46 protein-coding genes (2 of these 46 only partly in view) are annotated in these 57,671 nt (G+C 67.2%); 31 read left to right on the top strand and 15 right to left on the bottom strand.

Features of this window, described 5'->3' with window-relative positions; translation table 11 throughout:
* Nucleotides 1–2,332, top strand: the 3' portion of a protein-coding gene (locus tag ISP25_RS09690; RefSeq protein WP_404613494.1) for a M16 family metallopeptidase. 335 nt of this gene lie to the left of the window's left edge; 2,332 of the gene's 2,667 nt are visible here — the last part of the coding sequence; its start codon lies beyond the left edge, outside the window; it ends in the stop codon at nt 2,330–2,332.
* A gap of 93 nt (nt 2,333–2,425) precedes the next feature.
* Here ISP25_RS09690 and ISP25_RS09695 read toward each other — a convergent pair whose 3' ends face one another.
* Nucleotides 2,426–2,893, bottom strand: a complete 468-nt coding sequence (locus tag ISP25_RS09695; protein ID WP_404613496.1) for a Dps family protein — start codon at nt 2,891–2,893, stop codon at nt 2,426–2,428.
* 297 nt (nt 2,894–3,190) lie between these two features.
* Here ISP25_RS09695 and hrpA point away from each other — a divergent pair, with 297 nt between their 5' ends.
* The 4 genes from hrpA (at nt 3,191) to ISP25_RS09715 (ending at nt 12,020) form a co-directional block, all read left to right on the top strand.
* Complete coding sequence (gene hrpA / locus ISP25_RS09700) at nt 3,191–7,321, top strand: ATP-dependent RNA helicase HrpA (RefSeq protein ID WP_404613498.1); 4,131 nt, start codon at nt 3,191–3,193, stop codon at nt 7,319–7,321.
* A gap of 417 nt (nt 7,322–7,738) precedes the next feature.
* Nucleotides 7,739–8,536 carry a helix-turn-helix transcriptional regulator gene (locus ISP25_RS09705; protein WP_404613499.1) on the top strand — a complete coding sequence of 266 codons (798 nt, stop codon included), beginning with the start codon at nt 7,739–7,741 and terminating at the stop codon, nt 8,534–8,536.
* Between the two features lie 137 nt (nt 8,537–8,673).
* Nucleotides 8,674–10,080: an NAD-dependent succinate-semialdehyde dehydrogenase gene (locus ISP25_RS09710; protein ID WP_404613501.1), complete on the top strand. Its 1,407-nt coding sequence runs from the start codon at nt 8,674–8,676 to the stop codon at nt 10,078–10,080.
* 296 nt (nt 10,081–10,376) lie between these two features.
* Entirely contained in the window at nt 10,377–12,020 is a 1,644-nt protein-coding gene (locus ISP25_RS09715; RefSeq protein ID WP_404613503.1) for an acetolactate synthase large subunit, read from the top strand.
* A gap of 46 nt (nt 12,021–12,066) precedes the next feature.
* Here ISP25_RS09715 and ISP25_RS09720 read toward each other — a convergent pair whose 3' ends face one another.
* On the bottom strand, nt 12,067–12,282 hold the full coding sequence (locus ISP25_RS09720; RefSeq protein ID WP_404613505.1) for a hypothetical protein: 216 nt from the start codon (nt 12,280–12,282) through the stop codon (nt 12,067–12,069).
* 113 nt (nt 12,283–12,395) lie between these two features.
* Here ISP25_RS09720 and ISP25_RS09725 point away from each other — a divergent pair, with 113 nt between their 5' ends.
* From ISP25_RS09725 to ISP25_RS09755, 7 genes are all read left to right on the top strand, one after another.
* On the top strand, nt 12,396–14,537 hold the full coding sequence (locus ISP25_RS09725) for a RelA/SpoT family protein (RefSeq protein WP_404613507.1): 2,142 nt from the start codon (nt 12,396–12,398) through the stop codon (nt 14,535–14,537).
* Nucleotides 14,538–14,774: 237 nt separating this feature from the next.
* Nucleotides 14,775–16,493, top strand: a complete 1,719-nt coding sequence (locus ISP25_RS09730; RefSeq protein ID WP_404613509.1) for a hypothetical protein — start codon at nt 14,775–14,777, stop codon at nt 16,491–16,493.
* A gap of 304 nt (nt 16,494–16,797) precedes the next feature.
* The gene (locus ISP25_RS09735; protein WP_404613511.1) at nt 16,798–17,658 is read left to right on the top strand and encodes an SDR family oxidoreductase; all 861 of its coding nucleotides are present in this window, start codon (nt 16,798–16,800) and stop codon (nt 17,656–17,658) included.
* A gap of 125 nt (nt 17,659–17,783) precedes the next feature.
* Entirely contained in the window at nt 17,784–19,421 is a 1,638-nt protein-coding gene (locus ISP25_RS09740; protein WP_404613513.1) for an acyl-CoA dehydrogenase family protein, read from the top strand.
* A gap of 32 nt (nt 19,422–19,453) precedes the next feature.
* Nucleotides 19,454–20,005: a P-loop NTPase family protein gene (locus tag ISP25_RS09745; protein WP_404613514.1), complete on the top strand. Its 552-nt coding sequence runs from the start codon at nt 19,454–19,456 to the stop codon at nt 20,003–20,005.
* Between the two features lie 32 nt (nt 20,006–20,037).
* The gene (locus tag ISP25_RS09750) at nt 20,038–20,529 is read left to right on the top strand and encodes an asparaginase domain-containing protein (RefSeq protein ID WP_192153912.1); all 492 of its coding nucleotides are present in this window, start codon (nt 20,038–20,040) and stop codon (nt 20,527–20,529) included.
* An 84-nt stretch (nt 20,530–20,613) separates the two neighbouring features.
* A complete protein-coding gene (locus ISP25_RS09755) occupies nt 20,614–20,991 on the top strand; it encodes a hypothetical protein (protein ID WP_404613515.1) in 378 nt (125 codons plus the stop codon).
* A 109-nt stretch (nt 20,992–21,100) separates the two neighbouring features.
* Here ISP25_RS09755 and sufT read toward each other — a convergent pair whose 3' ends face one another.
* Nucleotides 21,101–21,658 (bottom strand): putative Fe-S cluster assembly protein SufT, encoded by a 558-nt coding sequence (gene sufT, locus ISP25_RS09760; protein ID WP_404613517.1) that lies wholly within the window; start codon nt 21,656–21,658, stop codon nt 21,101–21,103.
* 170 nt (nt 21,659–21,828) lie between these two features.
* Here sufT and ISP25_RS09765 point away from each other — a divergent pair, with 170 nt between their 5' ends.
* Entirely contained in the window at nt 21,829–22,251 is a 423-nt protein-coding gene (locus tag ISP25_RS09765; protein WP_404613519.1) for a hypothetical protein, read from the top strand.
* A 91-nt stretch (nt 22,252–22,342) separates the two neighbouring features.
* Here ISP25_RS09765 and ISP25_RS09770 read toward each other — a convergent pair whose 3' ends face one another.
* On the bottom strand, nt 22,343–23,812 hold the full coding sequence (locus ISP25_RS09770; RefSeq protein WP_404613521.1) for an NAD(P)(+) transhydrogenase (Re/Si-specific) subunit beta: 1,470 nt from the start codon (nt 23,810–23,812) through the stop codon (nt 22,343–22,345).
* Nucleotides 23,809–24,111 carry an NAD(P) transhydrogenase subunit alpha gene (locus tag ISP25_RS09775; protein WP_192153902.1) on the bottom strand — a complete coding sequence of 101 codons (303 nt, stop codon included), beginning with the start codon at nt 24,109–24,111 and terminating at the stop codon, nt 23,809–23,811. The genes ISP25_RS09770 and ISP25_RS09775 overlap by 4 nt, the downstream gene beginning before the upstream one ends.
* A 437-nt stretch (nt 24,112–24,548) precedes the next feature.
* On the opposite strand from ISP25_RS09775, the gene ISP25_RS09780 reads away from it, so the two are divergent.
* The 3 genes from ISP25_RS09780 to ISP25_RS09790 are packed head-to-tail and all read left to right on the top strand — an operon-like array spanning nt 24,549 to nt 26,014.
* Nucleotides 24,549–25,139 (top strand): RNA polymerase sigma factor, encoded by a 591-nt coding sequence (locus ISP25_RS09780; protein WP_404613523.1) that lies wholly within the window; start codon nt 24,549–24,551, stop codon nt 25,137–25,139.
* A complete protein-coding gene (locus ISP25_RS09785) occupies nt 25,136–25,534 on the top strand; it encodes a hypothetical protein (protein ID WP_192153899.1) in 399 nt (132 codons plus the stop codon). Before ISP25_RS09780 ends, ISP25_RS09785 begins: the two co-directional genes overlap by 4 nt.
* A gap of 3 nt (nt 25,535–25,537) precedes the next feature.
* Nucleotides 25,538–26,014, top strand: coding sequence for a DUF3106 domain-containing protein (locus tag ISP25_RS09790; protein WP_404613525.1), 477 nt, complete (start codon nt 25,538–25,540; stop codon nt 26,012–26,014).
* Between the two features lie 31 nt (nt 26,015–26,045).
* Here the strand turns inward: ISP25_RS09790 and ISP25_RS09795 are convergent, their stop codons facing one another.
* Entirely contained in the window at nt 26,046–27,146 is a 1,101-nt protein-coding gene (locus ISP25_RS09795) for an NAD(P) transhydrogenase subunit alpha (protein WP_404613527.1), read from the bottom strand.
* A gap of 110 nt (nt 27,147–27,256) precedes the next feature.
* Between ISP25_RS09795 and cdd the strand changes: the two genes are divergently transcribed.
* The gene (gene cdd / locus ISP25_RS09800) at nt 27,257–27,679 is read left to right on the top strand and encodes a cytidine deaminase (protein WP_450088475.1); all 423 of its coding nucleotides are present in this window, start codon (nt 27,257–27,259) and stop codon (nt 27,677–27,679) included.
* A gap of 49 nt (nt 27,680–27,728) precedes the next feature.
* Here cdd and ISP25_RS09805 read toward each other — a convergent pair whose 3' ends face one another.
* Nucleotides 27,729–28,205, bottom strand: coding sequence for a hypothetical protein (locus ISP25_RS09805; RefSeq protein WP_404613529.1), 477 nt, complete (start codon nt 28,203–28,205; stop codon nt 27,729–27,731).
* A gap of 218 nt (nt 28,206–28,423) precedes the next feature.
* On the opposite strand from ISP25_RS09805, the gene ISP25_RS09810 reads away from it, so the two are divergent.
* From ISP25_RS09810 to ISP25_RS09835, 6 genes are all read left to right on the top strand, one after another.
* On the top strand, nt 28,424–28,993 hold the full coding sequence (locus ISP25_RS09810; RefSeq protein ID WP_404613531.1) for a nitroreductase family protein: 570 nt from the start codon (nt 28,424–28,426) through the stop codon (nt 28,991–28,993).
* Nucleotides 28,981–29,889 carry a 5'-3' exonuclease gene (locus tag ISP25_RS09815; protein WP_404613533.1) on the top strand — a complete coding sequence of 303 codons (909 nt, stop codon included), beginning with the start codon at nt 28,981–28,983 and terminating at the stop codon, nt 29,887–29,889. Before ISP25_RS09810 ends, ISP25_RS09815 begins: the two co-directional genes overlap by 13 nt.
* Nucleotides 29,890–30,019: 130 nt before the next feature.
* Nucleotides 30,020–30,556, top strand: a complete 537-nt coding sequence (locus tag ISP25_RS09820) for a (2Fe-2S)-binding protein (RefSeq protein ID WP_404613535.1) — start codon at nt 30,020–30,022, stop codon at nt 30,554–30,556.
* Nucleotides 30,553–32,829 carry a xanthine dehydrogenase family protein molybdopterin-binding subunit gene (locus ISP25_RS09825; RefSeq protein ID WP_404613536.1) on the top strand — a complete coding sequence of 759 codons (2,277 nt, stop codon included), beginning with the start codon at nt 30,553–30,555 and terminating at the stop codon, nt 32,827–32,829. The genes ISP25_RS09820 and ISP25_RS09825 overlap by 4 nt, the downstream gene beginning before the upstream one ends.
* Before the next feature lie 436 nt (nt 32,830–33,265).
* Nucleotides 33,266–34,141 (top strand): substrate-binding periplasmic protein, encoded by an 876-nt coding sequence (locus tag ISP25_RS09830; protein WP_404613538.1) that lies wholly within the window; start codon nt 33,266–33,268, stop codon nt 34,139–34,141.
* A complete protein-coding gene (locus ISP25_RS09835) occupies nt 34,138–35,478 on the top strand; it encodes a sensor domain-containing diguanylate cyclase (RefSeq protein ID WP_404613539.1) in 1,341 nt (446 codons plus the stop codon). The genes ISP25_RS09830 and ISP25_RS09835 overlap by 4 nt, the downstream gene beginning before the upstream one ends.
* A gap of 136 nt (nt 35,479–35,614) precedes the next feature.
* Here the strand turns inward: ISP25_RS09835 and ISP25_RS09840 are convergent, their stop codons facing one another.
* Together ISP25_RS09840 and ISP25_RS09845 are read right to left on the bottom strand one after the other, a co-directional pair.
* Nucleotides 35,615–37,582 carry a hypothetical protein gene (locus ISP25_RS09840; RefSeq protein WP_404613541.1) on the bottom strand — a complete coding sequence of 656 codons (1,968 nt, stop codon included), beginning with the start codon at nt 37,580–37,582 and terminating at the stop codon, nt 35,615–35,617.
* Between the two features lie 30 nt (nt 37,583–37,612).
* Nucleotides 37,613–38,554 (bottom strand): hypothetical protein, encoded by a 942-nt coding sequence (locus ISP25_RS09845; protein ID WP_404613543.1) that lies wholly within the window; start codon nt 38,552–38,554, stop codon nt 37,613–37,615.
* Nucleotides 38,555–38,870: 316 nt separating this feature from the next.
* On the opposite strand from ISP25_RS09845, the gene fusA reads away from it, so the two are divergent.
* The gene (fusA, locus tag ISP25_RS09850; RefSeq protein ID WP_404613544.1) at nt 38,871–40,910 is read left to right on the top strand and encodes an elongation factor G; all 2,040 of its coding nucleotides are present in this window, start codon (nt 38,871–38,873) and stop codon (nt 40,908–40,910) included.
* 24 nt (nt 40,911–40,934) lie between these two features.
* On the opposite strand, the gene ISP25_RS09855 is transcribed toward fusA, so the two are convergent.
* Entirely contained in the window at nt 40,935–41,225 is a 291-nt protein-coding gene (locus ISP25_RS09855) for a type II toxin-antitoxin system RelE/ParE family toxin (RefSeq protein WP_404613546.1), read from the bottom strand.
* Between the two features lie 28 nt (nt 41,226–41,253).
* On the bottom strand, nt 41,254–41,721 hold the full coding sequence (locus ISP25_RS09860) for an SET domain-containing protein (protein ID WP_404613548.1): 468 nt from the start codon (nt 41,719–41,721) through the stop codon (nt 41,254–41,256).
* Between the two features lie 297 nt (nt 41,722–42,018).
* Here ISP25_RS09860 and ISP25_RS09865 point away from each other — a divergent pair, with 297 nt between their 5' ends.
* From ISP25_RS09865 to ISP25_RS09875, 3 genes are all read left to right on the top strand, one after another.
* Complete coding sequence (locus ISP25_RS09865) at nt 42,019–42,513, top strand: hypothetical protein (protein WP_404616295.1); 495 nt, start codon at nt 42,019–42,021, stop codon at nt 42,511–42,513.
* A gap of 24 nt (nt 42,514–42,537) precedes the next feature.
* The gene (locus tag ISP25_RS09870) at nt 42,538–44,313 is read left to right on the top strand and encodes an acyl-CoA dehydrogenase C-terminal domain-containing protein (RefSeq protein WP_404613550.1); all 1,776 of its coding nucleotides are present in this window, start codon (nt 42,538–42,540) and stop codon (nt 44,311–44,313) included.
* A 296-nt stretch (nt 44,314–44,609) separates the two neighbouring features.
* A complete protein-coding gene (locus tag ISP25_RS09875; RefSeq protein ID WP_404613552.1) occupies nt 44,610–45,185 on the top strand; it encodes an OmpA family protein in 576 nt (191 codons plus the stop codon).
* A gap of 127 nt (nt 45,186–45,312) precedes the next feature.
* Here the strand turns inward: ISP25_RS09875 and ISP25_RS09880 are convergent, their stop codons facing one another.
* Complete coding sequence (locus tag ISP25_RS09880; protein ID WP_404616296.1) at nt 45,313–47,217, bottom strand: esterase/lipase family protein; 1,905 nt, start codon at nt 47,215–47,217, stop codon at nt 45,313–45,315.
* A 116-nt stretch (nt 47,218–47,333) separates the two neighbouring features.
* Here ISP25_RS09880 and ISP25_RS09885 point away from each other — a divergent pair, with 116 nt between their 5' ends.
* Entirely contained in the window at nt 47,334–48,338 is a 1,005-nt protein-coding gene (locus ISP25_RS09885; RefSeq protein ID WP_404613553.1) for an Lnb N-terminal periplasmic domain-containing protein, read from the top strand.
* Here ISP25_RS09885 and ISP25_RS09890 read toward each other — a convergent pair.
* Entirely contained in the window at nt 48,330–51,563 is a 3,234-nt protein-coding gene (locus ISP25_RS09890) for an EAL domain-containing protein (RefSeq protein ID WP_404613555.1), read from the bottom strand. The genes ISP25_RS09885 and ISP25_RS09890 overlap by 9 nt on opposite strands.
* A 286-nt stretch (nt 51,564–51,849) precedes the next feature.
* On the bottom strand, nt 51,850–53,304 hold the full coding sequence (locus ISP25_RS09895) for an RNB domain-containing ribonuclease (RefSeq protein WP_404613556.1): 1,455 nt from the start codon (nt 53,302–53,304) through the stop codon (nt 51,850–51,852).
* 123 nt (nt 53,305–53,427) lie between these two features.
* Here ISP25_RS09895 and ISP25_RS09900 point away from each other — a divergent pair, with 123 nt between their 5' ends.
* Nucleotides 53,428–53,901: a GNAT family N-acetyltransferase gene (locus ISP25_RS09900; RefSeq protein ID WP_192153843.1), complete on the top strand. Its 474-nt coding sequence runs from the start codon at nt 53,428–53,430 to the stop codon at nt 53,899–53,901.
* A 48-nt stretch (nt 53,902–53,949) separates the two neighbouring features.
* Nucleotides 53,950–55,914, top strand: coding sequence for a CocE/NonD family hydrolase (locus tag ISP25_RS09905; RefSeq protein ID WP_404613558.1), 1,965 nt, complete (start codon nt 53,950–53,952; stop codon nt 55,912–55,914).
* Between the two features lie 167 nt (nt 55,915–56,081).
* Here the strand turns inward: ISP25_RS09905 and ISP25_RS09910 are convergent, their stop codons facing one another.
* Nucleotides 56,082–56,855: a SapC family protein gene (locus tag ISP25_RS09910; RefSeq protein WP_192153839.1), complete on the bottom strand. Its 774-nt coding sequence runs from the start codon at nt 56,853–56,855 to the stop codon at nt 56,082–56,084.
* Between the two features lie 251 nt (nt 56,856–57,106).
* Here ISP25_RS09910 and ISP25_RS09915 point away from each other — a divergent pair, with 251 nt between their 5' ends.
* A protein-coding gene (locus tag ISP25_RS09915) for an HNH endonuclease (protein WP_192153837.1) crosses the window boundary here: on the top strand, nt 57,107–57,671 show its 5' portion. It continues 35 nt past the right edge of the window; the window shows 565 of its 600 coding nt (coding positions 1–565); the start codon lies at nt 57,107–57,109; its stop codon lies beyond the right edge, outside the window.

The following is a 57,671-nucleotide window of genomic DNA, read 5'->3' on the forward strand; positions in this document are numbered from 1 at the left end:
GCAGTATTACTTCGTGGCGCCGTCGCAGGACCTCGACGTGGCGCTGCACGTGCAGAGCCTGCGCATGCGCGGCGTGGACATGGACGCGAAGGAGTGGGACAAGGAGCGCGGCGCGATCTCGCAGGAAGTCTCGCGCGACCTCTCCAGCCCCGACTTCAAGTTCTACACCCAGCTGCTGGGGCAGATGTTCTCCGGGACGCCCTACGCGCACACGCCGCTGGGCACGCGCGACTCGTTCGACAAGACCACGGCGGCGATGCTGAAGAACTTCCACGACACCTGGTACGCGCCGAACAACGCCATCCTGGTGATCGCGGGCGACGTCGACCCCGTCGCCACGCTGGCCAAGGTGAAGCAGGAGTTCGGCGACATCGCGCGCAAGACGCTGCCCGCCCGCCCTGCATTCGACTTCCGGCCGGTAACCGCCAAAACCGTGCAATTGCCCACCGATGCGCCCTACGGCTCGGTATACCTGGGTTATCGCCTGCCCGGCCTCACCGCGAAGGACCACGCCACCGCGATGGTGCTGAGCGGCGCGCTGGGCTCGCAACGCGCCGCGCTCGCCGGCATGCGCTTCGACGGCACCGCGCTGTTCGGTGGCTTCTTCGACCAGTCCATGCCGCAGGCAGGCGTGGGCATGGCAGTGGGCATCTTCCCCAAGGGCGGCAACCCGCAACCCGTCCTCGCGAAGATGCAGTCCATCCTCGCCGAAGCGGCGGCCAAGGGCATCGACCCCGCGCTGGTGGAGGCGGCCAAGCGCAAGGCCATCGCTGCGCTGGAGTTCAAGAAGAACTCGGTGGACGGGCTTGCCAATGCATGGTCGAGCGCGCTGGCCTTCGAGGATGCCGAGTCGCCGGACGCCATCAAGGCCGCGATCGAGGCGGTGACGCCCGAAGCGGTGAACGCGCTGGCCAGGCAGACCTTCGACCCCGCGCACGCGATAACCGCCATCCTCACGCCGGAAAGCTCGGGCAAGCCGGTGGAAGGCAAGGGCTTTGGCGGCGCGGAAAGCTTCGCCTCCACACCCGACAAGCCCGTGCAACTGCCGGCGTGGGCGGAGCAGGCCTTCGCCAAGCTGGAAGTGCCGAAGTCTTCGTTGAAGCCGGTGTCGTACACCTTGCCGAACGGCCTCAGGCTGATCGTGCAGCCGGAAACCATCAGTGACACCGTGGAACTTTTCGGCAGCATCAAGACCAACCAGGACCTGCAATCGGCCAAGGGCGACGAGGGCGTGGCCGACGTGCTGGAGGATCTCTTCCCGTTCGGCACCGAGCACCTGAACCGCCTGCAGTTCCAGGAGGCGCTGGACGCGATCAGTGCACACGTGAGCACGGGATATGATTTCTCGCTATCCGTGCCGTCTGCGCACTTCGCCGAAGGCGTGAAGCTGCTGGCCGACAATGAACTGCACCCTGCGCTGCCCGCGCAGGCCTTCCCGGTGGTGCAACAGCAGACGGCTGGCGTGCTCGCCGGCCAGTTGCAGTCGCCCGACTTCCTGCTGCAACTGGGTCTGGGCAAGGCGTTGTTGCCGGCGAACGATCCCCAATTGCGCTATCCCACCCCGCAAAACGTGATGGCACTGACCCTGGACAAGGTGAAGCAGTACTACGCGCAGACCTTCCGCCCCGACCTCGCCACCATCGTGATCGTGGGCAAGGTCGATCCCGCGCAAGCGAAGCAGGTGATCGAGCAGGCCTTCGGCGACTGGAAGGCCGCAGGCGCCAGGCCCGACACCGACTACGCCGCCGTGCCTGCGAACCAGTCCGGCAAGCTGCACGTGCCCGACACCAGCGCAGTGCAGGACAGCGTCGACATGGCGCAGACCATCGCCGTCACCTACGACGACCCCGCGCGCTTCGCCATCAACCTCGGCAACCAGGTGCTGGGCGGCGGCTTCTACGCCTCGCGGCTCACCCGGGACCTGCGCGAGAAACACGGCCTGGTCTACACCGTGGGCGTGGGCCTGGACACCGACAAGCACCGCAGCACCTACAAGGTGTCTTTCGGCTGCGACCCCGACAAGGTCGGCGCGGCCAGCGGGCTGGTGGTGCAGGATCTCAAGCAGATGCAACAGCAACCGGTGACCGACACCGAGCTCATGCAGGCCAAGGGCATCCTGCTGCGCCGCATTCCGCTGGGCGAATCCAGCTTCGGCGGCATCGGCAGCCAGTTGCTCACGCTTTCGCAGCAGGGCAAGCCGCTGGATGCGATGACCATCGCGGGCCAGCATTACCTCGAACTCACCGCGCCGGAAGTGCAAAAGGCCTTCGCCAAGTATGTGCGTCCGGATGGCCTGGTCACAGCGGTGAAGGGGCCGGTACCGAAGAATTGATCGCCCGGCTGCAGGAGTGCACCCTGTGCGCGATTGCCTTGTGCTCCGATCGAAGTGCAAAGGCATTCGCACACAGGGTGCGCTCCTACAGGTTCACTTGAGCAACGAGCGCAACATCCACGCGGTCTTCTCATGCGCCTTCAGGCGACCGGTGAGCATGTCGGCACTGCCTTCGTCGCCGGCCTTGTCGGCCACCTTGATCGCGGCGCGCGCGGTGTTCGCCACGATCTCGTGGCCTTCGACCAGCTGGTTCACCATCTGCTTCCACTCCGGCACGCCGGATTCTTCCTTGATCGAGCTGAGCTTGGCGAACTGGCTGTAGGAGCCGGGGGCGAACACATCCAGCGTGCGGATGCGCTCGGCGATTTCGTCGGCGGCCAGCCACAGTTCGTTGTACTGCGTCTCGAACATCGCGTGCAGGCTGTTGAACTGCGGACCGGTGACATTCCAGTGGAAGCTGTGGGTCTTGAGGTAAAGCGAATAGGTATCGGCCAACAGCTTGGACAACTGCTTGGCGATCGCTTCGCGACTCTTCTTCGCGATGCCGATGTTCGAGGCCATGGTGTTCTCCCTTGCGATGAGTGATGGAAGCACGGTAGCGGTGCGCCGACCGCGTTGGAAATGAATCCTTGCAATGCGGTCGATAGCAGGAGCCTATCGAGCGTTACGTAAGGAGTTTGTCATTCCGGCGCGGGCTGGAATCCGGCGATGTCGGCGCATGCCCGAGCCTCACCACCACTGGATGATTCGCTGTGCTCACCTCTACGCGGCCGCCCTGTGGGCGTTCTGCGCGCCACGCGCTTGTCCGGCCTGCGCCGGGATGACGAGAAAAAACCAACCGTTATCATGTGCGGCTCAATGAACGACACGAACCGCCCGCCGCCCACCCAGCCCACGCTGCGCGACCTGCGTCGCGCGCTCGACGGCGCGTGCAGCCGCGACTTCGGCCGCCTGCTGGGGCGCTGGCGCGGGCTGTCCAGGCACGCCGACGAGAAGAAGCTGGCGACCCTGGTCGCCGACATCGAAACCTCCGCGGCGAAGCGCCGGGCGCGCGTCGAGGCAAAACCGGCGATCCGCCTCGACGAATCGCTGCCCATCGCCGCACGCGCGGACGAAATCGTCAAGCTGATCCGCGAAAACCAGGTGGTGGTGATCGCCGGCGAAACCGGCTCGGGCAAGACCACGCAGATTCCCAAGCTCTGCCTCGCCGCCGGCCGCGGCGAAGCCGGGCTGATCGGCTGCACCCAGCCGCGCCGCCTCGCCGCGCGTTCGGTGGCGCGCCGCGTGGCGGAAGAACTCGGCACGCAGCTCGGCGACCTGGTCGGCTTCCAGGTGCGCTTCACCGACCAGGTGAGCGAGCGCACCCTGGTGAAGTTCATGACCGACGGCATCCTGCTCGCCGAGACGCAGAACGATCCCTGGCTGTCGGCCTACGACACCCTGATCATCGACGAGGCGCACGAGCGCAGCCTCAACATCGACTTCCTGCTCGGCTACCTCAAGCGGCTCGCCGCGAAACGGCCCGAGCTGAAGATCATCGTCACCTCGGCCACCATCGATACCGCGCGCTTCGCCGAACACTTCGGCGGCGCGCCGGTGGTGTCGGTGGAAGGCCGTGCGTATCCGGTGGAACTGCGCTGGCGGCCGGCCGGCGAAACCGGCGAACGCATACAGCAAGGCAGTACCGAGCACATCGCCGCCGTGCTCGACGAGATCATGGCCGACCGCAGCCTCGGCGGCGGCCCGGGCGACGTACTGGTGTTCCTGCCCGGTGAGCGCGAGATCCGCGACGCCCACCTGCTGCTGTCGCGCCGGCAATACCGCGAGACCGAGATCCTGCCGCTGTACGCACGGCTCTCCGCTACCGACCAGGACCGCGTATTCAAGCCCGGCCCGAAGCGCCGCGTGGTGCTGGCGACGAACGTGGCCGAGACTTCGCTCACCGTGCCGCGCATCCGCTACGTGGTCGATACCGGCAGCGCGCGCGTGAAACGCTACAGCCAGCGCAGCCAGCTCGAACGCCTGCACGTCGAACCCGTCTCGCAGGCCGCCGCCGACCAGCGCAAGGGCCGCTGTGGCCGCATTGGGCCCGGCATCTGCTATCGCCTCTACGATGAAGCGGATTTCGCGTCGCGCAACGCATTCACCGATCCCGAATTGCTGCGTTCCTCGCTGGCCAACGTGATCCTGCGCATGCTGGCGCTGAAGCTGGGCGAGGTGGACGATTTCCCCTTCCTCGATGCGCCCGACCCGCGCGTGGTGGCCGACGGTTACCGTCGCCTCGCCGAGATCGGCGCCATCGACGACACACGCACGCTCACCGCCATCGGCCGCACGCTGGCCAGGCTGCCCATCGACGTGCAGCTCGCGCGCATGCTGGTGGAAGCCGAAAAGCTGCACGCGTTGCGCGAGCTCATCACCATCGCCGCCTTCCTCAGCATCCAGGACCCGCGTGAACGCCCTGCCGACGCGCGCCAGCAGGCCGACGCCGCGCACGCCGCCTTCGCGGATCCGAAATCCGACTTCGTCGGCGTGCTGAACCTGTGGCGCGAGTACGACAAGGCGCACGAAGAGCTCACGCAGTCGAAGCTGCGCGACTGGTGCTCGCGGCATTTCCTCAGCTTCATGCGCATGCGCGAATGGCGCGAGCTGCACAGGCAGTTGCTGCTGGTGGTGCAGGAGCTGGGATGGAAGCTTTCGCCTCCCTCTTACGCAGCGGTTCCTCCCTCTCCGCAGCGGGGAGGCCATGCTGCTCCCCCCTCGCCCCTTCGGGGAGAGGGGCGGGGTGAGGGGCCGGCCTCGCGAAGCGGTGGCAAGAACAAGCACGCTTCGCATGAGCGTTCCCGCGAGCACCCGCCCCTCGCCTCAATCCTCTCCCCGGAAGGGAGAGGAGGCGAACGCAAGGAGCGCGTCATTGATGAAGAGACTGCGGCGGCTCGTCTCTTCGAGACGATCCACCGCAGCCTCTTGGCCGGCCTGCCCACGCAAGTCGGTCGCAAGGACGAGCGCGGCATCTTCCAAGGCACGCGCGAGCGCAAGTTCCAGGTCTTCCCCGGCTCGGCGCTGGCGAAGGTGCCGCCGAACTGGGTGTTCGCCGCGCAGATCCTCGACGTAAGCGGCAAGGTGTGGGCGATGATGTGCGCGCGCATCGAGCCCACATGGATCGAGCAGCAGGCTGCGCACCTGCTGAAGTCCAGCTGCCGCGACGCGCACTGGTCGAAGAAGCGCGGCTGCGTGGTGGCCTACGAACAGGTGAGCCTGTTCGGCCTGAACCTGGTCGAACGCCGCGCGGTGACCTTCGATAAACAGGACCCTGCCCTGGCCCACGAGATCTTCCTGCGCGAAGCGCTGGCCCGTGGCGACATCGAGGCGCGTGCCGATTTCGTGCGCGCCAACCAGCGCGTGCTGGAGGATGCGCAGGGCATCGAGACGAAGCAGCGCCGCGAAGGCCTGATCCGCCACGAGGACGAACTGGTCGATTTCTTCCGCGGCAAGCTGCCGGGAGACATCTCCAGCAGTCGCGCGCTGGATGCGTGGTACCGCCATGCGCGCCCTGCTGAGCAAGCAGCCTTGCGCTGGTCGCTCGACGAGGTGATGGCTGGCGGCGCAGGACTCGATCCGAAGGCATTTCCCGCGGCGCTGGAAATCGTACCGATGGCCGCCAGCGGGGCGCTGGCAGCGGCCACGCAACGTTACCGCCTCGAATATCGCTTCGTGCCAGGCGACGAAGCCGACGGCGTGACCCTGCACCTGCCGCTGGCGATGCTCAACGCCCTGCCCGCCGCGCGCTGCGAATGGCTGGTGCCCGGGCTGCTCGCCGACAAGGCGGCGGAACTGATCCGCGGCCTGCCCAAGGCACAGCGCCGCAACTTCGTGCCCGCACCGGATTTCGCGCGCGCCTTTGCCGAGGCCGAGGCCCCGCGCGACGAACCATTGGCGAAGGCGCTGGCCGGTTTCCTCAAGCGCACCACGGGCGTCGCTGTCGACGCCGGCGAATTCGCCGCCATCGAACTCGCGCCGCATTATCTGATGCGCTTCCGCGTCCATGACGAAAGCGGCCGCACGCTGGCTGCCGGCCGCGACCTCGCCGCATTGCGTATCGAGTGGGAAAGCCGTGCGCGCGAAGCGTTTTCGCGCAAGACCGACATGGAACTCACCCGCGAGGACGTCGCCACGTGGGACTTCGAGGAAATTCCGCGCGAAGTCCGTTCCAGCGGCGGCCTGTTGGCCTTCCCCGCGCTGGTCGACCTCGGCGATGCCGTGGCGCTGCGAGTGTTCGAGCGCCGCGACGAAGCCGCGGCCGCGCATGTCTCCGGCGTGCTGCGCCTGTTGCGCAATGCGCTGGCCAGCGAGTTGAAGCAGGCGCGCCGGCGTCTACCCATCGCCAACCCGCTGGCGTTGAAATACGCACCGCTGGGTGGCGTGGACGGGCTGCGCGAAGAACTGGTGGAAGGCGGCTTCGCCGACCTCGTCGCGCGGCTCGATCTCGATGCGCGCAGCGCCGGCGCCTTCGAGGCGTTGCGCACCCACGCCACGCGCGAACTGTTCGGCTGTGCCGTCGAACGGCTGAAGCTCGCCGAACCCGCCATCGAGGCGCAGGCCGAGCTGAAACCGTGGATGCAGCCGCCCATGATGGGTTTCGCGCGCGCCAGCTACGACGACCTGCGCGAACAACTCGACGCCCTGCTCGCCCCCGGCTTCCTGCGCGACCTGCCGCTGGCTCGGCTCGCGCACTATCCGCGCTACCTCAAGGCCATGCGCCTGCGCGGCGAACGCCTGCGGCAAGACCCGGCGAAAGACCAGCAGCGCATGCTGCAAGTGCTGCCCTATTGGCGCGAATACCTGAAGCACCGCGCCGCCGGCGACGGCGACCTCGACGAATTGCGCTGGCTGATCGAGGAATGGCGCGTGTCGCTGTTCGCACAGGAACTGAAGACCGCGGAGCCGGTGTCGGCCAAGCGCCTCGCCAAGGCGCTGGAAGCGATCTGAAGGACCGCTCAAGTTTTCCAGCTTGTCTTCTCAAGACTTGCGCGCGCCATTGCAAGGAACAAACCCTCCTGCGCGATAAACGGCGTGGCCACGCCGCTCCGTATCTGGAAACTTCAGGACTTCCACATTCGTCATTCCGGCATAGGCCGGGCAAGCGCGTAGCGCGCAGAACGCCCACAGGACGGCCTCGCAGAGGTGCGCGCAGTGAATCATCCAGTGACGGTGCGGCTCGAACAGGCGTGATCGCAACTGGATCCCGGCCTGTGCCGGGATGACGAGCAAAGCCGTGAACGCATAGCTCTGCCTAGGATTTGCCTGACGAACGAACCTCTGCCCGCGCGTGCCATGCAAAGCATGCGACATGCTTCAAGAGTTTCCCCCGCTATCATCCAGAGATACCAGCAGACAGCAGCGACGATGGATGCCACCACGCACAACGCGACGCAACGCAGGGAACTCGGCGCGTTCCTGGTGGCCTGCCGCGCGCGCGTGTCGCCGACCGCACTGGGCTTTCCCATCGGTCGCCGCCGCACGCCGGGGCTGAAGCGCGAGGAAGTGGCGCTAGCCGCCGACGTCAGCGCGAGCTGGTACACGTGGATCGAGCAGGGCCGCGACGTGCGCGCCTCGCCCGAGGCGCTGGAGCGGCTGGCACGGGTGCTGCGCATGAGCGACGCCGAGCGCGCCTACGTGTTCGCGCTGTCCGGCTACCCGCCGCCGGAAGACACCCACGACGAATCGCTCACCGACGGCCTGCGCCAGTTCGTGCAGGCGCTGGACCCGCTGCCCGCCTATGTGCGCAACAACCGCTTCGACATCCTGATCTGGAACCGCGCGATCGCCGAGCTGTTCGTCGACTACGACAGGCTGGCGCCGCACGAGCGCAACACGCTGCGGCTGATGTTCCTGCATGAGCCCTACCGCACGCTCATCGTGAACTGGGAAGAGATCGCGCGCGGCACCCTCGCCGGCTTCCGCGCCGCGTATGCGCAGGCAGCGGACAAGCGCCCCTTCGACGCGCTGATTGCCGAACTGACCGAGTGCAGCGACGTCTTCCGCCGCTGGTGGCCCGACCACGACGTGCGCCGCTTCGACGAGGGCATCAAGCAGCTCGACCACCCCGCGCTGGGCCGGGTCGACCTGCAGTACGTGGCGCTGGTGCCGCAGAACCGCCACGACCTGTCGCTGGTCACCTATCTTCGACGGACAAAAGGCTAGCCTGCCGGGGTCGCCTAGCGAGACTGGTGGTACGACACCCAGGATCGCCACCCGTCTTGTTCCCGCCGGCACACAGGTCCATGTTTCGCGCATCGACCGCGCCGCGTGCCGGCCACGTACTCACGAGGAAGCCATCCATGTCCGCCGACTCTACCCGTCCGACTGCACCCGACGCCGCTTCGATATCGCGCGACCCCGCCACCGGCGAACTGATCGCCGAACGGCCCTTTCTTGCCGATACCGCACTGGGGCCGCTGCTCGACCGTGCGCAAGCCGGTTTCGCGCGCTGGAGCGCCGTCGGTCTGACGCAGCGCGCGGCGGTGCTGCGCGCCATGGCCGCGTCGCTGCGCCAGCGCACCGAGGCGATGGCCGCGATGGCCACCGCCGAGATGGGCAAGCCGCTGCGCGACATGCGCGCCGAGGTGGAGAAGTGCGCGCACCTGTGCGAGTGGTACGCCGACCACGGCCCGCGCCTGCTGGCGGACGAACCCACCGAGGTGCCGGACGGCAAGGCCTACGTGTCGTACCTGCCGCTGGGCGTGGTGCTCGGCGTGATGCCCTGGAACTTCCCCTACTGGCAGGCGATGCGCGCAGCGGTGCCGATCCTGATGGGCGGCAACGCCTTCCTGCTGAAGCCGGCCGAGAACGTGGTGGGCTGCGCCGAGCTGCTGGACGAGGCCTGGCGCGCCGCCGGCCTGCCCGAGGATGCCTTCATCACCGCGCACCTCACCCGGGCGCAGAGCGCCACCGCGATCGCCGATCCGCGCGTCGCGGCGGTCACCGTCACCGGCAGCGTGGGCGCCGGGCGCACCATCGCCGGCCAGGCCGGCCAGGCGATCAAGAAAGTGGTGCTGGAACTGGGCGGCTCCGACCCCTTCATCGTGCTGGCCGACGCCGACGTGGAGAAGGCCGCCGAGATCGCCGTGACCGCGCGCTTCCAGAATGCCGGCCAGGTGTGCATTGCGGCCAAGCGCATGATCGTCGAGGAAGCCGTGCTGGAACGCTTCACCCACGCCTTCGTCGAACGCACCAGGGCACTGGTGGTGGGCAACGGCCGCGACGATGCCACCCAGGTCGGCCCGATAGCCCGCCTAGACCTGCTGGAGCAGTTGCACCAGCAGGTGACCGACAGCGTGAAAGCCGGTGCCAAACTGCTGCTCGGCGGCCAGCGGCTGGATCGCGAGGGCTTCTTCTACGCGCCCACCGTGCTTGCCGACGTCAAGCCGGGCATGCCGGTTTTCGACGGCGAGACCTTCGGTCCGGTGGGGGCGATCATCGCCGCGCGCGACGCCGACCACGCGGTGGAACTGGCCAACCAGAGCGACTACGGCCTCAGCGGCAACCTGTGGACCGGCGACGTCGAGCGCGGCAAGCGGCTGGCGCGGCGGCTGGTCACCGGCGGCGTGTTCATCAACGGCTGGTCCGCCTCGGACCCGCGCGTGCCGATCGGCGGCGTGAAGCACAGCGGCTTCGGCCGCGAGCTGTCGCACTTCGGCCTGCGCGAATTCGTCAACGCACAGACCGTATGGGTGGACCGTCTCTGACGAAGATCCAAACCGTGCCTGTCAGTCATCCCAGCGAAAGCTGGACAAGCGCTTCGCGCGCAGGGCGCCCGAAGGGCGGCCCCGGAGGGGCGAGCAAAGCGAGCCATCCAGTGCCTTCAAGCCTTGAACACCAAGGCGCTGGATTCCTGCTCGACCAGCCATTCGGCTGTTGAGGAGCGCCTCGCGGGAATGACGGCAAAGAGCAAATTATTCCGACCCTCCCTGATGACACTCGATTTCCGCCTGCGCGGGAACGACAGGGGAAATCACCAACCACATCACCGGAACGTCACGACATGACCAAGGGATCCGACCTGCTGGTAGCTGCGCTGGAGAACGAAGGCGTCGAGCGCATCTTCGGCATACCCGGCGAGGAAAACCTCGACGTGGTGGAATCGCTGCGCCACTCCTCCATCCAGTTGGTGATCACCCGCCACGAACAGGCGGCGGCGTTCATGGCCGCCACCTACGGGCGCCTCACCGGCAAGCCGGGCGTGTGCATCAGCACACTGGGGCCGGGCGCGCTCAACTTCACCACCGGCGCCGCCTATGCCTTCCTCGGCGCGATGCCGATGATCATCCTGACCGGGCAGAAGGGCATCCGCTCCAGCCGGCAGGCGCAATTCCAGATCGTCGACATCGTCAACACCATGAAGCCGCTGACCAAGTCGGCGCGGCAGATCGTCTCGCCCACCACGATCCCCACCCTGGTTCGCGACGCCTTCCGCATGGCGCAGGAAGGGCGCCCCGGCCCGGTGCAGCTGGAATTGCCCGAGGACATCGCCGGCATGGAATGCGACCCGGTGCCGCTGGTGCCGCCGCACCCGCTGGAAGTGCCGGTCGCCGGCGCCGAGGCGGTGGAGCGCGCTGCCGCACTGATCCGCGCCGCCCAGCGGCCGCTGGTGATGCTGGGCGCGGCGGCCTCGCGGCCGGCATCGAGCGAGGCGCTGTCGCGCTTCGTGCTGCGCGCGGGCATCCCGTTCTTCACCACGCAGATGGGCAAGGGTTCGGTCGCCGGCGGCTCGGGCCTGTACATGGGCACGGCGGCGCTGAGCGAACGCGACTACGTGCACGAGGCGATCGACCGCGCCGACGTCATCGTCGCGATCGGCCACGACACCATCGAGAAGCCGCCCTTCGTGATGCGCCCGGGCGGCCCCACCGTGATCCACGTCAGCTACCAGCCGGCCAGCGTGGAGCAGGTGTACTTCCCGCAGGCGGAGGTCGTGGGCGACATGGGCCGCTCGCTGGCGTTGCTGGCCGACCGCATCGAGGGCCAGGTACCGAACGCCAAAGCGCTGCTGCCGCTGCGCGAGGGCATCCTCGCCCACCTCGCCGACCGCGCCGGCGAAGACCGCTTCACGCCGCAGCGCATCGTGCGCGACGTGCGCGCGGTGATGCCGTCCGACGGCATCGTGGCGCTGGACAACGGCATGTACAAGATCTGGTTCGCGCGGAACTACCGCACTCAGGTCGCCAACACCCTGCTGCTGGACAACGCGCTGGCCACCATGGGCGCCGGCCTGCCCTCGGCGATGATGGCCTCGATGCTGTATCCGGACCGCCGCGTGCTGGCCGTGTGCGGCGACGGCGGTTTCATGATGAACGACCAGGAGATGGAGACGGCGGTGCGCCTCAAGCTCAACCTGGTGGTGCTGATCCTGCAGGACAACGCCTACGGCATGATCCGCTGGAAGCAGGCGGTGGACGGTTTCGCCGACTACGGCATGACCTTCGGCAATCCCGACTTCGAACTGTATGCCCGCGCGTTCAGCTGCCAGGGGCATCGCGTCGACGATATCGCGCAGTTCGCGCCGACGCTGGAGGCCGCCTTCCGGGCCGGCGGCGTGCACCTGGTGTCGGTGCCGATCGACTACTCGGAGAACGAGCGCGTGCTGGTGAATGAGCTGCGCGAAGCGTTTCCGCCCAACTTGTCCTGACTCCCGCCAGCTGACCGAAGGCCAACGGAGTCTCGGGGCCGCTGGCTCAGCGTGACTTGCGCCGGCGCCGCTGCAGCAGCGCCGGCACCACCACCGCCAAGGTGGACAGCAGGCCGAAGGCCACTCCCATCATGGGATGCCGTTGGGTGAAATCGAGCAGCGACGGCGCGCCTGCCTCGCTCCACGCCATCAGCAGCCATGCCGCGAGCAGGGTAATGCCGGCAGCCAGCGCGACGGCCAGCAGTGATCGAAACCAGCGCATGAATGGGATCTGTCGCAGGCAAGGGGTACCGGTGCGATTCTGCGGCCGTATGACGGCCAAGCCAAGCGCCATCGATCCCCCTAGAATGCGTCATCCCCGATGCGCTTCCTGCCATGCACACGCCCACGCCACCCGCCCGCTTGCAAGCCTGGCGCGACCGCGCAGGCGTGCTGTCGCCCGCACTGAATGCGGCAGTCGAGGCCTGCCTCGCACGGCCCGTCGACCAGGCCGAATGCGCCGACGTGCTCGACCTGCTGACGATGATGGGTTGCGATGCGTCCACGCTGGCGGCTGCGCTGTGGTTCGCCTTGTCGCGCGCGGATGCCGCCCTGTGGCAAGCCGAGGCGCCGCGTCTGCCACAGGAAGTGCGCCGGCTGGTGGAAGGCCAGCAGGCCGCCGAGCAGGTGTGGGCCCTGCACGCGCAGCGCACGCAGGACGGCGGCTCCGAGGGCCTACGCCGTCTGCTGCTGGCGATCATCCGCGACCTGCGCGTGGTATTCGTGCTACTGGCGCGCCAACTCGCGCGCCTGCGCGCGGCGACGGCGCTGCCCGAGGCCGAACGCACGGAACTGGCGCGGCTCACCCGCGACATCCACGCGCCACTGGCCAACCGGCTCGGCATCTGGCAATTGAAGTGGGAGCTGGAAGACCTCGCCTTCCGCCACCTGCAGCCGGATACCTACAAGCGCATCGCCAGGCTGCTTGACGAACGCCGCACGGACCGCGAGGCCTTCATCCGCGAATCGCTGGACGAACTGGGCCGTGCGCTGGCCGACGCCGGCATCCGCGCCGAACTGGCGGGGCGTCCGAAGCACATCTATTCCATCTGGAAGAAGATGCAGCGCAAGGAGCTGGAATTCGGCGAGCTGTACGACATCCGCGCGGTGCGCGTGCTGGTCGACACGGTGGCCGACTGCTACGCCGCGCTGGGCGTGGTGCACACGCTGTGGCCGCACCTGCCGCGCGAATTCGACGATTACCTCGCGCGCCCCAAGGACAACGGCTACCGATCGCTGCACACCGCGGTGATCGGCCCGCGCGACAAGACGCTGGAAGTGCAGATCCGCACCCACGAGATGCACCGCGCCAACGAGCTCGGCGTGGCCGCGCACTGGCGCTACAAGGAAGGCAGCGGCGCCGACGCCGAGTTCGAGGCCAAGATCGCCTGGATGCGCAAGCTGCTGGAAACGCGCAGCGACGACGAAGGCACGCTGGCCGCCAACCTGCGCACCGAACTGATGGAGGACCGCGTCTACCTGCTCACGCCGCGCGGCGAAGTGGTGGACCTGCCGCACGGCGGCACCGTGCTGGACTTCGCCTACCACGTGCACACCGAGGTGGGCCACCGCTGCCGCGGCGCCAAGGTCAACGGCCGCATCGTGCCGCTCACCTTCCAGCCGCAGAGCGGCGACCGCGTGGAGATCCTCACCGCGAAGCAGGCCGAACCGAGCCGCGACTGGCTGTCGCCCCACCACGGCTACCTCAACAGCGCGCGGGCGCGCGACAAGGTGCGCGCCTGGTTCCGCCGGCTGGCGCACGACGCCAATCTCGCGGTGGGCCGCGCGATGTTCGAGCGCGAACTCAAGCGCCTGGCATTGCCTGAAGTCGACCTGGCGAAGCTGCCGGCGCATTTCCACCTGAAGACACAGGACGAACTGCTCGTCGCGCTGGCGCTGAACGAAATCAGCGCAGGGCAGATCGCGCGCGCGCTGCAGGAAGCCGCGCAGCCGCTGGAAAGCGACGATGCCATCATGCCGGTCGCGACCGTGCGGCCCGCGCCCACCCGCGATCCCGGCGCACTCAGCATCGAGGGCATCGGCAACCTGCTCACCACGCTTGCGCGCTGTTGCCAGCCGTTGCCCGGCGACCCGGTACGCGGCTTCATCACGCGCGGCCGCGGCGTGTCGGTGCATCGCGCCGACTGCGCCAGCCTCGCGCGGCTCGCCCGGCGCGATCCCGACCGCGTAATCGAGGTGGCCTGGGGCAAGGCCAATGCGCAGGCCTACGAAGTGGACGTCGAACTGCGCGGCTACGATCGCAAGGGACTGCAAAAGGACGTTGCCGGCGTCATCAGCAATGCCGGTACGCCCATCCTCGCCTCGTCCAGCCGGGCCATCGCCAAGAGCGGCGAGGTGGAAATGCGCTTCGCCCTGCGCGTACGCGACTTCGAACAGCTCTCCACCCTGCTCGGCCGGCTGGTGGCCTTGCCCAACGTGCTGGAAGCGCGCCGCATCGGTAGCGCTCGCGCATCCTGAACGCGCGTTCCGGCGCAACGCGGCGATGGAGCGGTGCGCTGCTAAGCTGCGATGGAATTCCAAACGCTGCTGATTCTGCCCGTCCTGCCGGCAGGACGTTTCTCAACAGCCGAATGGCTGGTCAAGCCGGCATCCAGCGCCGTCAAGCCAAGAGCATCAAGACACGGGATGCCGGCTTCCGCCGGCACGACGAGCTGGAAAGCCGATCATTCAACCTTCCCACGATTTGCCAAACCCATGAGCGGACGCCGCGACCAGCACGAATCCGAACAGCGCGGACGCACCGAACCCACGCTGGGCAACCTCGACCAGCTCGATGCGCCGTCGCGCCGTGGCTCGCTGCGCGACGCACCGCCACGCGACGACTTGCCATCGATGAAAGCCGAGCCGCGCAATGCGCGCGAATCGGCACAACCCCGGCGCAAGCGCCGCCGCTGGCTGGTGCCCATCCTTCTGCTGCTCGTGATCTGCGCGGCGGGCGCGATGTGGCTGGGACGAAGCTATCTCAGCAACAGCCTGCTGCCACGCACCGAACTCAACGACGTGCTCGGCCGCGCGCAACAGGCGCTGGCCGCCGGCCATCTGGATGGCCAGGACGGCACCAGTGCCCGCGAGCTGTTCCAGGCGGCCGTGGCGCTTGAGCCGGACAACGACATCGCCCGCGACGGGCTGCACCAGGTCGGCATGGCCGAACTTTCGCAAGCCGACGCCGCCCTGCAGGCCGGCCAGTTCGACGTGGCAGCACAAAAGGCCGCGGTGGCGCGCGAGCTGCTGGGTGGCGGCAGCGACGTGGACCATCTCGACCAGATGATCGCCTCCAAACGCGCATCGCAGGTGCAGGTTGCGACCCTGGTAGATCAGGCGCAGCAAGCCTTCGCCGCCGGCCAGTACGGCGGCGACCACGGCGCCGGCGCACTGTACAGGCAGATGCTCGCCGCCGATCCCGGCAATGCCGTGGCGCGCCACGGCCTGGATCAGGTTGGCGACGCTCTGGCAGCACAAGCACAGAAGGCCATCGATGCGAGCGATGGCCCGGGCGCCGACGCCGCCATCGAACAGCTGGCCGCGTTGCAGCCGAACAACGCCGCCCTGCCCGGCCTGCGTGCCGCGCGTGCGCAAGCCGGCCAACAGGACAGCGCCGCATTGGCTGCCGATCTGCAACAAGGCGACGATGCACTGCGTAACGGACGCATCGCCGGCGACGGCGACGACACCGCGCTGGCGCATTACAAGGCCGCGCTCGCGCTGGATCCGAACAACGCGCAGGCACAGGCCGGCCTCGGCAAAGTGGCGCAGGCGCTCACGGTGCAGGCCAGCGCAGCGATGGACGCCGGCGACGCCGCGCAAGCCGGCAAGCTGCTGGACAATGCGGCGGCACTGGCACCGAAATCCGCCGACATCGCCGCGGCGCGTGCGCGCCTGCAAGGAATGCAGACACAGCCGTCCACGGCCGCCAAGGCACCGGCGAACGAAGACCAGGATGTGGTGCCCGCCGCGGCGCCCGCGCCGACGCCGCAGCAAAGCGCACAGATCGCCCGCCTGCTGCAGCAGGCCCAAGCCGCCACTCAACGCGGCGACATCATGATGCCGCCCGGCAACTGCGCCTACGACCTCTACCGCAGCGCACTGGCCATCGACGGCAACAATGCCGCCGCCCAGCAAGGCTTGCAGGCGCTGCCCGGCGCGGTGCAACAGTTGTTCAATCGCGCGCTGGCTGCGGGCGACCTCGTCCGCGCCGGCCAGATGCTGGACAACCTCGCCGACGTTTCGCCTGGCGATGCGTCGCAAGGCACGCTCCGCCAGCGCCTTGCCAGCGCATGGCTGGACCAGGCCGATCGCCAACTCGCCGGTGGAGACCGCATCGGCGCGATGCAGGCGTTGCAGCAGGCGCGCAAGCTGGCGCCGGACCTGCCGCGCACCCGCGATCTCGCCGCACGCCTGCAGTCGGGTTCGTGATGTCGGAGCCTGCTCGCGATCTCCAATCACGCCGCGCCGGGAGCTGTTGGCGCGGAGGTCAAGAACGAATGATCGTCCGCAGGGAGAGTCCGTGGATGGACTCGGCTTTGAGGGGCGAGGAACGGACGGACGTCCACAACCGAGCGATGACGCAGGCATGCGGGCAAACAGCCCCGGCCCTGCGGATTGTCGTCGAATGGCCGCCATGCGACAGCGCGCGGCCTGGCCTGAGAGCCCAGGCGCTGCGCCACGCCGCGCTTCCACCTGACGGCCGCCCGGCGACGACGCGGGGCACCTGGAGATCATGAGCAGGCTCTCCGTGCTGGTTTTCGGTGGCAGCAGCCAGATCGGCCACTTCCTCCTGCCGCGCCTGGTCGCCAGCGGCGCCTCGGTGACGGCGCTGAGCCGCCACACGCGCGCCTCGCAACCCGGCCTGCGCTGGCTGCATGGCAATCTGCCCGACGCGTTGCCAGACGAACTGCCGCATCCTTCGGCGGTCATCAGTTTCGGCCCGCTCCGGCCGTTTGCCGATTGGCTGGCGCGCATGGAATTCGGCAGCGAGCCGCCGCGCGTGATCGCCACCAGCTCGATGAGCGCGGAGACGAAACGCGACTCCGGCGAGCCTGCCGAACGCGCCATCTCGCAACAGCTGCGCGATGGCGAACAGGCGCTGGCCGCCGCCTGCGCCCGCCATGGCGCACCGTGGACGGTGCTGCGCCCCACGCTCATCTATGGCGCAGGGCTGGACAAGAGCCTCAGCCCCATCGCCCGGCGCGCCTGGCGTACGCGTGTCTTTCCGCTGCCCGCCGGTCGCGGCATGCGCCAGCCGGTGCACGCCGAGGACATCGCGCTCGCCGTGCTCGCCGCGCTCGATTGCCCTGCCAGCGCGGGACGCATCCTGCCCATCGGCGGCGGCGAGCGGCTCACCGCGCACGACATGTTCGCCCGCGTCCGCCAAACGCTGCCACACGCCAACCTGCCCATCGCGCTGCCGGCGTGGCTGCTGCACGCGGGTCAACGCTTCGCGCCCGCCAAATTGCGTGGCCCCCTGGCACGCCTCGATGCGGACCTGATTGCGGACAACAGTGAACTGGAACGCTTGCTCGGTGTGACGCCGCGAGCGTTCCAGCCGACCGCGGACATGTGGTTTCCGGCCAGGGGGTGACGCCCTCGGAGCCCGTTCACACTCTCCCCGTGCTTGCCAAGCGGAGATAGTGGACAGACCCCCAGCGTTTGATCCGGCCTGCCCCGCGCTTTCTATACTGGCCTCTTCGCACCGAGGAGTCGCCCATGGGATTCCTGCAAGCCGCCCCGCAACTTCCGCATCCCTGGCGCAGCGACCGCCTGCTGCCTGCCTTGCTTGAACGCACGCTGCCCATCGTGCGACGCGACGCGCTCCACAGTGACCTCCATGCGTTGGGCGACTACGCGCTGATGGCGTGGCAGCGCGCCGCCACGACCACGCGACGCAAGCCGGTGCTGACGCAATGGGACGCGTGGGGACGGCGCGTGGATCGCATCGAGTTGACCACGGCATGGCAGGAAGGGCCGCACGTCACTACGCGCCACGCGGTGCTCGCCGCCGGCCACGAGCACCATGAGCACGCGCGGCTGGAGGAATTCGCGCGTGTCTATCTCTACCACGTGGCCAGCGAGTTCTATACCTGCCCGCTGGCGATGACCGATGGCGCGGCAACCGCGTTGAAGGCTTCCGGCAATCGCGCATTGATCGAGCGCGCGCTGCCGCATTTCCTCAGCCGCGACACGGCGACGTTCTGGCTCAGCGGCCAGTGGATGACGGAGACGCACGGCGGCTCGGACGTGGGCAACACCGAAACCGTCGCACGGCAGGATGCCGAGGGCCAATGGCGCCTGCACGGCCGCAAGTGGTTCAGTTCGGCCGTGGTGGGCGAGGCGGCGCTGGCCCTGGCGCGGCCCGAAGGCGCCGGCGCCGGCTCCGGTGCCTTGGCGCTGTTCTACGTGGAAACGATGGACGGTGCGCAACGCAGGCCGGAACTCGTCATCGACCGCCTGAAGGACAAGCTGGGCACGCAGGAACTGCCCACCGCCGAGATCCATCTGGACGGCCTGCCCGCGTGGCCTCTGGGCGAATTGTCGAACGGCGTGCGACAGGTGGCGCCGATGCTCAACGTCACGCGCACCTGGAACGCGGTGTGCGCGGTCGCCAGCATGGCGCGTGCGATCACGCTGGCGCGCGACTACGCCACCCGCCGGCTGGCCTTCGGCCGCCCGCTGATCGAGCAACCGCTGCACGCGCAGACGCTGGCCGACATGCAGGCCGAGTTCGAGGGTGCGTTCGCACTGGCCTTCGAAGTGGCGCAACTGCTGGGCCGCGTGGAACACGGCAGCGCCGCACCACACGAGATCGCGCTGCTGCGCCTGCTCACGCCACTGGCAAAGCTGTGGACCGGCAAGCTCGCGGTACGCCTCTGTTCCGAGGCGCTGGAATGCTTCGGCGGCGCCGGCTACATCGAGGACACCGGGCTGCCGCAGCTGCTGCGCGATGCGCAGGTATACGCGATCTGGGAAGGCACCACCAACGTGCTATCGCTGGATGCGCTGCGTGCGCTGACCGGCGACGGACTGGTCACGCTGCGCACCGCCGTGGCCGCCTGGCTGCAAGGCGGCGATCCGCACGCCGCATTCGCCATCGACGCGGCATTGGATGCTGCGGCCAGCCATCTCGATGCGACGCCTGCGCAGCGCGCCACGCTGGAAGCCGGCGCGCGCGGCCTGGCGATCACGCTGGCACGCTGCGCGGCGGCGGCCCTGCTGGCACGCCAGGCAGCGTGGTCGCAAGCGCGCGGCGATGCGCGGCCTGCGGCGGCGTTGCGCCGTTTCCTGGGTCACGGCCTGCTGCGGCTGGCGGATATCGGCACGGACGACACCGCCTTGCTGCTGCACTGAGCATGCCGTCGCCGCCGACAGGACATGCCGGCGTGACGCTGTCCGATCTGGGCAGGCGCATCTGCATCCTGGGTCCTTCCAACAGCGGCAAATCGACCCTGGCGGAAGCGATCGCTCGCAAGTGCGGCCTGCACGCAATCCACCTCGACCAGCTCCACCATCTCCCCCGCACCGACTGGCGCCCCCGGCCGCAAAAGGAGTTCGTCGCCCTGCACGATGAAGCCATCCTGGGGGATGCCTGGGTCATCGACGGCAATTACTCCGTGTGCATGCCGCAGCGTATCCGGCGCGCCACCGGAATCATTCTGCTGGACACATCCGCGCCGCTCAGCCTGTTTCGCTACCTGGCGCGCTGCCTTTCGGGCCATGCAAGGGTGGGCGCGCTGGAGGGCGGCCGCGACCGCGTCACCTGGAACATGCTTCACCATATCGTCGTGGTCACTCCGGGCAACCGCAAGCGCTACGCGGAAATCTTTCGCCGGATCGCGTTGCCGAAGATCCGGCTCGCATCCGTGGGCGCCATCGACGGGTTCTACCGGCAAAGCAGCCTCGAAAGACAAGCGACAGCACGCAGCGGGCGCTAGACTGGCGCCCTTTCCACCACGCGGCTCCGACCATGCAGCATCTCACCATCGTCACCACCGGCGGCACCATCGACAAGATCTATTTCGACGACAAGTCGGACTACAAGATCGGCGCCCCGCAGATCGGCGAGATCCTCGGCCAGCTCGGCGTGGCGTTCCAGTTCGACGTGATCCCGATCCTGCGCAAGGACAGCCTGCACGTGACCGACGAGGACCGCGCGCTGGTCCGCTCCACCATCGAGGCGCAGCCACACCGCCACGTGCTGGTGACCCACGGCACCGACACCATGGTGGAAACCGCCAAGGTGCTTGCCACCATCCCCGGCAAAGTGATCGTGCTCACCGGCGCACTGAACCCCGCGCGCTTCCAGGGCTCGGACGCGGTGTTCAACATCGGCTGCGCGGTGGCCGCGGTGCAGACGCTGCCCGACGGCGTTTACATCGCGATGAACGGACGCGTGTGGGATCCGGCGAAGGTGCGCAAGAACCGGGCGGAGAATCGGTTCGAGGAAGTGCGGGGCTGAATACAGCGAGTCTTGGAAAAGACTCTTTACCCTCCGCTTTGGTCTCGTTGTTTCTTTCAAATCGAGCATCGTTGGAAATATGCGATGAAATGGAACATCTTGATGGCCGTTGTGACTGCCACACTTGTTCTCACCTCATGCATGCCCGTAACGCGCGAAGCCGGGCAACGCATAAACGGGAAAGGATCGGCACCGGAATTTGTCGTGACAATTACCCGAAGCGGATCCTATGCGCTGTGCGGGCGCCCCGAAACGGAGCCCGATATCCGCGCATACCTCCCCGTTGAAGCCATGCGCGCACCGCAACCAACATTGCGAGCCTTTGTCGAAGGAGGCATCGAAACTGCAGCCGGATCAAAAGCGCTGCACACATTGCTGACTGAAGCGAGTGATTTCGGCATCACACATATTGTTATTGATCGGCCTGATCCGTATAGCACCGCTACCGCTCCTGGTTGCTAAACGTGTACATGCCGCCGGGAACAAGGGCGGAATCCAATCTTAGGGGTGCGCCTCCAATTTCCACCTCGCACGCTTGGCCTCTCACCTCCAACCCTCTCCCCGAAGGGGGTCAAAGCATCCCCGTTTCCAGCTTCGCCAGCTCGGACATCATCGAGTGGTTCCACGGCGGATCGAACACCAAATCGATGTCGGCCTCGGCGATGGTGGGGATCATCTCCAGCTTGGTGCGAGCGTCGTCCACCAGGATGTCGCCCATGCCGCAGCCAGGCGCGGTGAGAGTGAGCTTGACGTAGACCTTGCGCTGGCCGTCCTCGCGCTGTTCGAGGCTGAGGTCGTAGACCAGACCCAGCTCGACCACGTTCACCGGGATCTCCGGGTCGAACACAGTGCGCAGCTGATCCCAGCAAAGCCTCTCCACGTCGGCGTCAGTGGCGTCGGCCGGCACCTCGATCGGCGGCGGCGGCTCCTTGCCCAGCGCGTCGGCGTCCTTGCCCGCGATGCGGAACAGGTTGCCTTCCACATACACGGTGAAGCTGCCGCCCAGCGCCTGGGTGATGTAGCCGACCTGGCCGGCGGGCAGGCTCACCGTTTCGCCCTGCGGCACCATCACCGCCTCGCAGTCGCGTGCCAGGGTGAAGGGTTCGCTGCTCAGACTGAAACCACTCATGCCACTCGCCAATCCGTCGTCAATGATGGGCGCCGCACGGCGCGCCAAGCTGCCTATTATGCCGCGCCGCCGGGCCGGATCGGGATGATCGGCCACGCCGACCGGCTATGATCGGCGCTTTGCCCGCCGGACAAGCGCATGTTCCACCTCTCGATTTTCCGCCGCACGCCATGAAGGCACGCGACGTTCCGCTGTTCGTTTTCGCACTGTTCTGTGCCGCGATGATGGGCCTGGCCGTGGGCGCGACGTGGATGGTGGCGGCGGTGTACCTGCGCCAGACCGCCCCTTGGCTGGGGCTGCCGGCAGGCGCGGTGCTGGCCTGGGCGGTCCGCCACTGGATCCGCCGTCCCGGCACCGGCGCAGCGCTACTGGCCGCCTTCGCGACCGCATTGGCGGCGCTCTACTTCAACGTGCTGATGGCCACCATCAAGCTCGCCGGCAGCTTCGGCATGGGGCTCAGCGAGACGGTGCGCACCGCGGGCGCCGGCCTGTTGCTGGACCTGGCGAAGCTGAGCATGAGTCCGGCCGATCTCGCGTGGTATGCGCTTGGCACGCTGCTCGCGGCAGGGCTGGCCTGGCGCCGAAAGCGGTGATCCTTGGGCCGCACAGGCCGCGTCCGCTCGGTGCCTTTGCGATCCTCCTTGATCGCCAGAATCAAACGGGCGGCCATCCATGGCCGCACTCTCAACTGTCCAATGCCTTCAGCTCGCTGACCAGCTGACCGGCGGCGGCCTGACCATCGCCGTACAGCATGCGCGTGTTGTCGGCATAGAACAGCGCGTTCTCGATGCCGGCAAAGCCGGTGCCCTTGCCACGCTTGACCACGATGACGTGCTTCGCCGCCGCCACGTCGAGGATAGGCATGCCGTAGATCGGCGAGGTCGGATCGGTCTTCGCCATCGGGTTCACCACGTCGTTGGCGCCGATCACCAGCACCACGTCGGTGTTGGGAAACTCCGGGTTGATGTCGTCCATGTCCTCGATCAGGTCATAGGGCACGCCCGCCTCGGCCAGCAACACGTTCATGTGGCCGGGCATGCGGCCGGCCACCGGGTGGATCGCGAACTTCACCTTCACGCCGCGCTCGATCAGCAGCTTGGCGAATTCCCATACCTTGTGCTGCGCCTGCGCCACCGCCATGCCGTAGCCGGGCACGATGGCCACGCGCTCGGCATAGGCCATCATCACTGCGGCATCGGCGGCCTCGATGGGCTTCTGCGCCCCCGCGATTTCCTGCGCCGCACCGCCAGCGGCCGCCCCGAAGCTGCCGAACAGCACGTTGCCCAGCGAGCGGTTCATCGCCTTGGCCATCAGCTGGGTGAGCAGGGTACCGGCCGCGCCCACCACCATGCCGGCAATAATCATCGCCTCGTTGCCCAGCACATAGCCCTCGAACGCCACTGCCAGACCGGTGAAGGCGTTGTACAGCGAGATCACCACCGGCATGTCGGCACCGCCGATGGGCAGTGTCATCAACAGGCCGAACAACAGCGAGAGCACGAAAAACGCCAGGATCACCGGCGATTCGAGGTGTCCCGCAGCCAGCATCACGCCATGCACCACGGCCAACAGCAGCACCAGCAGGTTCACCACGCGCTGGCCGGGGAACACGAAACGCCGGTCCATCCAGCCCTGCAGCTTGGCGAAGGCGACCAGCGAACCGGAAAAGCTCACCGCGCCGATCAGCGCGCCCAGCACGCCCAGGCCCAGGGCCACCGGCGACAACGGGGCCACCGCGGGAACCTGGTGCAGCGCCTCGGTCACCCAGTTTTCCGGGCGCAGGGGGTAGGTATCCGGCACCGCCACCGTCGCGCGCTGCACGTGTGCCACCAGTTCCGCCGCGCCGATGCCGGCCGCGGCGCCGCCACCCATGCCGTTGTACAGCGCCACCATCTGCGGCATCGCCGTCATCGCCACGCGGCGGCCGCTCCACCATGCCGCGGCCACGCCGATCAGCACCGCCGCAAGGATCAACCCGCGGTTCTGCATGTCCGGCAGCGCGAACGTGGCCAACACCGCCACCAGCATGCCCACGCCGGCCCATACGATGCCGCCGCGCGCAGTGCGCGGCGAACTCATGCGCTTCAGGCCCAGGATGAACAGCAGCGCGGCGAGGAAATAGCAGGCCTGGACCAGGGTGGGCAGCCAGCTCATGCCTTGTCTCCCGGCTTCCCGGCACTGGGCTTGAACATCTCCAGCATGCGCTCGGTGACCACGTAACCGCCGGCGGCGTTGCCCGCGCCAAGCAGCACGGCCACGAAGCCCAGCCCGATCTCGAACGGCGTGGAGGCGTGACCAAGCGCTATCATGGCGCCCACCAGCACGATGCCGTGAACGAAGTTGGAGCCCGACATCAACGGCGTATGCAGGATCACCGGCACCCGCGCAATGATTTCGTGTCCGGTGAACGCAGCCAGCATGAAGATGTACAGCGCCACAAATCCGTCGATCATGACCCCTCCCCTATGAGTTCCACCTACCTGAACAACGTTGCTCCAGCATCATACGCAAGGGATGCTTCGATTGCTCTCAGCGCAGGCGGCATGGCGCATGGAAGGCCCTCAGATCGTTGTGCGTGGCGCAATCCATGGCTGCCTGGGCAAGGCGCATGCGGCAATTTGGCGCCCTTTCGGGCACCACACCGTCATTTGAATTCGACTCGCTGGAGCCGGATTGTCTGCCCATATCCCTTCGGCACCCGGTCCCGGCAGGCAGCCGGCCGGCCTGCGACGACACAGCTGGGGGGCGCAGGCAGCCCATTCGGGGACGCCGGCACCGAATGCAATCGAAGCATCCCCGAGTCAACCTGCGCGGGCGCCGAACGTTGAGCACGGGTGTCGAACCGATGGAGCCGACGCATGCATCAGCCGACGATGCGGACGAGGCCGCCATGAACAGCCTCGCCGGTAGCCTCGATGCCGAACTGCTGGCATCCACAGGCGCGCAGGAGACCCCGGCCACCCTGGACGCCTTTCTGGCGCAGGTGGAGCGGCGTGCCTTCCGCGTGGCCGAACTGAACCTGCGCAACCGCGAGGATGCGCTGGATGCGGTGCAGGACGCCATGCTGCGGCTGGTGGGGCATTACCGCGACAAGCCGGCCACCGAATGGGCGCCGCTGTTCTGGGGCATCCTGCGCCGGCGCATCGTCGACCTGCAGCGCCGCCGCAAGGTGCGCTCGATCGTGGTGGGCTGGCTGGGCGGCGGCCGCGACGACGAGGGCGACGAACTGCCCAGCTGGGACCCGGCCGACCACGGCCCCGGCCCGCAGGACAGGGTGCAGGACGCGCAGTCGTGGAGCGACCTCAGTGCCGCGTTGCGCGAACTGCCGCAGCGGCAGCGCGAGGCCTTCACGCTGCGCATGCTGGAGGAACTGGACGTGGCCGAGACGGCCCAGGCCATGGGTTGCTCGGAAGGCAGCGTGAAAACACATCTGTCGCGCGCCATGCAGCGGCTGCGCGAACAACTGGAGGACTGGCGATGAACACGCCTGGCAACAACCTGTCGAACGCCCCGCTGGAGCAGCGCGCCCGCGCGCTCTACCACGAAGCCGCGCGCGACCTCGATCCCGCCATCGCCGGCCGTCTGCGCGCCGCGCGCCGCGACGTGCTGGCCGGCACCCGCCAGGCGCAGCACCGTGTCGCACGCTGGCTGGTGCCGTCCGGCGCCTGCGCAGCGATCGCGCTGGCCGCCTTGCTGGTATGGCCGTCCGCGCCACGCCCGACCGCCGAGATGCCGGCCGCCGTCACCGCTGCGGCCGGCAACGAAGCCGACAGCCCGCTGCCGCCTGACCCCGAACAGGCCGATCCCAACCTGTACCAGAACCTCGATTTCTACGGCTGGCTGGCAGCCAACGACAACCCGCCCCCCGCCCACTGATCCATGGCCTGGTTCGCACGCCCGCTGCATTCTTTTGTCCTCGCCGCCCTGCTCGGCGGCCTCGCCGTCGCACCCGCGCTGCAGGCGCAGGCGCGTGCGCCGACCTCGTGGGACAGCCTCACGCCCGCCCAGCGCGACGTGCTGTCGCCGCTGCGGCAAGACTGGGACGGCTTGCCGCCGCAGCGCCAACAGCACCTGCTGGAGAAGAGCAGGGACTGGGTGAACCTGCCACCCGCACAACGTGCGCAGATCAGCCAACGCATTGCCCGATGGCAACAGATGACACCGGTCGAGCGCAAGCAGGCGCGCGACAACCAGCGCCTGTTCCGCCAGTTGCCGGCGGAGCAGCGCGAGCAATTGCACGCCGCCTACCAGCGCTTCCAGAAGATGCCGCCGGAGCAGCGCGCCAAGCTGATGCAGCAATGGCATGCCATGCCGCCCGCGCAGCGGCTGCACTGGCTGCACGGACCGAAACGCTGACCAAGCCCCGGGATACTCCCGCGGGAGCCGCCTATCCCTTGAACATCGCCTCGCCGCCACGCGCCAAGCAGCTCTTCGCCACCAGCTCGTCGTCGAAATCGGGTGCCAGCGCGCCGTCCTTCAACAGCAGCTCGGCGAAGTTCACCACGTTGCGTGCGTACATCTCCGAAGCGTGCAGTGGCGCACCGGCCGGCAGGTTGAGCGGACCCAGGATCGTGACACCACCGTGCTCCACGCGCTCGCCCGGCCGGGTCAATTCGCAGTTGCCGCCGCTTTCGGCGGCGAGATCCACGACCAATGCACCCGGCTTCATGCCCTCGATCATCGCGGCAGTGAGGATCTTCGGCGCGGCACGGCCCGGCACGGCAGCAGTGGATACCACCACGTCGAATGCCTTGAGATGCTCGGCCAGCGCCTGCTGCTGCGCCGCGCGCTCCTCCGCCGACAGTTCGCGCGCATAGCCGCCGCTGCCTGCGGCACTGACGCCGAGGTCGAGGAACTTCGCGCCCAGCGATTCTACCTGTTCGCGCGTCTCCGGGCGCACGTCGTAACCCTCGGTCTGCGCACCGAGGCGGCGCGCCGTGGCGATGGCCTGCAAGCCGGCCACGCCGGCACCGATCACCAGCACCTTCGACGGACGGATCGTGCCCGCTGCGGTGGTGAGCATGGGGAAGAACTTGGGCGCCGCCTCGGCGGCGATCAGCATGGCGCGATAGCCGGCCACTGCCGCCTGCGAACTCAACACATCCATCGCCTGCGCGCGCGTCGTGCGCGGCAGCAGCTCCAGCGCGAACGCGGTGAGCTTGTGCGCGGCCAGCGCCGCGATGCGCGAGGGTGCGCCGTAAGGCCGCAATTGCCCCACGACCAGCGCACCTTCGCGCAACTGCGCGAACACCGCATCCTCGGGCGGCAGCACGCAGGCCAGCAGGTCGGCCTGCGCCAGTACTTCGCCGGCCGATGCGAAATCCGCATCTGCATAAACCGTGTCGGGAAAACCTGCCGCCGCGCCCGCGCCGCGCTCCAGCAACACGCGCAACCCTTTGCCGCGGAGCTTCTTGGCCATCTCGGGCGTGATCGCCACGCGGCGTTCGCCGGCGGCGGTCTCGCGCAGGGCGGCTACGGTGATCGGCATCGTGCGTCCCTCGTGGAAGATCGCTGCATCTTGCCATGTTTGCGCGCACTTGGACGCGCCGCCACGGCGCGCTAATCTGATCCACCGCCCGGGGGAGCACGGAGAGCACGATGCCCGTTTCCATCCCGCACGACGAACTGCTGGCGCTGGCGCACGCAGCCCGCGCACAAGCCCACGCCCCGTACTCCGGCTTTGCCGTGGGCGCCGCCTTGCTGGCGCACGACGGCCGCCGCTTCAGCGGCTGCAACGTCGAGAATTCTTCCTACGGCCTGTGCAATTGCGCCGAGCGCACCGCGCTGTTCGCCGCCGTTGCCGCCGGCTGCAAGCCGGGCGATTTCGCCGCCATCGCGGTGATCGCCGACTGCGACGGACCGGTCACTCCCTGCGGTGCCTGCCGCCAGGTGATGAGCGAATTGTGCGACGCCGAGATGCCGGTGCTGCTCGCCAACCTTCGCGGCGACAGCGCGCAGACCAGCGTGGGGGCACTCCTGCCGGGCGCCTTCCGGTTGCGCACCGCGGCGCCATCACCCTGACCCGGCAGGAAAAGGGCGACGCCGGCGGCGCCGCCCTTTTCGCCAGCGTTTACTGGTACTTCGTGCCGTTCACCACCACGTAGCCGGCATACGGCCAGGAGCTGCTGGTGCCGTGGTGCGTCCAGTCGATGCCCTGGCTGTCCATGTTGTCGTAGTAGTAGCGGCCTTTCACGTAGGTGGTATCGCCCACCGCTACCCATGGCCATTTCGGCGCGTCCATCTGGTCGAGATCCGACACGATCTCGATCACCACGCCCGAGGCCACCTGCACGTAGAAATAGCCGTGGTGGCCGCTGCTGGTCTTCTTCTCCGGCAGCACCGCGGTCACGATGCCGCAGACGTCCTCGGGCTGGTCGGCCGTGATCTGGCCGTTCTCGAACGCCTGCTGGTCCTGCAGGAACTGCGCGTCGTTGCACGGATACGTGGCCGTCGATTTCGCAGGCGCGAAAATGCCGGCGACATAGCTGTCCTGGGCTTGCGCCGCCGTGCCCAGCATCAGCGCTGCGCAGAGCAAAACGAACGACATGGAACGTGTTCTCATCAGATTTCCTCCCGATGCATCCCCTGCCCGCCCATCCTGTATCGCGCTGATGACGGCTCCGTGAAGCGGCGTGAATGTTTCGTCGAACCTGTGAACCAGTCGGCATGCGTGCGGCAGGAATGACAGAGGAGTCGACAAGTGCCTGATTCGCGTGCGGCACACGTGGCCGCTAGCATGGGGGCTCCCGCACCACGACCTGCGTCATGACCGCTGCCCTTTCCCTGCTGCAACAGCGCCACTCCATCCCATCGCGCCAGCTCGGCGCGCCCGCGCCCGACGAGGCCACCCTGCGCGAGCTGCTCGCCGCCGCGATCCGGGTGCCCGACCACGGCAAACTGGCGCCGTTCCGGCTGATCCGCCTCCAGGGCGATGCCAAGCTGCGCTTCGGCGAACGGCTGGCAGAACTGGCGATACGCAAGCAGCCGGAACTCTCCGACGCCAAGCGCGAGAAGGAGCAACTGCGCTATACCTTCGCGCCGCTGGTGATCGCCGTGGTCGCATGCATCGATGCCAGCAGCACCGTTCCCGAGATCGAACAGCGCCTGAGCGCCGGCTGCGTGGCCTACAACATCCTGCTCGGCGCGCATGCGCTGGGCTTCGGCGCGCAGTGGCTCACCGGATGGGCCGCCTACGACCCCGACGTGGCCGCGTTGCTGCAACTGTCCATGAACGAACACGTCATCGGTTTCGTGCATCTCGGCACACCGCAGCTCGACGTGCCCGATCGCGAGCGTCCCGCCTTGGATGATCTGCTCTACACATGGACGCCATGAACGCGGACCGCCGCGACGCCGCCCACCTGGTGGACGGCAGCCTCTACGTGTTCCGCGCCTGGCACTCGATGCCTGACGAATTCCACGACGCCGAGGGCCATCCCGCCAACGCCGTGCACGGCTACACCCGCTTCCTCTGCGAACTGCTGGAACGGGTGCGGCCGGAACGATTGGCCGTGGCATTCGACGCTTCGCTCACCAGTTCCTTCCGCAACGCTATCTACCCGCCCTACAAGGCCAACCGCGAGTTGCCGCCGCCCGACCTGGAACGCCAGTTCGTGCTGTGCCGCGAAGTCACTGCCGCGCTCGGCGTCGCGGTGCTGATCGATCACAGCTACGAGGCGGACGATCTGATCGGCAGCGTGCTGTGGGGCTTGCGCGCCCACGGCGTGCCCAGCGTGATCGTCTCCGCCGACAAGGACTTCGGCCAGTTGCTGGGCGAACACGACGAGCAGTGGGATTACGCGAAGAACCTGCGCTGGGGCCCCGCTGGCGTGCACGAAAAACTCGGCGTGCATCCGCACCAGGTCGCCGACTACCTCGCCCTCTGCGGCGACGCGGTGGACAACATACCCGGCGTGCCCGGTATCGGCGCCAAGACCGCCGCCGCCCTGCTCCACCACTTCGGCAATCTCGAAGCCCTGCTCGATCGGGTGGAAGAGGTTCCCTTCCTGCGCATCCGCGGCGCCGCCAGTTGCGCCGCGAAACTGCGCGAGCATGGGCAACAAGCGTTGCTTTATCGCCGTCTCACGCGCATTGCGCTGGACGCACCGGTGCCGGAAGGCATCGACGCCCTGCACCGTGTGGGCGGCGATGCCGTCGCACTTGACGCACTGTGCGAGAAGCTGCGGTTCGGCCCATTGACGCGGGCAAGGATGAAGGCACTGCTGGGGTAAGCCTCCTGTGCGCAACGGGGACATGCCACCTGCCCAGCCTGTATTTCCGCGCAACGATCAAGCGGCCTGCATTCCTAAGCCGGCCGCCGCAATGCCACAATGCACGGGATACGTTTGAAGGAGATCCCGCATGGCGCAAGCCCAAGCCCACGGTACGCCGGCCGTTCCGGACAACGGCATCGCGCCCGCGGCGGCGCATGGCGGCATAGCGGTCGAAATAAACGGCGAACACTTCGCGCATACCGGCGACCCGCAGATGCCGCTGCTGTGGTACTTGCGCGACGTGCTGTGGCTCACCGGCACCAAGTACGGCGGCGCGCACGGCGGCAGCGGCGCCGACCTGGTGCTGGTGAACGGCAAGCTGGTTTCCGCGATCACCCAGCCGATGGCGAAGCTTGCGGGCAAGAGCATCACCACGGTGGAGGGCCTCGCTGCGGACGACGGCACCCTGCATCCGCTGCAGCAGGCTTTCATCGACGAGGACGCGATCGGTTGCGGCTACTGCACGCCGGGCTGGCTGATGGCCGGCATCGATCTGCTCAAGCGGAAGCCGCAACCCAGCGACGCCGACATCAACCAGTTGCCCAACAGCTGCCGTTGCGGTTGTCAGACCCGGGTACGCGCCGCGATCAAGCGCGCCGCGGGCGGCAAGGTGGGCCAGGCATGAGCGCGAACCCGTCGAACGGCATCGGGCTGTCGCGCCGGCGCTTCCTGCAGATACTCGCCGGTACCGCGGGTGCGCTGGTGATCGGCGTGCGCTTCGCCGAGGCCGGCGAACCATCGCTGCCGCAGGAATGGCTGGGCAACGATTTCCATGATCTGGGCGCGTATGTGCGCATCGATTCCGATGGCAACGTGTTGATCGGCGCGCGCGATCCCGACACCGGCACCGGCGTCGCCACCGCGTTGCCGATGATCGTGGCCGACGAGCTCGATGCGGACTGGAACCGCGTCAGCGTGGTGCCCCTCGGCCTCGGTGTCGAAACGGGCGACAACGGCCGGTCACGCTGGACCTACGGCCATCAGCGCGGTGGCACCGGCGACTCCGTCCCCGCTGCATGGGCCGATCTGCGCCATGCCGGCGCGCTGGCACGCTGGCTGCTGACCCAGGCTGCCGCGCGCCGCCTCGGCATCGCGGCCGACCGCCTGCATTGCGAAGCCGGCACGGTGATCGCGCCCGACGGCCGCCGCGTCACCTACGGCAGCCTGGTGGACGACGCCAGCAAGATCGACCTGCCGCAGCAGCCGCCCGCGCCGAAATCGCCGGATCGCTACACCTTGATCGGCAAGCCGGTAGGCGACGCCGATGCGCACACCATCGTCACCGGCCAGGCCAAGTACGCCATCGACCACAACGAGGCCGAGGCGCTGGTCGCCGTGCTGCTGCACTGCCCCTGGCCCGACGGCACGCTGGCAAGCGTCGATCCCGCCCCCGCGCTCGCGGTGAAGGGCGTGGCCAGGGTGATGCAGCTGAAGCCGGATCCCAGCCAGTCACGCGGCTTTACCGTGATCGCTCCCGCGGTTGCGGTGCTGGCCGAAAACACCTGGGCCGCGCTGGAAGGTCGCGACAAGCTCAAGGTGGTATGGAAGCCCGGCGCCGGTGCCGCGGAAAGCAGCGCCGCACTGGAACAGCAGGCCGCCGCCCTGCTCGACGACAAGTCCACCGCCGCGCCCACCACCCGCGTGCGCGACGAAGGCGACGTGGAGAAGGCTGCCAAGCACGCCGCCAGCCGGCTCGACGCCACCTACTACCAACCCTGGCTCGCACACGCCTGTGCCGAACCGATGAACTGCCTCGCGCGCATCGACAAGGACAAGGCCAGCCTCGTGGTACCCACGCAGGCGCCGCAGCAGGCCTGGGCAGTGGTGCAACGACTCACCGGCCTCGCTCCCGACCAGATCGAGATCCGCGTGCCGCGCGTCGGCGGCGGCTACGGTCGCCGCCTCGACCACGACTACGTGGCCGAAGCGGTGCTGCTGGCCAAGGCCGTGAACAAGCCGGTGCGTCTGCTGTGGACGCGCAGCGAGGACTTCACCAACGACTACTACCGCCCCGCCAGCGTGCACAGGATCAGCGCCACGCTCGACCGCAAGCGCAACGTGGTTGCCTGGAACCAGCGCATCGCCAGCGCGTCCGCCCTCGCCGGCCGCGGCGTACCCGTCAACCGCCAGTGGAGTTCGGAAGTCTCCGCCGACCAGTTGCCCGCAGGCCTCGTGCCCAATTTCCGCAGCGACTGGTATGCGCAGGAATCCAGCCTGCCGCGCGGCCCGCACCGCGCCATGCCGCACCTCGCCAATGCCTTCGCGGCGGAGAGCTTCATCGACGAAATCGCGCACCAGTTGCGCGAGGATCCGCTGCAAACCCGTCTTCGCCTGCTCGGCGAGCCGCGCAACATCACGCTGAAGAACGGCGGCATGCTGGACACCGGGCGCCTGCGCAACGTGCTGCAGCTCGTCGCCGACCGCATCGGCTGGAAGAGCTGGCTGCGCAGCGTCAACGGCCTGGGCATCGCCTGCTGGTACATGGACGGCGCCTACGTGGCGCACGCCATCGAGACCTCGTTGCAGAATGACAAGCTCGGCATCGAGCGCGTCGTCTGCGCCGTGGATGTGGGCCGCGTGATCAACCCGCTCGGCCTCGAAGGCCAGGTCGCCGGCGCCACGCTGGATGCGCTCTCCACCGCGCTCAATCTGGCCATCACGGTGAAGGACGGTCAGGTGCAGCAGCACGATTGGAAAAGCTATCCGCTCGCCAGCATGGCCTTGCTGCCGAACAGCGTGGAAACGATTGTCGTCCCCGACGACGGACGTCCGCCCACCGGCGCCAGCTTCCTTGCCATGCCCACCGTCGCGCCGGCCCTCGCCAACTCGGTGTTCCGCGTCAGCGCGGTGCGCGTGCGGCGGCTGCCGCTGCTGAAGGAGTTTCAGCGGTTGCTGTGACCGTTCGCCGCCGGCTTCCTCGTCCTTCGTGCCCGCGGCCTGCCGTCAGCCGGCGGGCGGCTTGTGGCCGCCCTATTCCTCGCCAGGCGACGACGACCCCGAACGCTTGCCGGTGGCCAGGGCACCTTCTTAGCCATCCCGGGGGAAGCAGGCTCGGTTAATGTTCTTGGCCTGTAAGCCGATACCAGACGCAGCGACGTCCCAATGATGCGGAAACGATCCCTGCCCGCGCGAGGTGCATGCCGACCACCCCTCGCCGTAGTCAAATTTGCGTGCTATCGACCGTATCCATGACCCTGCGTTATCGTTGATCCCGCAGGTATCCGGTGCATTCCCGATGACCCGCTGGAAGACGAAGAGAGGCAGTCCTCGGCCACCCTTTTCATGACAAGGATCGGCGCCGGGGAACGATGTGACTTGGCAAGGCGAGGCTGGCATGGTGGGAAAACGTCTTTTCCGCTTGGCCATGATGGCTGCACTCGAATTCTCGTCGGCAGGCGTGCATGCCGCGCCCTCCCTGCAGGTGGTCTTTCCCCGGCCGGAAACGCCCTACGACGCCAGAACGGGCTACCCGGTCGCGGTTCTGCGCCTGGCTTTGGAACATCTGAATGTCGCGTTCTCGATGAAGCAGAGCGCGATCGTGCTGTCGCAGGCACGCACCCTCAAGCTGCTCGAGGACAACCAGGTGGTGACGGTGGGATGGTCCGTCGCGACGGTGGAGCGGGACAAACGGCTCCTTACCGTCAGGGTCCCGATCGATCGCGGCCTGATCGGTTGGCGCATCCTGCTGATCAGGCGCGACGAGGAGAAGCAGTTCAGGGACTTGCTGACGGTATCGCAACTGGCCCATGTGCCGATGGCTCAGGATCAGGACTGGCCGGATCTGGCGATCTTGCGTGACAACGGTTTCGACATGACTGCGGCGTTCGACTACGCGTCCCTATTCTCGATGTTGAAGCTGGGCCACGTCGACGCCGTGCCCCGATCGGTGGCCGAGATAGGCCAGGAACTCCAGAGCCCCGATGGAGCCGATCTCGTAGCGGAGACACATCTGCTGCTGCACTATCCGTCGGCGCTCGTCTTTTTCGTTTCGAAAAGCAATCCATCACTCGCCGCCGAACTGCAGAAGGGCCTCGAACGGGCCATTGCCGACGGCAGCCTCCGGCGGCTGTTCGAGCTCACGTACCGCCAGAGCCTGAATGCCCTGCACTTGCACGATCGCCATGTCATCGAGCTGACCAACCCATTGCTTCCGGCCAGCATGGTGCCCGCTTGCCGCGACTTCGGGTTTCAACCCGAAACCACGCAATGAATACGCAAGGCTCCAACGGCCGGCACAAGCGCGTACTGGCGAAGAGACTGGCCGTAGCGAATGTCTCCATCAACCTGCTGGTCACCGTCGTCATCACCGCCTGGATGCTTCTTGGCAGCTATCGCAGCGAGGTAAATGCGACGCGGCAAAGACTTGACGAAATCGGCCGGACCATCGTCCCCGCGCTCGTCGGCAGCCTCTGGCAGGTGAACGCGCATGAAATAGATGACCGCCTGGACGAGATCGGCAACATACCGGGCGTCGACTATGTGCGCCTGCAGAGCCATGAGGAACTGCATCAGCGTGGCCGGCCCGATGCACACCCGCGGGTAATCCGCACTTATTCCCTGATCTACAGCGACCACCAGCACTTCGACCTCGGCACCCTGACCGTCGAGTTCGGCTGGAGCCCGGTGAGGCAGAAGCTGCAACATCAGGCCATCGAGATAGGCATCGCCACACTTTCCCTCACGTTCTTCGGAACGCTGGCCCTCCTGCTCCTCGTCCAGGCCCGGATGACGCGATCGCTGGAGATCATGTCCAGCTATCTGCGCATGCTGCGTGTGGAGTATCTGGACATTCCGCTCATCCTGCCGAAATCGAAATGGAACCGGCCACCCGACGAGATTGATCAAATGGCGGGGTCGATCAATCGCATGCGCGAATACCTGGCCGAAAACGTTGCGGCACGCATTCGCCACGAAGCGGAACTTCAGTCGCACCACGAGAAACTGGAAGCGCTCGTCAGGGAGAGAACCGCGGCTCTCGAGGAAAAGACGCGCGAACTGGAGCTCCAGTCGCATACCTTCGAGAAGATGGCGAATACGGATGCGCTCACCGGCACCTGTTCAAGGCGCTTCTTCATCGAGGTGTCCGAACACGTGATAGCACGCTGCGCGAGAAGCAAGACCCCGCTTGCAATGCTGCTGCTGGACGTCGACCACTTCAAGAGCATCAACGACGTCCATGGCCACGCCGTGGGCGACCAGGTGCTCGTCGGCCTGGCCAGCACGTGTCAGGCTGGCTTGCGCGAGATTGATCTGCTCGGCCGGCTCGGCGGAGAAGAATTCGGCCTGTTGCTGCCCGAGGTGAAGATGAGCGACGCGCTGGTCATTGCCGAACGGCTGCGCAGCACCCTGGCGTCGCTGGCCATCCGCATTCCGCGCGAGGACGAGGTCCGGTTCACCGTCTCCATCGGGCTCTGCATGCTGTCCGATGGTTCGGACACCTACGAGACCCTGATGGCCCACGCGGACAGTGCCCTGTACGGCGCCAAGGAAGGCGGTCGCAACCGCGTGTGCGTCTTCGACACCACCACACTCATGGCTGCACGATGAAGATGGCCCGCTTGCCCTGACCTTGACCGCGGGGCGATTCGCGCGGATTCCACGGGGTGCAGCGGCTGGCATCCAAGGCCATTCGGGCAATCCCTCATCCGCTGGCCCCTGTGCACGACATCCCTGGTGCGCCTTCTTACTGCTGGCCGGCATGAACCGGCAAAGGCGGCCCGAACTGGTCGCTGGCTGGTACCCACGAACTCGACGAAGCCGCTGGCGCATGGCCTTTCACCACCGGCTCGGTCGGTGGGCACCCCGGCGGCAACGGGCCGCCGGCGACACGGGCAGCGGCGCATTGCGCACCGTTGTCCAGCACCACGTGTGGCGGAGCGGCGGCGGTTGTCGATGGCGCGGGCGGCATGCTGGGTACGCTGCCGCCGGGGAGGTCCGGCAAGTTGAGTCGGTCGTAGGATTTCTGCGCCACCGCCGGAGGCGGTGGATCGGCATTGCTGCAACCAAGCAGCGATACCGGCACCAGTGGCGTCACCGAGCACTTGATGCGGATGCCGCGCGGCAGGTGAAAGGTGTGTTGCACCGTGGTCTTTTCCGCCGCGTGGCGCAAGGCAGTGTCCACCGAACTCTCGCCTGGCGGCGTCCAGTACGGGTCGAAGCGCGTGGCCTGATATTTCACACCGTTGATGCCGTGGCTCATCACTGCAGTGTCACCGGTAGGCTTGAGCTGGACGTAGTCGGGCACGTTGCTGGGTGATGGCGCGTTTGCTGAGCCTGTCCCCGGCTGCGTGCCTGGCGACATGCCCGCGCCCTTGTCCGCGTCGCCCGCGGTGGCATGGCCAAGGCCGTGCGATGTCGTCGGGCCGTTGCCGTGCACCGCAACCGTCTCCCTGGCATTGGCCGCACCTTGCGGCTCGCCGGGGCGCGCGTCGTCGCTGCCTTGCGGATTGGCATCCGGCGCGGTGCTGACATCCGATGCCGTGCTCTCGTTGGCCTTGCCAGCAGCTTCGTGCGCGGCATCGTTCGCGGCACTCGACGGCGCGGCAGTCGAGGCCTCGCTGGCCTTCGATGTGTCCTCGCCCGGCGGCAGGGTCAGCGGCGCAGGGCGACTGATCGTGGTGAGCGGCTGGTCGTGCGCAATCGCTATCGCGGCCTTGGGCAACGACGCGATGCTGGGCACGGCAGGCGCGGATTGCGGGATCGCGGCAAGCGGTTGTTCCTGCGCCTCGACAGGCGCGGGTGCCTGCAGCTTGGGCAGGTGTTGTGGCAGCTCGGGTGCAGGCGCGCTCAAGGAAGTCTGCAGGTTGACCTGCGGTGCTGCTTGCGCCGCCAGGGGCACGGTCTGCAGCTCAGGTTCGGGCGGAGCCGCCGGCAAGTCCACATGCGCGGGCTGCACGATGGTTGGCACCTGCATGTCCGGCGCCACGCGATCCAGTGCCATGGTCGGCTGCGCAATCGACGGCTGCCATTGCGACGGCACCACCGGCAACGCCAGCGAAGCCGGCGGCGGCATCGGCTGGTTGCCTTCGAGCTGCGGTGCGCGCACCGGCGTAGGCTGGAACTTGGGCGGTACCGGCGGCTGCAGGGTGGGGTTGGCCAGGCTCACCGGCGGCGGCTGGTTCGCCACCGGTACCGGCTGCAACTTGGGTGCGGGCGCCGGCTGCGGCACGCTGGGCGGTGGCACGGGAGCGGCGGCCACCTTCGCCGGCGCCACGGCCACCGCCTTCGCGGCAACAGCGGCCGTGGCCGTTGTCCGATGTGCGGCGACGCTCGCAGTGCGCGGCGTCCCGGGGACGGCCATCGCATGCCCCTGGTGCAGCGGTCCGGTCTGGCGCGGCGGCTCCCCTTTCGGCGGCGGTGGCGGGGCAAGATCGGGCAGTTCGATGAAGCGCGCCTGCATTTTCGCCGGCGCTTCCCTTCCCGGCGGCGGCTCCCATGCCGGGCCGAGAATGAAGCCGAACAGGAAAAGAATATGGATCAGCAGGCTGGCGGCGAGCGCCACGGTGCGTCGCCACAGCAGGTTGGGCCGCGGCCGCCGCGACGCACGCAGGTTCAGCATGCGCGACGAGGCGGCGAGCGGCGAGTTCAGCAGCACCTGCGCCGGCCGCTGGAAGGGCTGGCGTGGTGCATGGGGATCCTTGGGCAGCGGCATCTCAGGAGTGTAGTGGGCACCAACGGAACTTCAGTGCTCCGCCGCCTGCTTTGCCTGCTTCTCGCGCTGCTCGCGCAACTCCTGATCCACCGCGTGGATCGGCGTGTCGCTGGGGCAACCATCGGCAAGCGGCTTGCCTGCGCGATACAGCGAAATGCACTCGGACAACGGCGGCGCCTTCGGCACATTCGGGCCGGGTGCGAGCGGCTTGGCCGGCGCCATGTTCATGCGCACGTCGCCGTCCTTCGACGACGGTGGCGACGGCGGATCGCCACCGCAGCCGCCGGCCAACGCCGCCAGCGAAATGCCGCAATGGATGTGGATGCCGTGCCCCAGGTCGAACGTGTGCTTCACCGTGGTCTTGTCCACCGCCTTCTGCAGCGCATTGGTGACGGCGCTGGTGCGCCCCCAGTCCTTGTCGAAGCGGGTGGGCTGGTATTTCACCGGGCTCGTGTGCTGCATGATCCCCGCGTCGCCCTGCGGCATCTGCTGCACGTAATCGGGCGCGGGGGCGCTGCTGGCCGCGGCCGGCAGAATGGGCATGCCGTTGCTGTCGAACAGATGCGGCTTGGCCACGCTGGCCGCCGGGGCCGGCGCAGGAAGCTGCACGCTCAGCGCGTTCTTCGACACGGGTTCGGCGACACGCTTCGCCGGCGCGCGGGTCGCATGCATTGGCGGTGGCGGCAACGCCATGGGCGGTGGCGCCTTCGCAGCCGGCTTGCCGCCCGTGGAAATGAAGCGCACCTCGAGCACGTCGTTCGCCGCCGCAGCCGGCTCGCCCGGCGGCGGTGCCGGGGGCCGCATCGCCCACCACGTCAGCGCGGCGAACACGAGGTGCAGCAATGCGACGACGGCCAGCACCCACCACGCCAGCCGCCACCTGTGCAACGGTTCGCGGCTGCGCAACTGGCGCAGGCGCGCAGCCGTCACCGGATCGAGCGCATGCATGCCGTCCCGCTCGGGATCGGGCATTGGCGTGGCTCGGGTTTCGGCCTGCGTGGGAGTGGCGATGGGAATGCCTTATGCGCCGGATGACGCCGGGAATGGCGGGAGTATGCGAGGCGTCGCTTGAACCGCCCTACAGACAACGGCGTATTGTCGCGGTTCCCGGTGCTTGTTGACGCAAGGCTAACCACTGCGCGACGTACCATCGGCGGGCTTGTCCCGCCATGACCGCCCCCGCGTCCGCGCCCGGACGACCATGACGGCCCGTCAGCCGCCATGTGCGGTTCCGTGCGGTGCCGCTCATGCCGATGCGACCCGCACCCTGCAAGAGGAGGGTCGTATCGTGTCCTACCACACGGAAAACATCCGCAACATCGCGCTCGCCGGCCATGCCGGCAGCGGCAAGACCTCGCTGTTCGAGGCCTTGCTGCATGCCGGCGGCGTCATCCAGTCGCAGGGCTCGGTGGAGCGCGGTACCACGCAATCGGATACCGACGCGCAGGAAAAGGCGCGCGGCCACTCCATCGACAGTTGCATCGCCGGCATCGACCGCGACGGCTGCCACATCAACCTGATCGACACCGCCGGCTACGACGATTTCCGCGGCGGCACGCTCTCGGCATTCTCCGCGGTGGAAACCGTGATGGTGCTGGTGAATGCCGTCAACGGCATCGAACACGGCACGCGCCGCATCATGGAGCACGCGCGTTCACGTCGTCTTGCCCGCGTGCTGGTGGTCAACAAGATCGACTTCGAGGGTGCCCACCTGGGTGCACTGGTGGAGGCGTTGCGCGAGGAATTCGGTCCCGAGTGTCTGCCGGTGAACCTGCCTGCACAGGGCGGCAAGCACGTGCTCGACTGCTTCTTCCATGCCGAGGGCCATACGGATTTCTCCTCGCTGGCCAGCGCACATCAGCGCATCCTCGATCAGGTGGTGGAGATCAACGAGGCGACCATGGGCGCCTACCTCGACAAAGGGGAGGCGGCGTTGGACCGACAGCAATTGCACGACGCCTTCGAGCAATGCCTGCGCGAAGGACATCTGGTGCCGATCTGCTTCGTCAGCGCCCGCAGCGGCGCGGGCGTGGCGGAACTGCTGGAGATCGCGGATCGCCTGTTGCCCAACCCCGCGGAAGGCAGCCCACCGCCTTTCCGCAACGGCGAGGACGAAGCGATCACGGTGAACGCGGACCCGAAGCAGCATGTGATCGCCGACGTGTTCAAGATCGTCAACGATCCTTTCGTGGGCAAGCTTGGCATCTTCCGCGTATGGCAGGGCACGCTGCGCCGCAACGCGGAATTGTTCGTGGACGACGGCCGCAAGCCGTTCCGCCTTGGCCACCTGTTCCGCCTCAACGCGAAGAACCACGTGGAGATCGAGCAGGCCATCCCCGGCGACATCGCTGCGGTGGCCAAGGTGGAGGAGATCCACTACGACGCCGTGCTGCACGATTCGCACGAGGACGATCGCATCCACCTCGCCCCCATGCGCTTCCCGGAGCCGATGTTCGGGCTGGCGCTGGAGCCGAAGCACAAGGGCCAGGAACAGAAACTGGCGAACGCGCTCGCGCGACTGGCCGAGGAAGACCCCTGCCTGCGCATGGAACACCACAAGGAACTCAACGAAACCGTGTTGCGCGGCCTTTCGGAGCTGCATCTCAAGGTGACGCTGGAGCGCATGCGCGAACGCTACGGTGTGGAAGTACTCACCCGGCCGCCGCGCATCGCCTACCGCGAAACCATCGCGACGCAGGCTGAAGGGCACCACCGTCACAAGAAGCAGACCGGGGGCGCCGGCCAGTTCGGCGAAGTGTTTCTGCGCGTGGAGCCGCTGGACCGCGGCGCCGGCTTCGAATTCATCGACGCGGTGAAAGGTGGCGTGATCCCCGGCACCTTCCTGCCTGCCATCGAAAAAGGCGTGCGGCAGGCCATGGAGCGCGGTGCGGTGGCCGGCTACCCGCTGCAGGACCTGCGCGTGACCGTGTACGACGGCAAGTACCATCCCGTCGACTCCAAGGAAGTGGCCTTCGTCAGCGCCGGCAAGAAGGCCTTCCTCGATGCCGTGGGCAAGGCGCGACCCGTCGTGCTGGAACCCATCATGGACGTGGAAATCTCCATCCCCGAAGTCGCCGTGGGCGACGTCACCGGCGGCCTCGCCGGCAAGCGCGCCCGCATTCTCGGCACCGACAGCAGCCGCGGCGGCGAGCTGATGATCCGTGCCCAGGCCCCGCTGGCCGAGCTCACCGGCTACCCCACTGAACTCAAGGCGATGACCGGCGGCCGCGGCCGCTACAGCCTCGACCTCAGCCACTACGAGCCGGTACCCATGCCGGTGCAGAAGCAGTTGAGCGAGGCATGGCGGCCGAAAGCGGAGGAGGAGTAGCGGCCATGAATGACCGCTCGCGGATCAAGCGCCACCGCGTTTGATCCGGCGGACGCAAGCGCTCTTGAGGATCATCGCCTCAGCTTTCGGCAAAGGACGTGGGCCAAATCGAGAACCGAAGCGGGCGTGCCGCGCCAAGCATTCAAGATCGGCTTTTGCCGTCTTCTGCGTTTTTTTTTTGAAGGCATGCAGCACATAGACCGCATTCGCGAACTTGGCTACGCAGATCGTGCGCCATGCACCACTGGCATCACGCACCCGCACCTCGTACGCCCCGGAGCCAACCGACGGCATCGGCTTGAAGTCCAGAAGCACGGGCGATCATTCCGCCACGAAGCGGGGTTCAGGGCTTGGGCTTGAGCAAGGTCCCCGAGCAATTCGGCGACCCACACAGGCACTTCCACAGCTTCTTCAGGCGCGCCGTATGCGGCACTTCCAGCGTGATGCCGTAGTCGTAGGTGAGTTCTTCGCCGGGCTTGATGTTGCGGATGGCCTCGATCAACACCCTGTCCCTGCGCGGATCGCCGCTGGCGCTTTCTTCGACCACGGCGCGGCAGTTCGGCGCGCAGCTGTGATTGATCCAGCGCGCAGTGTTGCCCTTGCGGTTGGCGTCGACGATGTAGTCGTCGTTGAGGGTGAACAGGAAGGTGTGGCCGGTTTCGCCGCCGTCGCCGTACATGTCGTCGGCCTCGGCGTGGGTCATCAGCGTGCCCCGGTACTGGATGATCTCCTCGCCCTTCCGGATGGACTCGACGGCGAACACGCCATTGCCATGGATGGGAGAGCGACGGGCGACGATGCGACGGGTCATGTGGCGTGCTGGCCTGATGGTGGAACCCTGCATGATGCCGCGAGTCCACTTTTGTGGGAACCGCCGCAAGCGTGGACTACAGGAACGTCCGTGCGGAGAGCTTCAGCACGAGCCGACTTTCGGCGGTTCGCCGACCGACAGCGGCCTTGTGGGCCAGGCGGCGGAAACATGCGCCATGCAACGAGCTCTGCAGCCCGGACATCCCTACCGCCCTTGCTCCGTCCATTGACGCGCGCAGCGGCCCGGGTCAAGATTCAAACAATCGTTTGAGATCGTAGCCATGAGGTCACGGCCGTGATGCGACTGATCCGCTGCTTCGCACTCGTTGTTTGCGCCGCCTGCCTCGCGGCATGCGGCCCGCAGCGCAAGAGCGTGTTCCCGCCCTCGCTCACCGTGCAGCAGATGCAGGTGCTGCCTAGCGGCATGTGGCGGCTCACCGTGCGCATCCAGAACAACAGCTACGGCGGCATGGATTTCAGCTCCATCGAGGGTTCGCTGCAGGTGGCCAACGACATGCCGGTGCGCCTGCATGCCGCGTTCGACCGCGACATCCCGTCCTTCGCCGGCGACGTGATCGCCGTCGACGTGCTGCCCACGGCCACGATGGGCAGCGCGCTCGCCGCCGTCGCGGCAAAAGGCAGTGCTGGCTCGCTGGCCTACGCCATCCGCGGCACGATCCATGCCCAGCCCGACCTGGCCGATCATCCGGACAACAAGAACCCGCAGGATTTTCCTTTCCAGCACAGCGACTTCCTGTCGCCGGTGCCGGGCATCGCCAACACCTTCCGCTGATTCCTTCTTCACGAGAGATTCGCCATGACGATCTACAAGGCTCCGCTAGACGACCAGCGCTTCACCCTCTTCGACCTGCTGGGCGCCGAGGCCATCCTCACCAGGTTGCAGGGCGGCGCGGAACACAGTCGCGACCTGCTCGACGCGGTGCTGGAGGAAGCCGGCAAGCTCTCCGAACAGGTGCTGGCGCCCACCAACGCCTCGGGCGACGCCGAGGGCTGCCATTACGACAAGGCCACCCACGCAGTGACCACGCCGAAGGGCTTCAAGGAGGCCTTCAAAGCCTTCTCCGAAGGCGGCTGGGCCGGCCTCACCGCGAAGGAAGAGTTCGGTGGCCAGGCGCTGCCGAACGTCATCGGCACCAGCACTACCGAGCTGTTCCAGTCCGGCAACCTGTCGTGGAGCCTGTACCCGCTGCTCAGCGAAGGCGCCTGCCACGCGATGGAGCTGCACGGCACCGAGGCACAGCAGCACACCTACATGAAGCCCATCGTGGAAGGCCGCTGGACCGGCACGATGTGCCTGACCGAGCCGCAGGCCGGTTCCGACCTCGGCCTGCTGAAGACGCGCGCCGAGCCGAACGCCGACGGCAGCTATGCGATCAGCGGCACCAAGATCTTCATCAGCGCCGGCGAGCACGACATGGCCGAGAACATCGTGCACCTGGTGCTGGCGCGCCTGCCCGATGCACCGGCCGGCAGCCGCGGCATCTCGATGTTCATCGTGCCGAAGTTCAAGGTGGACGCGAACGGTTCTCTGGGGGAACGCAACCAGGCCTACGCCGGCGCCATCGAACACAAGATGGGCCTCAAGGGCTCGGCCACCTGCGTGATGAACTTCGACGGCGCCGAGGGTTACCTGATCGGTCAGCCGCACAAAGGCCTCGCGGCGATGTTCACCATGATGAATGCCGCGCGCCTGTCGGTGGGCGTGCAGGGTCTGGCGCTGGCCGAGCGCGCGTGGCAGAACAGCCTGAACTATGCGCGCGAGCGCCTGCAGGGCCGTGCGCTGTCCGGCGCGAAGTTCCCCGACAAGGCTGCCGACAACCTGCTGGTGCAGCCCGACGTGCGCCGCATGCTGCTGACCCAGCGCGCCTTCGTGGAAGCTTCGCGCGCCTTGCTCTACTACACCGCGCTGCAGACCGACATCGAAGCACGCGGCACCAGCGAGGACGAGCGCAGGCACGCCAGCGAACTGGTGGCTTTCCTCATCCCCATCGCCAAGGGCGTGGTGACCGAACTCGCGCAGGAGTGCACCAAGGAAGCGCTGCAGGTGTACGGCGGCCACGGCTACATCGGCGAGAACGGCATGGAGCAGTTCGTGCGCGACGCGCGCATCATCACGCTGTACGAAGGCACCACCGGCATCCAGGCCGCGGACCTACTGGGCCGCAAAATCCTCCAGTTGCAGGGTGTGGGTTTCAAGCACTTCGTCGCCGAGATCGGCGCGTTCTGCAAGACGCATGCGGGCGATACGAAACTCGCCGCACTGATCGCGCCGCTGGCCATCCTGGCCAAGGAATGGGGCGAACTCACCCAGTCGCTCGCGCAGCGCGTGCAGGCCAACCCGGAGGAATTGGGCGCTGCCGCAGCGGATTACCTGTGGTATTCGGGCTACGTCACGCTGGCCTACTTCTGGGCGCGCGCCGTGGCCGCCGCGGAGGCAGGCACGCAGTCCGAAGCATTCAAGCAGGCCAAGCGCGACACCGCCGCGTTCTATTTCGCCCGCCTGTTGCCACGCACGCTGATGCACAAGGCTGCCATGGTGTCGGGCGCCGGGACGATTGCCGACATCGCCTGACGCACGCCTCGCATCTCTATCTGCATCGAAGCGAAACCCGGCAAATGCCGGGTTTCGCTTTTGTGCAGCACACGCACGCAACAGCGTGCCTTCGTCATGGCTGGAAGCCGGGGAAACTGAATGCCACCGTAGCGATGACCCATCGAGATGCGCGATTTCGTACTGGCATGCGTTAGGTTCCCAGAGGCAGCACACGCAGGGGGCGTCCATGAATGCCGGCACCGTCGCTGTCACCGACGACGCCGGCACGCACATCGGGAGAAACATCGATGAACATCCGAGCCCCACGAATCGCCATGCTGGCAACCGGCATCCTGGTCGTCAGCCTGGCTGGCTGCTCGCAATACGTGAAGAAGGACGAACTCAACACCGCCATCCAGCAGCTGCAGCAGAAGCAGCAGGATCAACAGCAGCAGATCGATGCGATCAGGCAGCAGATGCAATCGCAATTCTCCAAGTACGACACGCAGATCACTGCCATGCAGGGTCGCGTCAGCGTGGATACCGTGGCGCACTTCGCCTTCAACAGCGCCGATCTCAACGATCAGGACAAGCCCGCGCTGCAGAACTTTGCCGAGACCATCAGCAAGTACCACCCGAATGTGCTGATCACCGTGGAAGGCTTCGCCGATCCAGCCGGCTCGCACTCCTACAACAAACATCTGGGGATGAAGCGCGCGCAGGCCGTACGCGATTTCCTGGTTTCCAGCGGCATCAACGCCGACCAGGTCCGTGCAGTGAGCTACGGCGCGGACAGTAATCGCCAGGTAGTGAAAGGGGCCAGCCACGAGCGCGGCGCCGACAACCGCCGCGTCTCGCTGACGGTGGATTCGTCCGGTGCGGGCGCGGTGGCTTCGACGCCCGCGGCCTGACGTGCCTCGTCGGGCATTGTCCGCACAGGAACGCCCGAGCAATCCGGGCGTTCCTGTTCCCGCCGGAGATCGACCGCGCCACAGCAGGCCACAACGTCGCCAATAGCTCGCCAAGCGGATGGCGGGATCAATCCGGGCTCGCGACCTTGCCCGGCATGGTGCCGACGCCATTCACCCGTTGCAGATGCAGCCGCATGATCCGGCGCAGCTCAAGGATCGCCGCCGGTGTTTCCTGCACGCTGTGCCACGAGGGAATCACCACCTCGGATTCCGCACCGTCGAGATGTGCGCTGGCATAAGGCACCACGCCGTCGCTGCTCTGCTGCAGCGAGCCGCTCGGTTTGTACAGGCCGACGATCGAGTGATAGCGCACCGCGGGCGAAATCGGCAGGTTCGCGGTGGCGACGATGAAGGGATCGGCATCGCTGAGGTTGTCCACGCTGTTCGACACATGGATGGGCGCATTCTTGCCGCTGTCGTCTTTCAGCAGATCGGTGACACCGGCCATTTCCTTGAGCACGCCAAGCGGCAGGCGGATCAGTTCGGCGATCCAGCGCGCGATGCGATGCCGTGCCACCGGCGTGCCGCGATGCGGCGCGGCGAGGAACACCGCGGCATCCACCTGCGGCATGGGCGAGAACTGCAGGTACGGTGCCAGTTGCTGGTGCAGTTTCGCGCGCTTGGTGGCCGAGAGATGCGCGCCCTCGGGCACCAGGCTCCAAAGCTTGTCCCCGCTGGACGACACCAGGAGGCGAGCGATCACGCCACCCATGCTGTGTCCCACCAGCATCATGTGGTTGGTGGCGCGCGTGGTGCCGTCGGGATCGAAGTGGCGGACGGTGTCGTCCAGCGCACGGCGGATCTGCATCAGGTTCAACGCGATGGGCGCGTTGGTTGGGTAGTAGACCTGCCACACCTGGTAGTGGCGGCGCAGCTCCTCGTCACCCAGCACTTCATTTGCGACGTTCACCCATGCCTCGGGACTGCTGGCAAGGCCATGCAGCATCACCACGGTGCGGCGGTTCGGGTCGAAGGGCTGCAACAGCAGCACGCGCGGAGAATCCAGACCGCCCTGCCGCCCCAGCAACGAACGGATCGACTGCATGGCGAAACCCGAGCGCGCCAGCCACAAGCCGTATGGCGCGGTGAAGTTGGCGCCCAAGGGCACCCTGCGACCGGCAATGCTCGCGTCCGCATCGCGGTAGGGATCGCGCACCAGCAATTGCACCTGTCGTGTGCCCAGCACCTCATCCAGCGTGCTGCCGCCAAACGTGAGTACCCCGGTCATCGCCACGTAGCGCGGCTCGCGCCACGGCACGGAAGCCGCATCCGCCGTGCGCGGCGTCACCGCCACGAATTCCGAACCGAAACCGTCGCGCCGGTATACGTTGCGCAAACCCTTGAAGCGCAACGAGGATGCGGGCAGCAATTCCGTCGGCGCGGTGCGCAGATGCAGGTCGGTATCCGGCCGCAACACCGACCAGCCTGCCAGATCGGTACGCGTCCAGCCGGTATCCAGCTTCGGTAGTTCCTGGAACCAGCGGCCCACCACGCGCTCCACCGCGTAATCGTAGAAGGCGATCACCTTGGCCTGGCGCTGGTCGAACACGCGTTCGGCGGGCGTACGCTGCGTATAGAACAGGTACGCGTACGCGTAGCGCGCGCATTGCAGGTAGGCGTCAAGCGTGGCGTCGTCCATCACCGGCTGGCGGTCGGCACGCAGCGCGCGGCCCAGCCACAGCTCAGAAAGCGCGGAAAGCCGGCCTTCCTCGTCGAGCCCGCTGGCATGTCCGACGATGCCGACGCAGGCGTCGAAGGACTGCGTGCACTGCTTGCCGGTCAACGCCACACCGTTCAGCGCCTGCACCGTGCCGTCGCTGAGCTGGCCGCTGCCGATCACGTCGTTGCGCCGCTCGCTTACCACGTCGCCGGGCTTGAGCCGGCTCACGTTCACCATGGCGCAGGCGTTGAGGCACAGCAGCACCATCGCCATCGCGAACCACAACCACTGCCTGACCGGATCGCCCCGCATTCCCTGCACGCCTCCCTCGCCTGAGCTGCAGCGATTGTAGTCACGGGCGCCCCCAACCGTTGCCACGACGCGCGCGTCGCGGCAGGCTAGCGCCCGGCCACGCATGGACGACACCTATGGCGAAACTGTTGCGCATCCTGGGACGAAGCCTGGCGTTGTTGCTGGGCGGGTCGATTGCCCTGCTCTCCATCGCCTGGGGTGCATTGGCACTGTGGTACCAGCTGCCCGGCGGCGGCGTGGTGCGCGTGCTGGGCGCCGCGCTGTGGGTCGCGTTGGCCTTGATGCTGTTCGTGCTGGCGATCCGCCACCGCCCATGGCCTTCCTTGTGCGGTTATGTGCTGATGTACGCATTGCTGCTGGCATGGTGGGCCACCATCCGGCCCAGCAGTCAACGCGAATGGGCCGACGATGTTTCGCGCCAGCTCGCCGGCGAGGTGCACGGCAACGTGGTCGTGCTGCGCAACGTGCGCGATTTCGCCTGGCGCAGCGACAGCGACTACGACGCGCGCTGGGAAACGCAGAGCTACGAGCTCGATCATCTGGTCTCCGCCGACGCCGTGTTGTCGCACTGGGGCAACGGCGCGATCGCACACGCGATGATCTCGTTCGGCTTCGACGACGGTCGCCACCTCGTCTTTTCGGTGGAGATACGCAAGCGGCGCGGACAGGAGTTCTCCTCCATCGGCGGCTTCTTCAAGGATTTCGAAACGACACTGATTGCCGCGCCGGAAAACGATCTGATCCGCGTACGCACCAATGTGCGCGGCGAGGACGACTACCTTTATCCGCTGGCCATCAGCCGAGCCACGATGCGCGCGCTGTTCCTCTCCTACGTGGAGACCGCGAACCAGTGGGCGAACACGCCTGCGTTCTACAACACCGTCACCTCGAACTGCGCCACCGTGGTGTACCGGATGGCCCGCCACCTCGGCCTCGGCCTGCCCCTGGACACGCGCCTGCTGCTCACCGGCTATTTGCCCGGCTATCTCTACAGGATAGGCGTGCTGGACCACCGGCTCACGTTGCAGCAATGGAACGAGCAGGCGCGCATCACCGACCGCGCGCGCGCCAGCGCACCGGGCGAGGATTTCTCCAGGGCGATACGCGCCCCGCTACGCTGAAGCTGCTCTTGCCGGCGGGTCGCCAAGCATCTGCTCGAACGAGCGCAGCGGCATGGGCCGCGAGATCAGATAACCCTGGAAGATGTCGCAGCCCTGGGTCATCAGGAAGTTCCGCTGCGCCTCCGTCTCCACGCCCTCGGCCACCACCTGCAGGCTCAGGCCGCGGCCCATGCCGACGATGGTCTGCGCCACCATCGCGTCATTGGCGTCCTCCGGCAGCCGGGCCACGAAGGCCTGGTCGATCTTCAACTCGTCCAGCGGCAGGCGCGACAGGTAGGCCAGCGAGGAATAGCCCGTGCCGAAGTCGTCCAGCGAGATGCGCAGGCCCATCGCGCGCAGGCGGGCGAGCTTGTCCGCGGCTTCGGCGAGGTCGTCCAGGATCGCGGTCTCGGTGATTTCCAGCGTCAGCAGCGACGGATCGGCGCCGGACAGCACCATTGCGCGCTGCACGTTGTCCACGAAACCAGGTTGGAGGAATTGCCGCGCGCTCACGTTGATGGCGAGCGACAAGTCGCGCCTGCCCGGCAGGGCGGACCAAGCCGCCAGCTGCGCGCAGGCCTTGCGCAACACCCAGTCGCCCAGCGGCAGGATCAGGCCGTTCTCCTCAGCCACCGGAATGAACTCGTCCGGCGAGACCTGCGTACCGTCGTGACGTGTCCAGCGCAGCAACAATTCGGCACCGACCACGTTGCCGCGACGGTCGGCCTGCGCCTGGAAGTGCAGTTCCAGCGCCTCGTCGGCGATGGCATGAAGCAGGTCTCCGGCCAGCGTCTCCCGACGCGCCAACGCCACCTGCATCTCCGACTCGAACTGGCGCACCCGGTCACGCCCGGCTGCCTTGGCGGCGTACATCGCCAGCTCGGCCTGCTTGAGCACCGTTTCGGGCGTGTCGCAGCCGGCCACCAGTTCGGCCCAACCCAGGCTGATGGTCATGCCCGCCAGCGCCTCGCCGTCCAGCCGGAACGGTTCGCGCAATACCTGACGCATGCGCTCGGCGCAATCCAGCACTTCGCTGGCCAGCATCGCCGGGGTTTCCGCGCGGGTGGGCAGCGCCAGCGCGAAGGTGCCTCCACCGAACCGGCTCAGCACGCAATCGTCGTCCAGCATGTTGCGCAGGCGCTGCGCAACCAATGCAAGCAGGCGGTCGCCGGCGGCATGGCCGCGCAGGTCGTTGACCCGCTTGAAGTGGTCGAGGTCGAACAGCAGCAAGGCACCCATGCACGTGCCGGACTCACCCAGCATGTGCTGCAGCTGGCCGTACAGGAAGCGCCGGTTGGGCAGGTCGGTGAGCGAATCGAAATAGGTCATGCGATCGACGCTTGCATGCGCCTCGCGCTCGCTGGTCAGGTCGATCATCGAGCAGACGAAGTGGCTCAGCTGCCCTGCGTCGGAAGTGACCACCGACGTGGTGATGCGCACGACCTTGGGTTGGCCGTGGCTCGCCTGTATCCACATCTCGCCCTGCCAGAAGCCGCCGTGCCACGCGTCGGACCACTGGCTTTCATAGAACTCGGGATCGTTCTGCTTCGAGCGCAGCAGCGACACGTGCCGCCCGACCACGTCGGCCGGCTGATGACCGGTGAGCGTGATGAAAGCCTGGTTGACTCTCTGGATGACCCTATCGGCATCCAGCACCATCAATGCCTCCTGGGTCTCGAACGCGACGGCGGCCAGACGCCGCTCTCCCTCCACCCGCTTGCGCTCGGTGATGTCCTGCGCGTGCACGAACACGTACTGCGCACTGCCGTCGGTGTCGTGGAACACCGAACAATCCAGCCACACCGGGAAGCGCCGGCCATCCTTCGCGATGTGCTCGGTCTCCCACACGTAGTGGTCCAGCCAGTCGACGGTTGCCCGCAGGGCCGCGCGCTCGGCAACCAGGTCAGGCGGGTACAGCGCATCCACGGACAGGCCGACCATCTCCTCCATCGCGTAGCCGCGCTCGCTGGCGAAGGTGGGGTTGGCGGCGATCAGGCTCTTGCTGCGCGCATCGCAGATATACATGCCAAAGGCGGCATTCTGGAATGCGTGCGCCCATAGCCGGAGCTGTGCTTCGGCCAGCAACCGTTCGGTGACGTCGCGCGCCGCACTCATCACGGCGTGCAGCTCGCCCTGCGGCGTGAACAAGGGCGTGCTGATGACTTCGAGCTGCCTTTCCGTACCGTCGGCGGCCTCCAACGGCAGCAAGGCGCTGGTGTTCCGGCCGAGCTGCCTGGCTTCCCGGTCCAGTGCGGTCACCTTCGCCGCGAACGCCGCATCGAACAACTCGTCGCAGCGGCGCCCGACCGGCGCCTCGCAAGGCTCGTGGAACAGGGCGACCGCACGACCGTTGCCTTCGCGATAGATGCCCTTGAGATCCTTCACCCACATCGCGTCGGGACTGGCATCGAAGATCGCGCGCAGCTTGCCCTCTTCCGACCGCAAGGCGGACGTGCGCGCCGCCACCGTGCGACGCAGCGTCCATACCCACAGCGCCATCAGCATGGCCAGCAGCAGCAGTACCGCCAAAGCAATGCCCGCATCGCGGGCATTGCGCTGGTAACCCACCGTCTCCGACGACGGATGATCCAGCCAGCGTTTGCGCAGCGTCGCGCGCTCGTCCGGCGTAACGAGCGACATGCCGTGCTGGATCGCGAGGAACATGGCCGTGTCGCCCTTGCGCACGGCCCAGTGCGATTGTTCGGTGAACAGCACGAAGGCTTCGTAGAAGCGATTTAGCGCCGAATACCGGTACAGGTTGTAATCCGCCGGATACTGATCCATGCAGAACACGCGCAGATCGCCTTTGGTCGCGGCCTGCAGGATGTCCTGGTAGTCACCGTAAAGCTGCACGCTGGTGATGCCGTCTTCCTGCAACCGCTCAGCGCAAGCGTCGCCGCGCTGTACACCCACCGGAAGGCCGCGCAAGGTGGCCACATCACGGACACCGCTGATTCTCCGGTCCGCGTAGATGCCTACCGGCAAGTCGGCGTAGGGCGCTGAAAAATCGAACAGCAGCTCGCGCGAGGGGGTGCGGTAGAGCATGTCGATCACGTCGGCACGCCCGTCCTTCATGTTCCGCATGGCGTCGCCCCAGTCCGTGAGCATCAAATCGACCTGGACGCCGGTATGGCGTTGGAACAGCCGCCACATGTCGACTTCGTAGCCCTGCGGCTTGCCATCGCCATCGATGAACACGAACGGCGGGTAATCGTCGTTGGTGGCCACGCGAATGCGCGCCGGCACGGACGCGGACGCCGGAGCGGCGGCAGGGCCCATGGGCGCTGACGCGGACGAAACCGCCGCCATGCAGCAGAACAGCCCAGCCACGCATGCAACTCTCCATCCGCTCACGCGCATATCCTCATTCGCACGCGACCACAGGCATACCGGCGACATCGTTGCCCGCGCAAGCGATACCACCTTCTTAAACTAGCCCGCAGCCCTGCCATCCTCCCGCAAACCTGTCATCGAATCCTTAGCGAATCGGCAGGCCACGCATAAACTGAAGTCGCCGCAACGGCATCGCCGATCAGGGCGCACCACTCTCCAGTTCGAAACGCACCTGCCGTTGTGCCGGATCGGCCACGGCCAGACGCACCACGACTTCCTGCCCCAACGGCAGCGCTGTCGGAGAGTTGACGCGCGCCTCGATGGCAGGATCACGCAGCATCACCACGCCTTCATGGCCATCGCCATGGGCGCCGTTGATTTCCACGATGGCCCCCTGGAAGGTTTCGCCGACGTTCGGCGCCAGCAGCACCGCTTCGACCAGGTCGGTCACCTTGCGCTCGTAATGCTTGGCACGGTGATCCGCCTCGGCCATCAGGCCGGGCAAGGCCGGCAGCGCGGCGCGCACCCAGTCCGGCACGGGCTGGTTCGCGCACAGCGCCACGCATACCTCGCCCACGTAGCGATCCACCAGCCGTCGCAGCGGCGCGGTGGCGTGGGCGTATTCCGCCGCCACCGCGGATTGCACGGGCTGCGCGGGCAGGTCGCCGTCGAAGGCCACGTAGCCGGCGCCGCGCAGCACAGTGGTGCAGGCGGTGAGCATCGCGACGTGGGTATCCTTCGATGGATCGAGCGTGCGGATGAAGTCGGGATAGCCCTGCCCGTCCGGCCACGCGATGGCCAGCGCCTGCGCGGTGCGCTTGAGCCGCGCGATGTCCTGCGGCTGCGGCGGCGGCAGCGTGCGCAGGATGCCAACCTTGCCCTTGACCATCAGCTGCGCCGCGGCCATGCCGGTGAGCAACGAGATCTGCGCGTTCCAGTCCTCGTCCGGATGGTTGGCGCGGTACGCCAGCTGCCACTGTCCATCGACCACGCTGATTTCCTGTTCGGGCAACGCGAGGCTCACGCCACCGCGCGCCTGTTCGCGCCGCTGCCGCAGCTCGCCCACTTCGCGCAACAGCGTCCACAACGGGTCGGCGGTGCCGGCATCGAGTTGCTGCTGCACACCGGCGTAATCGAGCCGCGCCCGACTCTTCACCCGCGCACGGCGCACGTCGATGGCGGCGATCTCGCCGCTGGTGTCGAGGTCGATCGTCCACAGCAAAGCGGGCCGCAGCTGGTCGGGCAGCAACGAGGCAGCACCTTCGGACAGCACCGGCGGATGCAGCGGGATGCGCGAGTCGGCGCCATACAGGGTTTCGCCGCGACGATGCGCCTCCGCATCCACGGCGCCGCCCGGCGCCACGAACGCAGCCACGTCGGCGATGGCGTAATGCACGCGATAGCCGCCTCCGTCCCGCCGCTCGAAGTGCAGGGCCTGGTCCAGGTCCATCGAGCCGGGCGGATCGATGGTGACCAGCGGTATATCGGTGCGATCCAGTTCGGGCAGTCGGGGTTGCGCTGCCGCTTGCCTTGCCTCGGCCTCGACCTCGGGTGGGAATGCCAACGGCAACTTCATTTCGTCCTGGATTGCGGCGACGCCCTGCACAAGCGTGGCGTCGTCGCCCGCCAGCAGACGGATGCGGGTAGAGGGCACGGAGCGATCCTCGCGAAAGCAATGAAGGCCGCACTATAGCCGTGCCGCCAATAGGCATGGCGCACTTCCGCCACGCCCCGAGCGGGTGTAGAACCGGCATACGTTTCCGCACTTGCGACGACCATGAGCCAACCGTCCCTGCTGATCCGCCTCGCCGAAGACGACGACGACTTCATCCTGGCCCTGGTGCCCCGCTTCGTGGATTTCCCGCTGCCCGCGTGGCGGCGGCGGCACGAGTGCATCGAAGGCATCCGCGACGAATTGCTGCGACATCTGGAAGACCAGCTCGCGAACAGCCATCTGTTCGTTGCCGAAGACGCCGACGGCACGCGCGTGGGCTTCATCCACCTGCAGCGCACCGAGGATTTCTTCACCGGCCGCAGCAACTGCCACATCGCCGACCTGGCCGTGGCGCCGGCGCACGAGGGCCGTGGCGTGGGCACGTCGCTGTTGGCGCACGCCGAGCGATGGGCGCGCGAGCATCATTGCCAGCTGGTGACGCTGGCGGTGTTCCCCGGCAACGAACGCGCACGCGAACTCTATGAGGCGGCGGGCTACGGCACGGATCTGTTGCGACTGGCGAAACCGGTGCGCTGAGCGCGACGGTAAGCTGCCCAATCACTTCATCCAGGGGGAATCGATGCCATGACGCCACGCCGTATCGCCGCGGGCCTGAAGACCACGTTGCTGGCCGCCCTGCTTGCCGCCAGCAGCGCACTCCCCGCAACGGATGCGCCACAGGCCAAGTATCCCGACTATCCCAGCGAGACGCCGGCCAGCTTCAAGCCCGCCACCGGCAGCTTCGACTACGTCGAACGCGACGTGATGATCACGATGCGCGACGGCGTGAAGCTCAACACCGTGATCCTGGTCCCCAGGGGCGCGAAGCACGCCGGCATCGTGCTCACCCGCACGCCCTACGACGCGCACCAGCTCACCCACAACCTCATGAGCGGCCACCTCGAACCGCTGCTGGAGGGCTACGACAACGCAGCCGACGTGATCGTGGAGGACGGCTACATCCGCGTGATCCAGGACATCCGTGGCAAGTACGGCTCCGAGGGCGACTACGTGATGAACCGGCCGGTGCACGGCCCGCTCAACCCCACGCCGGTGGACGACGCCACCGACACCTACGACACCATCGACTGGCTGGTGAAGCACATCCCCGAATCGAACGGCAAGGTCGCCACCATCGGTATCTCCTACGACGGCTTCGAGCCGCTGATGTCATTGGTGCATCCGCATCCCGCGTTGAAGGCGGCGGTGCCGATGAACCCGATGGTGGACGGCTGGATGGGCGACGACTGGTTCCACCACGGCGCCTTCCGCGCGCAGAACCTCAGCTACATCTACGAGCAGGAGGCCACTCGCGACAACACCGCGAAATGGTGGACCAGCTTCCACGACGAATACGACCTGTTCATGCATTACGGCTCCGTCGGCGCGATGGGCGATGCCTACGGCATGCGGCAGCTCGGCTTCTGGAACAAGCTGGTGGCGCATCCCGCCTACGACGCGTTCTGGAGCCAGCAGGCGATGGACAAGGTGCTTGCCGATCAGCCGCTCACCGTGCCGGTAATGCTGGTGCACAGCCTGTGGGACCAGGAGGACATCTACGGCGCGCTGGCCGTGTATCGCGCGATCAAGCCGAAGGACAGCAGCGGCGACATGGTGAAGCTGGTGATGGGCCCGTGGCACCACGGCCAGGAGATCGAGGAAGGCAGCTCGCTGGGCGCGATCCGCTTCGGCAGCGACACCGCGAAATACTTCCGCGAGCACATCCTGCGCCCCTTCCTGGCGCAATATCTCAAGGACGGCGCGCCAAAGGCCGGCCTCGCTCCGGTCACCGCCTTCCAGACCGGCACCGACCAGTGGCAGCGACTGGATCGCTGGCCGCTGTCATGCGACAGCGGCTGCACCGCCAAGAGCCAGGCGCTGTACCTGCAATCGGGAATGCAACTCGGCTTCGACCCACCATCGGGCAGCAACGCCTACGACGAATACGTCTCCGATCCTGCGCACCCGGTGCCGTTCCGCGCGCGGCCGATCCAGCCGGTCGGCTACGACAACGGCCTCACCTGGCCGGAATGGCTGGTGGACGACCAGCGCGAAGCCTCCGGCCGTACCGACGTGCTTACCTACGAAACAGCGCCACTGGACAAGCCGCTGACCATCGCCGGCGCGCCCGAGGTAAACCTGGTCGCCTCCACCAGCGGCACCGACAGCGACTGGGTGGTGAAGCTGATCGACGTGTATCCGGATCAGGTGGCCGAGCAGCCGGCGATGGGCGGCTACCAGCTTGCCGTGGCGATGGACATCTTCCGCGGCCGTTACCGCACCGGCTACGACAAACCGGGGCCGCTCGCCGCCAACCAGCCGCTGGCCTATCGTTTCGACCTGCCTGCCGCCAACCACGTGTTCCTGCCCGGCCACCGCATCATGGTGCAGGTGCAATCGAGCTGGTTCCCGCTGTACGACCGCAACCCGCAGACCTTCGTCCCCAACATCCTGCTCGCCAAGCCGGCGGATTACGTGAAAGCCACCCAGCGGATCTATCACGCGCCGGGCGAAGCCAGTTACATCGGGCTGCCGGTGGTGGCGAACTGATCCCGGCAAGCGCCTCGCGCTGCCGCCGACCTTCAGGCCATTGAAAAGCGCGGCCAGGGATGGCCGTCCGCTTGATCTTCGCGATCAGGGACGATCGCAAAAGCAAGCGCCGCGACAGTCGCCTGTCGCGGCGCTTTTTTTCAGGCGTGCGAGATGCCCGGACAGGCTCAGTTCCTGGAAGCGCCCACTTCGCCATCCTCGCGTTCGCCCAGACGCTGGCCCAGGCGATCGAGGTTGTTCATCGAGATCAGGTGCGCGTAGATCCAGCCGAGGACGCCTTCACGCACGAATTCCTGCGCGGTCTTCTCGTCGAGCTGGCGCAGCTTTTCCTCGTTGACCACGAACATGCCATTGAGGTTGATCACCTGGCCCTGGCCGTCCGGCGTGCCCTTGCGCATGCTGATGTTGCGCGACTCCAGCAGGTCGTGCTTGCGCAGTTGGTCCATGAACCAGCGGGTACGCGCCACGTGCTGCTGGAACTCGCCGAGGAAACCCACGGCGCGGCTCAGCATTTCGGTGTCGCTGCCGTCCTCGTTGAACAGGCGGTCGCCCTCGGTGGCGTTGAAACCCTCGTAGCCCTCGTCGAGGAAGACGGCGAAATCATCGCCCTCCTGACCGGCCGGCTTCTCGGCCAGCACGAACGGGTAGCGGCGCACAAAGGCCGGGACGTAGGCGCCCGGCAGCCACTGGCCATTGGCGTCGACGAACAGATTCTCGTTCTGGCGCAGGCCCAGCAGGGCCACCGGGCCGGCGGAAGCGAGGTCGTTGCCGGCGAACACGATGGGCATGTCGCGCGCAGCCAAAGCGAATTCCACGCCGGTGAGCGGCACGGAATGGGCGTCCAGCGCGAACTTCATGTTCGGGATCGGCTTCAGGCGCAGATCCTTGTGTGCATTGCGGTTGAGCGGCACCGGGCGCTCGTAGAAAAGAACTTCAGCCACGTCATTACCTCTGCCCCGCCGTGCCGGGGTTGCCACCATCGGCCCCCCCTCCCAAACCCGGCGTCGGGTCTGCAAACGAACAATCACTATATCAGCGCCCGTGGCCGGCCGCGAATGCCCGGCATGGAGCTATCTGATTGAGCCAAGGGCCTATTTGCGTGCGTTTGCAACAAATTTTGTTCTATGCTCGGGTGCATCCGAGCACCGTTGCATGGTTGCCGCGCTCTTTCTCGTAAGGAAGGACGAACTGCATGCTGATGGAAGTCGCCAGCCGGGCCGACCTGCATTCGACCCGCGTGCTGTCGCTGGACGCCGCCGGCCGCATCCTTGACTGGATCAGCTGGCAGGACGCCGCGTGTCTCTACGTGCGCGGCGCAGTGGCGTGGACGCTGGGCGATCCCTGCCTCACCGTGCACGGCGGCCACAACCGCGCCCTGGGCGTGCAGAGCCAGCTCGACCTGCATCCCATCATCGCCAGCACCGGCCACTGCCACGAACACGCGATCGATCCGGCCCCCGCGCTCACCAACAGCGCGCTGTTCGCCCGCGACCGCCACCTGTGCCTGTATTGCGGCCAGCACTTCAGCCGTGGCGACCTCACCCGTGACCACGTGCAGCCGGTATCCAAGGGCGGTCGCGACGAATGGGAAAATGTGGTCAGCGCCTGCCTCGCCTGCAACCTCAGGAAGAGCAACCGCACCCCGCAGCAAGCCCACATGCCGTTGCTGGCCGTGCCGTACCGGCCCAGTTGGGTGGAGCACCTGATCCTCTCCAACCGCAACATCCTGAGTGACCAGATGGACTTCCTGGTCAGCC

The organism is Rhodanobacter hydrolyticus, assembly GCF_044904645.1.

What these genes read in the sequence shown, in the direction of transcription:
- ISP25_RS09870 (WP_404613550.1), top strand. Translation starts at nt 42,538, where the DNA reads ATGACGATCTACAAGGCTCCGCTAGACGACCAGCGCTTCACCCTCTTC.
- ISP25_RS09820 (WP_404613535.1), top strand. Translation starts at nt 30,020, where the DNA reads ATGGCGCAAGCCCAAGCCCACGGTACGCCGGCCGTTCCGGACAACGGC.
- ISP25_RS09795 (WP_404613527.1), bottom strand. Translation starts at nt 27,146, where the DNA reads ATGCCGATCACCGTAGCCGCCCTGCGCGAGACCGCCGCCGGCGAACGC.
- ISP25_RS09770 (WP_404613521.1), bottom strand. Translation starts at nt 23,812, where the DNA reads ATGAGCTGGCTGCCCACCCTGGTCCAGGCCTGCTATTTCCTCGCCGCG.
- ISP25_RS09865 (WP_404616295.1), top strand. Translation starts at nt 42,019, where the DNA reads ATGCGACTGATCCGCTGCTTCGCACTCGTTGTTTGCGCCGCCTGCCTC.
- ISP25_RS09825 (WP_404613536.1), top strand. Translation starts at nt 30,553, where the DNA reads ATGAGCGCGAACCCGTCGAACGGCATCGGGCTGTCGCGCCGGCGCTTC.
- ISP25_RS09885 (WP_404613553.1), top strand. Translation starts at nt 47,334, where the DNA reads ATGGCGAAACTGTTGCGCATCCTGGGACGAAGCCTGGCGTTGTTGCTG.
- ISP25_RS09755 (WP_404613515.1), top strand. Translation starts at nt 20,614, where the DNA reads ATGAAATGGAACATCTTGATGGCCGTTGTGACTGCCACACTTGTTCTC.
- ISP25_RS09845 (WP_404613543.1), bottom strand. Translation starts at nt 38,554, where the DNA reads ATGCCCGATCCCGAGCGGGACGGCATGCATGCGCTCGATCCGGTGACG.
- ISP25_RS09805 (WP_404613529.1), bottom strand. Translation starts at nt 28,205, where the DNA reads ATGTCGTTCGTTTTGCTCTGCGCAGCGCTGATGCTGGGCACGGCGGCG.
- hrpA (WP_404613498.1), top strand. Translation starts at nt 3,191, where the DNA reads ATGAACGACACGAACCGCCCGCCGCCCACCCAGCCCACGCTGCGCGAC.
- ISP25_RS09880 (WP_404616296.1), bottom strand. Translation starts at nt 47,217, where the DNA reads ATGCGGGGCGATCCGGTCAGGCAGTGGTTGTGGTTCGCGATGGCGATG.
- ISP25_RS09780 (WP_404613523.1), top strand. Translation starts at nt 24,549, where the DNA reads ATGAACAGCCTCGCCGGTAGCCTCGATGCCGAACTGCTGGCATCCACA.
- ISP25_RS09740 (WP_404613513.1), top strand. Translation starts at nt 17,784, where the DNA reads ATGGGATTCCTGCAAGCCGCCCCGCAACTTCCGCATCCCTGGCGCAGC.
- ISP25_RS09695 (WP_404613496.1), bottom strand. Translation starts at nt 2,893, where the DNA reads ATGGCCTCGAACATCGGCATCGCGAAGAAGAGTCGCGAAGCGATCGCC.
- ISP25_RS09860 (WP_404613548.1), bottom strand. Translation starts at nt 41,721, where the DNA reads ATGACCCGTCGCATCGTCGCCCGTCGCTCTCCCATCCATGGCAATGGC.
- ISP25_RS09775 (WP_192153902.1), bottom strand. Translation starts at nt 24,111, where the DNA reads ATGATCGACGGATTTGTGGCGCTGTACATCTTCATGCTGGCTGCGTTC.
- ISP25_RS09730 (WP_404613509.1), top strand. Translation starts at nt 14,775, where the DNA reads ATGAGCGGACGCCGCGACCAGCACGAATCCGAACAGCGCGGACGCACC.
- ISP25_RS09750 (WP_192153912.1), top strand. Translation starts at nt 20,038, where the DNA reads ATGCAGCATCTCACCATCGTCACCACCGGCGGCACCATCGACAAGATC.
- ISP25_RS09735 (WP_404613511.1), top strand. Translation starts at nt 16,798, where the DNA reads ATGAGCAGGCTCTCCGTGCTGGTTTTCGGTGGCAGCAGCCAGATCGGC.
- ISP25_RS09840 (WP_404613541.1), bottom strand. Translation starts at nt 37,582, where the DNA reads ATGCCGCTGCCCAAGGATCCCCATGCACCACGCCAGCCCTTCCAGCGG.
- ISP25_RS09815 (WP_404613533.1), top strand. Translation starts at nt 28,981, where the DNA reads ATGGACGCCATGAACGCGGACCGCCGCGACGCCGCCCACCTGGTGGAC.
- sufT (WP_404613517.1), bottom strand. Translation starts at nt 21,658, where the DNA reads ATGAGTGGTTTCAGTCTGAGCAGCGAACCCTTCACCCTGGCACGCGAC.
- ISP25_RS09875 (WP_404613552.1), top strand. Translation starts at nt 44,610, where the DNA reads ATGCTGGCAACCGGCATCCTGGTCGTCAGCCTGGCTGGCTGCTCGCAA.
- ISP25_RS09900 (WP_192153843.1), top strand. Translation starts at nt 53,428, where the DNA reads ATGAGCCAACCGTCCCTGCTGATCCGCCTCGCCGAAGACGACGACGAC.
- ISP25_RS09810 (WP_404613531.1), top strand. Translation starts at nt 28,424, where the DNA reads ATGACCGCTGCCCTTTCCCTGCTGCAACAGCGCCACTCCATCCCATCG.
- ISP25_RS09765 (WP_404613519.1), top strand. Translation starts at nt 21,829, where the DNA reads ATGAAGGCACGCGACGTTCCGCTGTTCGTTTTCGCACTGTTCTGTGCC.
- ISP25_RS09785 (WP_192153899.1), top strand. Translation starts at nt 25,136, where the DNA reads ATGAACACGCCTGGCAACAACCTGTCGAACGCCCCGCTGGAGCAGCGC.
- ISP25_RS09835 (WP_404613539.1), top strand. Translation starts at nt 34,138, where the DNA reads ATGAATACGCAAGGCTCCAACGGCCGGCACAAGCGCGTACTGGCGAAG.
- ISP25_RS09715 (WP_404613503.1), top strand. Translation starts at nt 10,377, where the DNA reads ATGACCAAGGGATCCGACCTGCTGGTAGCTGCGCTGGAGAACGAAGGC.
- cdd (WP_450088475.1), top strand. Translation starts at nt 27,257, where the DNA reads ATGCCCGTTTCCATCCCGCACGACGAACTGCTGGCGCTGGCGCACGCA.
- ISP25_RS09725 (WP_404613507.1), top strand. Translation starts at nt 12,396, where the DNA reads ATGCACACGCCCACGCCACCCGCCCGCTTGCAAGCCTGGCGCGACCGC.
- ISP25_RS09905 (WP_404613558.1), top strand. Translation starts at nt 53,950, where the DNA reads ATGACGCCACGCCGTATCGCCGCGGGCCTGAAGACCACGTTGCTGGCC.
- ISP25_RS09790 (WP_404613525.1), top strand. Translation starts at nt 25,538, where the DNA reads ATGGCCTGGTTCGCACGCCCGCTGCATTCTTTTGTCCTCGCCGCCCTG.
- ISP25_RS09720 (WP_404613505.1), bottom strand. Translation starts at nt 12,282, where the DNA reads ATGCGCTGGTTTCGATCACTGCTGGCCGTCGCGCTGGCTGCCGGCATT.
- ISP25_RS09830 (WP_404613538.1), top strand. Translation starts at nt 33,266, where the DNA reads ATGGTGGGAAAACGTCTTTTCCGCTTGGCCATGATGGCTGCACTCGAA.
- ISP25_RS09705 (WP_404613499.1), top strand. Translation starts at nt 7,739, where the DNA reads ATGGATGCCACCACGCACAACGCGACGCAACGCAGGGAACTCGGCGCG.
- ISP25_RS09710 (WP_404613501.1), top strand. Translation starts at nt 8,674, where the DNA reads ATGTCCGCCGACTCTACCCGTCCGACTGCACCCGACGCCGCTTCGATA.